Genomic DNA, 54,302 nt, shown 5'->3' on the forward strand with positions numbered 1-54,302 from the left:
CTTGGGCGAAGGTGAGCACGGAGTCGACGGCGAACGCCCCGGCGAGGGCCGTGCCGATGCCTCCGGCGACGCGGGCCATCTTGGACATGCCACTCTCGACACTGCCCATGGCCTGCCGGGCCTTGGACGCGTCGCCGTTGATGCGGATCAGCAGGGTTGCCGGTGCGGCCATGTCGTCACCTCCTCGCGGCTCGTCGTTGTGCTTCGGCTACGTCCTCCAGGACCGCGCACATCGCCCGGGTCTCGCCCCACGTCAGGTCCCGCAGGTCCACAGGGGAGCACTGGTAGGCGTATGCCAGGCGCGCGCGGAGCATGGTCAACCCCTCGGGGTCCGTGTAGGGTCCTCCGGCTCGTCCTCGCCGTCGGTCTCGCCGTCGGCGGCGGCGTCGGCGGCCTCGCGGACCTTCGCCCACGTCGACATCCCCGACCGTTCGTAGATGACGGCGAACGGGACTTCGCGACCGGCGCGGCGTCGCCCGACCCATTCGAGGGCGGCGAACCTCTCGCCCGGTGCGGTCTTCTCTGAGTAGAGGTCGAGGCGCAGGCGCTTGTGGATTTCGTCAAGCTCGCGGTGGGTCACCTCGTCCATGCCCGGCACCTCCACCGGGAGGAGGTCCAGAGTGGATTCCGCGGTTTCGGCCGGCGCCGGGCGGTCGGTTCCAGATCCCTTGCGTGCAGCCATTTCAGGCTCCTTCGATTTTGTCGAGAATGGATTGGAGGTCGTCGACGTACACCGCGAGCCAGACCGGTTCGAGTCGGCGCGCGGCCTCGCTCACCCACGGGTTGGGGGCGATGTTTCGGGCGGGCCATCCCCAGTGGATGGGCAGTGCGTACGGGACGGACGCCCGGCCTGCGCGGATGATCGCCTTGCCGACGGCGCGGTTACCGCGCACCGTCGCGGCCAGGCGGCCGGTGCGGCGGGGTGCCGACGACGCGGCGGCCCCGGCCACCATGGAGGCGGCCTTGGCGTTGGCGTTCTTGAGGTCGGCGACCTCGGCCCCGGCCTTGCGCAGGGAGATGCGCAGGCGCTCGGCGCCGATCACGTCCACATCGGGGCGGGTGGTCATCACGGCGCCTTGCGCGTGCCGTCGGTGAACGGGATGGTCACGGTCTGCGTGGTGCCACCCCCCTTGTTGGACACGGTGATGGTCAGTTCCCCGGTCTCGGTGTATTTGTGGGTGACGGCCGCACCGTCGGCGGTGGCAACGGTGTCGTCTGCGGTGTCGGTGTCACCGAAGCCGATCGCGGCCGGTCCGCCGCTGGTGATGGTGACCTTGGCGGTCTTGCGGTCGGTGTCGGTCTTGTCTTCGGCGACGGTGAACACCGGCTTGGGGATGTTCGGCCACTGAGGAGGGTCCCAACGCGAGATCGGAAGCTCCAGGTCGGACGTGAGCGAGGAGGCGACGTCGCCGCCGATGTCGCCGACGCGGCACTGAACGGTGCCGCTGAAGGTCGGCCCGCCGTCGGCGTTGGGCAACCACTCGAACTCAACCACCCGGCCCTCGTTCGCGAGCAGGAAAGCCTGGAAGCCCTCGGGCGAGTCGAAATCCTGAATCGCGGTGACCTTGAGCTTGCGGGAGGTGGTGACCTCGGGGACGTCGGTGTCTCCACACAGGACCTCGACGGTGTCGCCGGACTCGTCGTAGTCGGTTCCGATGGTGACGTTGGTGGGCTGGCAGGAGAAGTCGACTTCTACGCCGTCGGTGCCGGTGAAGGTCAGCTTCCCCTTCTTCACGCGGGATTTGGTGATGCTCATGGCCTCGGGCCTCTCATGTGGTCAGACGGATGCGGAGACCGGGGACGAGGTTCCCGGCGGTGTCGGTCCCGGCGATCTGCACGGGGTCGATCAGCTCGACGGTCCCGACCTCGGTGAGCGCGTCCAGGAGGGACGCGACGAGCGGGTCAGCGGCGTCGATGGCGGTCGTGGAGTCGGCGGCCGGGAGGACGACCAGGGCGTGCCAGGTGATCGCCGCGCCGTCGGCGCAGCCTCCACGGGGGACGGTCTGCACCCACTCCGGCCACCCATCGAAGGGCGCCGGGGTGTCGGGCATGTGGCCGTAGCCGGTGATGCCGTCCACGCTGGACAGCGCGTTGGCGATCGCTTGCCGCGTCTGCTGCTGCATCAGCCCATCACCACCTTGCGAGTCGGCCCCTCCAGGCGCTCAAGCTCGGAGTCGATGGCGGGCAGGCGCACCGGCCCGTACTCGTCGGCGCCGCCCATCACGCCCAGCGGGACACCGCGAGCGGCCACCGCGCGAGCGCAGCGGCGCAGCAGGGCGGCGTACTGGTCGGCGTCGGGCCCGTCGGCGGGAACGCGGCAGGCGCGGCCCTGCGAAGCGATCTCGGCGGCCAGGATGACGCCGAGCTCGGCGTCATCCACGCTGGACGTCGCGAGCTTTAGCCACGCGCGGACCTTGCCGACGTCGGGGTAACCGTCCACGGTGGACACCCCCGGATTTGGGCCGGCCCCGGCCGTTCGTCAGTCCGAAAGGGACGCGGCAGAGGCAGATCCGGCAGCGGGGAAGGCGCCGCGCCCGGCCGCCGCCGGGCGCGAGCCCGACGGCGGCCAGCGCGAGCCACACGCGCACGAGCGGCGGGCGCGACACCAGCCGCCAGTACGCCGCCGTGATCGCTGCCTTAAGCGCCTTCACTTGCTCGGCGCCGAATCGGGCTTCGCGGCGGGGGGCGTGACCTTGCAGAACGCCTTGGCCTCCAGGAAGCCGTAACTCACGTATCCGCCGTAGGCGACCTCCACGCCGAGCAGCGAAGGCTCCACTGCGGACAGAAGCCCGATCACCTGCTCGTAGAACTCGAACATGGACGACGAGCCGACGATCACGGACTTCTCGGCCAGGCCCGGGACCACGACGCGCGGAAGGGCGAGCACGTCGCCGGAGAACCGCGACAGGTCACCCGATCCGGCCGGGGTGTTCCCGAAGGACAGACGCGCGGCGTCGGTGACGCTGCCCATCGCCGCCCACATGTCCACAGAGCACCAGATCCGGTCCGGCAGCTCCCCAGCCCCGGCGTACGCCGTGGCGGCGGCGCCGTAGAGCGCGGCCGACCAGCCCTTGAGCGTGTCGTCGGCGGCGGCGACGGTCTGCGTGACCCCGGTCCCGAAGGCCGTGGCGGCCACGGATTCGGTGGTCTTGCCGTAGATGTTGGCCAGGTCAGAGATCAGGATGTCCCACACCCCCGGTGCCGACCAGTCGATGTCCTGCCGGGACACGTTGACGCACCCGCCGTAGGTCTCCTTGGTGAAGTCGATCGGGTCGATCTTGAGGGCCTGCGACGGGATTTCGGTCTTCTCCGCTGTCTGCTTGCCGACGGTCGTGTGCTGGGTGATCTTCGGGCGGGAGAACGACTTGCCGGGGATCCCGCCGAGCGGCTTGATGCCCAGCGAGGTCAGAAGTGGACGGTTGGTGTCGATCAAGTTCACGACCTGGCCGACGATCGGCTCCGGCAGGATGCCGGGGGTCTCGGCCGTGGTCTGCTTGGCGACGGCGCGCGCGGCGCGCTCCAAGCGCTCGGCGGCCCCGGCGTCGGCGGGGATCCCGAGGTGCGGGGCGCCGCCCTTGGCGCGCAGGTGATCGAGCACGAACTCACCGGCGGTCCGATACACCGGCCCGTCGGCGGCCGGGGCGTTCGGCGCGGCCGATCGCGGGCTCGTGGTCGCGCCGCCGATGGCGCGGGTCATGGTCGCCGAGGAGTCGGCGCGCAACTCCTCGAACTCGACCAGCGGCGCCAGCTGCGCGTCAAGCGCGGCGATGCGTTCGCGGGCGGCGGACAGGTTGGAGGTCTCGGCGTCGACGAGGTCGCGCTCGTCGGATTCCACCTTGGACAGAAGCTGGTCGATGAACTCGACCTGCGCGGCGCGCTCGGCCTGTAGACGTGCGATGACGGCGTTCATGGGAAGGCTCCAGACAGGACAGACGGTCAGGTCTGTTCGGGTGCCTTCCGGGTGCCGCTCGGGTGGTGCCCGCGAGTGCGGGTCCGGCGCGAGTCGGCGGCGCAGCGAGGCGGCGCGAACTACTAAGCCAGATAGTAGGTCATGCGGCGATGCCGTCGCGCCACTTCCGCCACTCCTCCAGAACGGGACGCATCGTCTGCTGTGGACCCGGCCGGACGGCGCCGACCGCGCGGTCGAAGGACCGCACGAGCGTCACTCCAGCGTCGGCGTAGGCCGGGGTCGCGCACAGCGACACTTCCAGTAGCCGGGCCTCGTGGTGGGTCAGGTGCGCCAGGTCGCCGTCCCTTGTGGGTTCCTGCACGGCGGTGCGTCCGGCAAGGGGCATGAACTGGACGGACAGGCCGGTCATCATGCCCTCGTCGGCCAGGCGCGCGGCTTCCTGCGCCTGCGGCGCGCTGTCCAGTTCCCACACTCCATAGAGGCCGTCGGGCTGCTCGTCCCACTCGATCGCTCGGCCGATCGGGAAGACCGATGTGGAGTGCGACAGCAGCAGTGGCAGCGCGCGGGCGGCCTCGGTGATGGACTTCTTGAACGCGCCCGGTGCGATGGACTCGCGGTACCAGCCCCAGGAGTCCATGACCTCCTCGGAGCGTCCATACGGGACGGCCAGGCCCTCCAGGCGCGTCCTCGTTGGACCCCCCGAGCGTCCGGCCGAAGTCGACAGTTCGAGGGCCGGGGTGAGGCGAAGCCGCGGGGCGTACTGGCGGCGCTCGGTGCTTGGCGTGTAAGGCATCGGGGATCGTCTCCTGTGGATCGTTCGCGGCCGGGTCGGTTTCGGCCGGCGGGGGCGGCGCGGGCGTGTCGAGAGGGGACAGTCCGAGGTGGATCCTGGCTTCGTTGGTCGTCATGAGACCGGCGGCCGTGGCGGTGGCCAGGGTCGTCACGGTGGTCTGTAGGTCGTCGGCGAGCAGCAGGCGCCGGTTGAATCGCAAGTCGTGCCCGCGCGGCAGTAGGGCGGCGCCCCAGACCTGTTCGACGTCGGTGAGGATCGGCTCCAGGGTGGTGCGGAGAAGGTTGGTGTACATCGGACCCGGGGACTTGTACGTCAGCGAGGCCGACGGCCCGCCGACCCAGTACGGGTCGAGCCCGAAGATGTTGGCCACGTCCACGAGGGTCATTCGGCGCGCCTCGGTGAGTTCGGCGTCCGATGGGGACCACGACAGCGGGGTGATGACCGTTCCGGCCGGGAACACTCCGGGCCTGCGTCGGGGCCCGCCGTAGAGGTCTTCCCACTGGGCTTTCGCCGCCTCGGCCTCCTCCGCGCTAAGCCGGGTGTTCGGCGCGACGACGGCCACGCTGGGCACGGCGCCGTCGGCGAGCGCGGAAAGCTCGTACTCCTCTTCCATCACCGCCCGCCGGAGTGTCCGAAGGTGACTCTCGACGACGCCGATGCCGCGTGCGGGGCACCAGGGGTCGGCGCCGCGCTGCACGTGGATCACGTCGCCCGGCTCGACCTTGCGGCCCCGGATCCAGTAGGCGCGGCGGGTGTAGTCCTCCTCGGCGCACTCGATCGCGACCCAGCACGCCGGAACCCAGCGCACGGCGGCCGGGTACCCGTAGGAGTCGCGCGCGACGACCAGCGCTACGGCGTTGCCGTGCAACAGGTAGTCGTCCACCGACTGTCCGGTGAACCACGACAGGGACACCGACGGGTCGGGTTGGGCGAGCACGCGGGGGCGTGGCATCAGCTCATCGCCCTTGTAGTCGTCCATCGTGGTCTGGCGGACCATGCCGGTGATCAGCAGCAGCGCGCGAGCGACGGCGGGGATCGAGCGGGCGCGGTCGGTGTCCATCCACACCGGACCGGCGCCGTCGGGCCAGATGATGCGGTTGAACGGCGCGCCGACCGGCGCCGGGGGCGAGGGCGCGGCGGCGGCCGGTGCGGATTCCATGATCACCACCATAGCCGCATCTACTAAGCCGCATAGTAGGAAGCATGACGAACACGCCGCATCCGCAGCGCTCCGCCGACAAGCACAAGGCCCGCCAGGGCCTCACGCTGGCCATGACGGGCCTATCCGCCGCGACCGTGCTCGACGTGCTCATCGGACACGAGCTAGCGCGGCGCGGTCTCGAACTCGGCGAGGCGGCCCACCTCGAACTCGTCTCGATGGTCGCCGGGGTCGTCGACGACGAGTTGCGCGGGCTCGAACTGGCCGCCCGAGCGCCGATCGCAGCGGCGACCCGCGCGTCCTAACAGGATCTCGAAGGCGCCCAGCGGTTCCGGCGCGGCCTCGATCGCCCACACGGCGAGGGTGACCGCGACGAGCGGCGCGACGTCGCCCGCGCTGCCCCGGCGCCCCCACGCCCACCCGTCGCCCACCGACCGGCGGGCGGCGGCGGTCGCGGCGGCGTCCAGCACCGGGTCAGCGGACAGCCGCACCGTCCCTGCGCGCATCCCCGCGATGAGCCCGGCACACGCGCGGGTGTACTCCGTCGTGGACGTCTCGTGCAGGATCTCGGCGAGCGCATCGTGTCGCCGCGCCTCGTCGGTGACGTGCGCGATGGGCGAGCGCGAGTCGGCGACCGCCCACCGTGGACGCCACCGCCCGGCCAGCTCGACCAGGCGCGGCACCACCCACGCCGTTCCCTCCCGCCGGTCGGCGACCTCGGCGACCAGGCGCCCGCCCGCGTCGCGCCACCCGATCGCGACCGTGGCAGAGGACCCGTCCACGGGACCGTCCCATGTGAGCACCACCCCGCCCGGCTCGGGTTGCGGCGGCTCGTGTTCGCGGGCCGCTTCCCACAGCTCCGCCGGAATCGCCAGCTCCAGGACCGCGCTCCACCGGTTGCCGTAGGCGCGGCCGAACTCCCCAGCGGGCAGCAGCTCGGCAGCCGATGCGATGGCCTCTGGGCGGAGCGTGTAGCCGCGCGCCGGGTGGTGGGCGTAGACGGTCTCGACGTCGACCGGGGCACCGTCCGGAAGGGACCACTCGAAGTACGCCACAGTGGACGTGCGGGCATCCGCCGGCCTTGGGTCCGCGGTGAGCGCTCGTCCCTTGTCGACGAACTCGCGCAGCCACGCACTCGTTGCGGTGCCAGCGGTCGAGACGATCCACAGTTGAGCGTCTCGCGTCGTCTGGGTCGGGATGATGGCTTGGGCCAGCTCGGCGCCGCGCACAGCGTCGAAGGCCCACGCCTCGTCCACGCTGACGAGATCGGTCGTCTTGCCGTGCAGCGCCTCGGGACCGGGTGAGAACGGCCGCAATGTGGACGCCAGGGCCTCGTATCGCAGCTGCTCAGAGCCGTTGGACATCCGCGACGTCGTCAGTGTCGCCAGTGGAGACGACTCGATCGCGTCGACGTGCTCAAGCCACAGGTCCCGCGCGTCGGCGCGGGTCTGCGCGGTCATCCACACCCGGCGCCGCCGCCCGGTCAGGCACCGGTGCGCCGAGAGCGCGCCGAGCAGTGTGGACTTTCCCGCCTGCCGGGGCACGGTGACCACCACGACCCGGTACGCCCACTGGCCGGTTGGCGTAATCTCCAGGGCGGTGTCACAGACCTGCCGTTGCCACGGCATGAACGGCGCCCCGATCGACGCCGAGACCTTCGCGACCTTCCCGCCGAAGGTGAGCCGGGACAGGTCACGTGGGGTCGCGTAACGCGGCGGGGCCGGTGCCAGCATCGGGCTTCCCGAGGTCTTCCAACAGCGCCGTCAGCGCATCGGGCGCCGCCGCACCCCGCGCGGCCGGAGTCAGCCCGAGGTCGGCCAGGGTCGCGCGCAACTCAGCGGCCAGCTTCGCCGCCGCCCACCGGTCGTCATCGAGTCCGGCACCGTCCAAGAGGCGGGCGAGCGCGCGGGCGGTGGCGGCCAAGGGTCCATCCGGGACGGTCTGAATCGTCTTCCCGCGTTGCCCAGCCGCAATCGCCTTGCCGACCGCGCGCTCAGCCGGACCGGCCGGGCGCTTGCGGAGCCCGGGGAGCGCGTCACGCTGAGGCGTCTTCTTCGGCATGCCCACAGCGTCTCATGTCGACATGCGCATGTCTGCATAACTGGTCGAGCGTTCGGCCAATGTAGACCGCCCCCGGTAGCAGCCGGGGGCGGTCACGTCAGATTGCGAATCAGGGTGCCTGAATGAGGTTCTTCAAGGAGCTGAACTCGGCCGCCGAGACGGTGAGGGTCGGACTCCCCGTGCCCAGCTTGGAGTCACGCAACTGCACCTGGTCGCCGAACAGGCGAAGCTCAACGCAGTTGGCTCCGCTTCCCTGGCTCCGCGAAGACTTCCGCCAAGGACCGATCGTGGTCACGATAGATACTCCTCAATGTCTCGTGCAACGTCGTAAACGCGCTCGAAGATGTCGCGGTACGGAGCGACCGCGTCGGGCTTCTCCAGGTACGACCGATCGCCGAGCCCTTCCAAGTACACAACCGGAACGTCGAACTCGCCGGACGGGGGTACCACGATCGTGAACGGCCCGGACATCATCCCCGGGTGTAGACGATCAACAACCCGGATGCTGACGTTAGGCCGCGCTGCCAGGACTCGCAAGCGTGAAAGCTGCTCGTCTCGTGTGACGCTGGGCAACTGCGCCAGGTAGTGGATCGCGGCGAACCCGATCACGGTCCGGACGGTCGGCCCGCCGTCGGCACGCTCCAGGACGGTCGTCTGGCGGCCTACGCGATCGCGTCGAATCTCGCGCCCGGTGTCGGGTGACGTCGCGTCCTCGGCAGCCTGCACCGCCTCCATGTAGGCCACCGTCTGGAAGAGTCCGGGCACGTACTCCGATTCGAAGACGTCGATGCGCTCCGCGTGCGCCTCCAGGTCAAGGAACAGGCGGCCTTCGCGCGGGATGCTCACGTTGCTTTCCGTGACGTCGGAGCCCTGTTCGCCCAGCAGTCGCAGGCTCATCAGGTGGGAGTAGTCGTCGCCCGTGACGTGGAAGAACCGCAGTAGCTCAATGGCGTCGTTCTGTTTGACCGCCCGCGTTCCGGCCTCTATGTCCCCGAGTTTCTGCGCTGAGTAGCCCTGCGCTGCGGCCACGGCTCGCCCGCTGAGTCCACGCGCGTTACGGAGGCGCTGAATAGCCTGCCCGAACTGGCGTCGCGCGAGCGCCGGTTTCGGAGCGTTCCCCTGTACGACCATCCCTCAAGTGTTCCAGAAAACGCCTCCCAGAACGGAACACCCGCCGCCGAACGTCCATTCTCGATGCTCCGAATTCGAAGCGGGGTGCCCTCCTTCCCTTGTGTGACATGGGCGTTTAGCGTCTTTGATCAGAGAGGATGTGAGACCCCCCCACCATCCTTTGTAATCGCCGGACCGTTCGAGGGGCCTGCTGTCGCGAGCGGGATCTGTGGGCGGTCCGGCCGTGGGGGGATCGGGCGCGGTGACTGGTTCCGGTGCCCGGTCCCCCAGCCAAGTCGAGGGGGCGGACATGATCGAGGTGGGGCCGATGAGTCCACAGGAGAGAACGGCGCGGCGCGCGGCGATCCTGGCACGGCCGATGAAGCACAAGGCGCGCCTGCGGCGGATCCGGTTGGTTCACCGGATCATGTTGGCGCATCACCGTATGGACGGCTTTCCGATCTGCGCGTTGGGTGGGTGCCACAAGGCGTACCCGTGCCCGACACGTGTTGAGGCGACCCGGACGCTGTACAGCCTCGGGGTGTGGCCTGACGATCCGTCCGTCGCGCTTCCCGGGCAGGAGACGGCCGCGTGAGCGCCGTCGACCTCGCGGAGGCGTGGGCGGTGTGGGACGCACACGACCAGGTGATCACGCCGTATCGGGTGTGTCGTGAGGGATGCCGCGAGGAATGGCCGTGCACACGCCGTCGGCGCGCCGACCTGGAGCTTCGCGAGGCGGGGGTTGACCCGTTCGCGATTCGCCGTAAGGAAGCCACCCTGCCCGGGACTTGACCGGGCGCACAGACTCCGCGCCGCCGGGAAGACGGTGGCGCGGTGCCGGGGCGGTCTCACGGTTTTCGTTGGCCCGAGACCGTCCAGAAGCGACCCCGCCGCCGGGCTAGTTGGTCCCGGGGGCTGGTCGCTTCTATACCCGGTCGCCGCTCTCGCTTGCCGTAGCGGGAGTGCGGCCGGAGGACCGCCCGCGTGTGGCAGCGCGCGGGCGGGCGGGGCGTTGATTTGCAGCAGCGCCCCGAGGGTCGTCGGTGGTGGGCGACGGCCCGGGGGTCGCCTTGTGAGCGCGAGGCGGCCCCCGCTTTGTGTCCGCTGTAGACGCTAAGGTGCCGACGTGCCCAGTCCGTTCGAGGAATTCACCGCCGGAATCCGCGCCGGGCTGTCCACGCTGGACGAGGCGCGGCAAACCGCCCGTGCCGCGCGGGAGGCGATCGCGCAGGCGAGGGCCGCGCTCGGCGACGCCGCGCAGGGAACCGAAAGGCTCTCCGGCTCGCTCGCCGCCCTCGAACAGGCAATGTCCACGTTGGAACGCGCCGACACAGAAGCCGCCGCCGCCGATGAGGAAATGCGTTCGTACCTTGTGGACATCGGGGCCTCCGCCGGCCCGGGACCACCCCCGTCCACAGTGCCCGAGCCCGCGTCGCCGAAACCGTTGGTGAACAAGCCTTTCCCGCCGCGCCGCCCACCCGACCCGGGCAAGGTTGAGCGCGTCAAACCCCATATCGGTGACCCGAAGACCGTCGGGCACGCCTACGACGCTGACGGGCAGTCGCTCGAAGCCGTCGCCGAACAGTGGAGCGGTTACGACGGCCCCGGGCGTGGCGGCCCTGGGCTGATATACCCGCACCGGCACATGACCTCACTCACCGAGCACGTAGAGGGCCACGTGGCGGCGTGGATGCGCACCACCAAGACGAAGTACGTCGAGCTGTACACCAACAGGCACCCCTGCGACGACGACAAGCCCAACGCGTGCGTGGCCAGGATCGCCGAGGCCCTGCCCGACGACACGTACCGGCTAGTGGTGTACTCGACGATGAGCAGGGGCGGAAGCACCAAGCGGACGATCTTCAAAGGCAACGGGAGGGGCGTCGATGGCGATCTACAGTAGGCAGACGGAGTTCACCGAGCCGGTGGAGTGCGACGCCGCGACCTATGAACGCCTCGTTGAAGCAGAGGGCGAGTCCACCACCGAGCTAACGGCACTGGCGCGTGAGCTTGGCCTAGAGCCGCCCGATGAGCACCGGTGGTCGCTGCTCATGGAGTTCGGCGTCGATGGGACTGAACGGCTCGTGTGGCATCGCACCGAGGAAACGCCGCTGACTCCCGAAGAGATCGAAGAGGAACACCGCAAGCACCCGGACATGCCACGCGACGTCCGCGACCAGTAGCAACCGGTGCCATCCGGGCGGCATCCGTGAGGATCATTCGCGTTCCGGTGTGTTCTCGCGTGGGGTGGGCCCTTGCGGGGGAGAGACGGACAAGGGACGCGGGGTGTCCGGCCAGGGCTCCCAGGAAAAAACCCCGGGCCTTCACCAGCGCGAGGCCGACGGCGCCGCCGTTGGCGCGCTCGTGGGCAGGCGCGGCGGGTCGGTGTACCAGTCGGCGACGTACCGCGCCCACTGTGAGGGCCGCTCGCGGGCGGCGCGGCGTAGGCACTCCTCGCGGCCGGGGTCCACGAGTTCGAACACCGCGCCCGCACGGGCGTAGGCGGCCACCTGGCCGCGCCCCGGCGCGGTGTGCACGATGTAGACGGTCCCGCCCGTGGGCGGGGTGGCCAGCAGCGAGCGGACAGCAGCGGCGCGGGCCACACCGGCGAGTCGGATGGGCAGCCGGTCACGGCCGTAGCGCGTCCCGCCGAACGCTTCTACGAGGTCGTCATAGTCCACGATGGCGTCTTGCTCAGTGGCCAGGTCCCGCACGCGGGTGGTCTTCCCGCCGCAGGGCGGGCCGATGACCACGACCAGCGCGCCCGGGCGGCGCACGAGCGCGCCGGACCGGGTGTTGCAGGTCGAGCACGCCGCCCGCAAGTTGCCCGGCTCATCGCCGCCGCCGTGCGCTCGCGGCACGATGTGGTCCACGGTGCGCGCGTACCGGCCGCACGGCGTACCGGTCGGCCCGGGGACGAGGCACGTCCACCCGTCCCGGTCGAGAATCCAGGCGCGCAGGCGGCGCCAGGCCCTTGTGGAGCCCGACGCCGCCAGCAGAGACATCGCCCGCTCTATCCGAAGAGGATCGAGCAGCCGATGAGCACGGCCATGATGGACAGCACCGCAATCACGTATCCCGCCAGCACCAAGGCAACCAACTGCACGACAAGACCGAAGGTGGTTGTCCGGTGTGGACTCCGCGGTTCCGGTCGCTCCGCGCCGGCCACGGCTGTCCGGTCCATGATGGACAGGCCTGGGATTGTGGACGCCGCGCTGTCCCAACAGGCGTCGAAGTCGTCAGGCTGCTGCACTGGCGCTCACCTCCTCGGCGGGGTGTCCGGTGCTGAACTTCAGCCCGCATCCGGCGCACGTCTGGTGGGTGTGCACGGCGCACCCGCACCGGCCAAGCCAGCTGTGCAGGACGGGTGCGACGACGCACACCATGTCGAGGACGAGCGCCGTCCCGGTCTCCTTAAGGTCGCTCGATAGGCACTGTGGACAGGTCAAGTCGCTCACGTTGATTCCCCCGTACGGCGGTTGAGTTCGTGGTGCCGGGCGTCCACGTCGGACGGCGGCGGCTTCGGTGCGTCGTGCCAGCGGGAGCCCTGTGGGAGCCCGCACCGGCAGTAGGCGGTGCCCCGGTGGTCCTCCGGGACGGCCGGGTCTGGCCGGTAGGGGTGCGGGCGCAGTGGCCGCCCGCATCCCCTCGGGTGGCTGACAGCCACCCTCAGCCCGGCCAGCCACCGGTCAAGCGGCGGCGGGCAATCCGGCATCATCGGCGCCGTCGTCGTCCACTTCGGGCAGCCCGGCGAAGTGCTCCGGCAAGGTCCGGTTGGGGCCTCGGTGGAACGGGTTGGGACGGTCGGAAGGGCGGTCGATCTCGGGAGGTCCGACCGACGCGAACGCGTCGGCGGGTTCTTCGTCTTCCCCGTACCGTCCCGTACCGTACGAAGCCGGATAGCTCGCGTCCCCGTGGTCGGCGACCTCGGCCCCGTGGTCCGCCCGTGGTCGGCGAGCGCCGATCTCGGCCAGGGTCAGCAACCGCATCCCGGCTTCCCCGGGTGTGCGTTGCCCCTTGCGCTGGTTGCACTCGCGGCAGGACGTGACCATGTTGGACGCTCCGGCCGCGATGCGCGGGTCTACGTGGTCGAACTGCTGCCCGGCGGCTCCCCTGGTGTCCTTGGGGTTGGTCTCCCGGGCGCAGTAGCGGCACATCCCGCCGTCCCGCTCGCGCAACTGGCGACGCAACCCCCGGTCGTCGCGCTCGGCGGCCTGCCGCGTCTTTACGGCGGCCTCAATCGCGTCGGGCTGGAAGTCGAGGAAGTCGTGCATCAGGTAGTCGAATCCTTCCGGCCACCGGTTGCGATGGACGTCCAGGCACCGGCACTTCTCGCCGCGCTTGTGCACCAGCGGTGCCTTGCCGTGCTTTGTGGACACCAGCATGTCCAGCAGCGGCGGCGTCGAGAACTCCCTGACCATGGCGACGGTCAGGAACCCGTTGGAGTGCGCCAACGACGCTTCACCCAGCAGAGCCGACCACGACCCGAACAACGCCAGGAACTTCAACGGTGACGTGGCCAGCACCCGAAACTTCATGTTGCGCGCGGCCTCGGCCTGCTTTCTCACCCACATTTCACGCCCGTCCTTCCCGCACGTCCGAACCCGAACCGCCACCAGCGATGCCGGGGCGGCGTGGCCGGGACGTCGGTCCCGCGCGTCCACACCCGCACCGGCACGCCGCACCAGTCGGTCAGGACCTCCCGATAGGTGCTCTCCGGCCGGAACGCGCCCATGGGTGGCGAGTCCAGCAGCAGCCCCCACGCGTCGAGGTGGTCTTGGCGTACAACGTGGACGACGGCGCCGAACCTGCCGCAGACGAGCGAGGCCGGGAGCGGCGCGCCGTCGGCGACGAGCGCGGCCAGCCCGGCGAGCGCGGCGCTCCAGCGGTCGGCGGGTGAGCCCGGGGTGGTCGGGTTGGTGTCGGCGAGCGCGGCCAGGTGGTAGGCGGCCTCGCGGTAGGCGCTTCGCGTCTCGGCGCGGTAGGTGCCGGTCACGTGCACAGGCCCGGTCGCATCGCGCGGAACCGGCGCCGGGGGCGGCGCGGCGGTGAGGGCGGGGGGTTGGGGATGACGGCGTGTTCGCGGCGGTAGTCCTTGATGGACTCCACGGAGACTTTGTAGAGCTTGCCCACGCGGTAGCCGCGTAGCTTGCCCTCCTGCAGGTACTTGCGGATCGTCGGTTCGCTCGCCGGAAGCATCTCCCCGGCTTGAGCCGTGCTCACAAACTGATCGTCCTCGATTTCGACGGGCCTCAACGGCGCTCCCCTTTGGACTTTGTAGGAACTGGTTCGTAGCCGCATCACAGGCCACTGACCAGCATGGATACCGATTCAACGACAGATGATCTTGAATGGATGCGGCCCGGCTTGAAGGCTTTTCGGTAATCATTCCCACTTTCGTAACCGTTACAAACCGGAAACATTCGACCGTCCTACCTGTACTGTTCGCGCCGACGAAGACGCCCCACACCGGTCGGTGCGGGGCGTCCTGTGTGGAGCTGATCAGGCGGCGCGGACGAGCGCACCTCCGAGGGTTTCGGCGAGCGGAGCGAGGGCGGCTTGTGCGTCGGCGAGACCGCGCTTGGTGGGCTTGCCGTAAATGTCGACGGTGGTCGTGATGCTCTTGTGCCCGGCGACGTGCCGCAGGGTCACGAGGTCGACCGACGCGGCCACGAGCGCCGACAGCGCCGAGTGCCGCAGCCCGTGCGGGGTAAGCCCGTCGGTGTCCATGCCCAGCGAACGGGCGTCGCTAAGAATCGACTTCCAGTGCTTGTACCAAGCCGAGTGATACCAGAAGGTCCCCGACCGCGCCGGACACAGATACTCGTCCTTCCCCCGGCCGCCGCACAACACGTCCATGAGGACGTCCAGGGCGGGCGGGTAGGTCGTCCAGCGGTAAGCAGCGTCGGACTTGCCGTGTCGGCGCAGAATCCATCGGGTCTTGAGTCCCTTGTCCTCGTCGGCGCCGAGCTTGACCACGGTCCGGTCTACCAGGATCGTGCGGTTGACGCGGTTGATCTGGCCGACGGTGAGCGGAGCGAGTTCGGACCAGCGCAGGCCGGTGACGAGTTGAATCATGGCGAGGTCGGCGGCGGACTGGCGTCCGAGCGCGCGCGTGCTCGGCTTGCCGACACGCCCGGGTTTACTGACTTCCGAAACTCGTCCGTAGGCGGCTTGGAGGAACTTCCCCGACTCGTCGGTTCCGTCGATGATCGAGCGGGCCACGGAACCGCGCTTGGGCGCCCGGACGGCGGCGAGCGGGTTGCTCGTGATGAGCGGCGGCTCGCCGTTGGGTCCGAGGAGCATCGCGTCAGAGAAGATGGGGCCGATCGTCTCGCCCCGGATGTTTAGGACGGTCTTGGCGCTCAGTCCCTTGACCGTGAGCATCGTGTGTTGCCAGTCGAGGATGAGCTCCGGCGTGATGTCCGAGAGGGCGAGGTGCCCCAGGTGCGGCGAGACGTGATCCCGGTGCCTCTGGCGGTATTTCCGGGGCTGGTCGTCATTGATCCGCCCTTCCTTTTCGATGCGCGTCAGGTAGTGCTCAGCGCGCTCGTCGTAGGTGGGTTCCGGCGCGGCCGGGGCGGGCTCGGCGGCGGGCTCGCCGCCGTCGAGGTAGGCCAGGAGGTAGGCCAGTCCGCGAGCGCGGAGAACGTCTCGTGACGGCCAGCGGTTTCCCGCCTCGGTGACGAGAGCGCAAAGGATTTTCGCGTCGGTCTCGTCGTTCACCGTGGGGTTGCAGCGCTCGATTCCTTCGCGCCAGCAGACGCGCCAGACGGTGTACTTGGGTGCGCCGTTACGTCCGCCGCGCTCGCGGGATTCAACAGATGCCATGGTGGCGGTGATCACCTTTCGGCTACGCGTCAGTGCTCGTCGCGGAGCCGATCAACGGTGATGCGGGGGCGCGCCCGGGGGCGGTTGCCCCCCAGGTTGCCCCCCAGAGATCGACTAAGGCCCTGACCGGAGAGCTAACTCCCTGGTCAGGGCCTTGATCTTACTGGTGGGGAAGGGGGGAGTTGAACCCCCACGTCCTTTCGGACACACGGACCTGAACCGTGCGCGTCTGCCATTCCGCCACTTCCCCAAGAAGTGGTCTCCCCTGCCCTTTGACGAGCAGTGGAGCGAGAGTGAGACTAGCAGTCTCCGGCCGGGACCTTCAAACGGGTTACCCGTGACCGTCCCGGCACGCCCTAACAGACGGCCGCGTGAAAAAACATGGCCGTCCCGACGAACGGTGCCGAGCGCCGAAAGTCTAACCTGACGGCTGAGATGTCGACGGTTCACCCCCGTCGGCGAGCAAGCGTGACCAGCGTCGTCACGTGGGGCAGCCGCGAAAGAATAGCACAAACCGTACGCTTGCCCCCGCCCCGTGTGACAGCGCCCGATACCATCAAGGTCTCGGACACGACAGGAGGAGCCGGTGAGCGTTCTGCAACGCTTTGAGAAGCGGTTGGAGGGCATGTTCGAGGGTGCCTTCGCCAAGATGTTCAAAGGCGTTGTGCACCCCGTCGAGGTGGCAAGCGCCATGCAGCGTGAAGCTGAAGCGCACAAGGCCATCCTGGCGGGCGGACGCACCCTCGTTCCCAACCGCTACGTCATCGACCTCTCGGCCGGTGACCACGATCGTCTCGCGCCCTACGCGGCCGCGCTGGCTCAGGAGCTGGCGCAGTCCCAGGCGGAGTACATCGGCGAGCACGGCTGGACCGTGTACGGCGACGTCATCGTCGAGGTGGAGCGCGGCGACGGTCTCGACACCGGCATGTTCCGGGTGACCGCCGAGGTGTCCACCGGCGACGGGAGCCAGCCTCCCGGCGGCCCGGGCTTCGGTCCGCCGCAGGGCGGCGATCAGGGCTACGGTCCGCCGCAGCCTCCGATGGGGACTCCGGCCGGCGCGAAGCTGATCTCCGGGGACGGTCGTCAGTACGCGGTGGCGATGGGTCAGACGACCATCGGCCGCGGCGAGCAGGCCCAGATCCGGCTGCCCGACGTGGGCATCTCCCGCCGTCACGCCCGAGTCGACTACGACGGCCAGCAGGTCCTCGTCACCGACCTCGGTTCGACGAACGGGACGATGGTCAACGGCCAGCGCATCACGACCGTCTCGATCCGTCCCGGTGACGTGATCCAGCTGGGCACCACCTCCTTGACCCTGCACCTGGATTCCTAGAGCGGAGACCTCGGACGTGCCCGAGATCGTCTTCACGGTCACCCGTTTCGGGTTCCTACTCCTCCTGTGGGTCTTCGTGTTCGCGGTGGCGCGCACGATCCGGCAGGACTCCTACTCGGGTTCGCGCGGCGGCTCTCCGGTCGCCGCGCCGCCCTCGGTGGGTTCGGCGGCGGGCGGCCGTCGCGGCGCGAGCCGCGCCCGGGCCGCGCGCCATCTCGTCGTGACCGCCGGTGAACTCAAGGGCCGTTCGGTGCCCCTGGGGGAATCGGTCATCACCATGGGTCGCGCGCCCGACTCCACATTGATCATCAACGATGACTACGCCTCGACCCGGCACGCTCAACTCGTGCCGCGGAACGGGCAGTGGTTCATCGACGACCTCGGCTCGACCAACGGCACCTACCTGGATCGCGCTAAGGTCAGCGGACCAACTCCTGTCCCCCTCGGTGTTCCGATCAGGATCGGCCGCACCAGTTTCGAGCTGCGCCCATGACTTTGACTTTGCGTTACGCCGCGCAATCCGACCGCGGCCTGATCCGCGACGGCAACCAGGACTCGGTCTACGCGGGACCGCGTCTCCTCGCCGTCGCCGACGGGATGGGCGGCATGGCCGCCGGTGACGTCGCCAGCAACATCGCCATCGCCACGCTGTCCACTCTGGACGAGGACGTGCCGCGCGGCGATCTCGCGCAGGCGCTCGCGGAGGGCGCGCTCGCCGCCAACGACCGCATCCGCGACACCGTCGACGAGAACCCGCACATGGAGGGCATGGGCACCACACTCGTGGCGTTCCTGTTCGGCGGCAGCACCATGGGCTTGATCAACATCGGCGATTCGCGAGCATACCGCTTTCGCGACGGCGTCCTCGAACAGATCACCCGTGACGACACCTACGTGCAGATGCTCGTCGACGAGGGCCGGATCACGCCCGAGGAGGCGAGCGTCCACCCGCAGCGTTCGCTGATCATGCGCGCGCTGGGGACGGGTGACCTGGACCCGGTCGCCTCGACCTTCGATCCGATCCCCGGCGACCGGTACCTCCTGTGCAGCGACGGCCTGTCGGGCGTGGTGAGCGATGAGACGATCGCGCAGACGCTGTCCGACTTCGCCGACCCGAAGGAGGCGACCGAGCGTCTCGTGCAGCTGGCGTTGCGCGGTGGCGGCCCGGACAACATCACGGTCATCGTCGCCGACGTGACCGACGCCGACATCGTCGAGGGCCAGCCCATCGTGGGCGGCGCGGCGGCCCGCGACCGCGGCAACGTGACCTCCGCCGACGCGTCGAGCCCGGCGGCCCGCGCGGCCGCGGCGACGGCTCCGGCCCGTGAGGACGACCCGCAGTCCGACGATGACGACGACAACGGTGAACCCCCGCGTCGCGGCAAGCGCCGGGCGCTGCTGTGGACGCTGATCGTGGTCCTAGCGCTGGGTGTGCTCGGGACCGGTGGCTACCTGTACGTCCAGTCGCAGTATTACGTGGGTGAGGGTCCGCACGGGAACGTGGCGATCTTCCGGGGCGTGCCGGGGACTTTCGCCGGTGTGTCCTTCTCGTCGCTGCAGCTGGAGTCCGGCACACCCGTCGACGATCTCAACGACGTCGCCCGCGGCAACGTCGAGCAGGGCATCACCGCCGACAGTCTCGCCAAGGCCCGCGAGATCCTCGGCCAGCTCACCTCGGCCGACCCGAACAACCCGAACATTCTCCCGCTGTGCCCGACGCCGTCGCCCGATCCGTCGAGCTCGGCACCGTCGGAGAACACGAGTGCGGCACCCGGCGACGACGAGAACTGCCGTACCGGTGACTGAACGCGCCGCCGCGGGTGTGCGCACCGGGCGGGCACGGACCGGTGCGCCCGGCGCGCCGGCACCGCAACCGCATGGACGTCGTCACACAACGCGGCGGCATGGTCACCATGGGCGAAACGTCTGGACCGTGCCCGCTGTGGGGTCTCGTTCGCGTCGCCCGGGTGAGCAGGCCACGGGCGGCGGGCCGAGCCCGATCCCATACCTGGCGGGCGGTCTCCGTCGCGCCGCCGAAACCAGCACAGCGAGCGATTCTCACGCCTCCGCTCTTGTCACACCTCGCCCGTATCGTGATTTTCGGGGCCCCTTCGGGGCGAGCGGGGGAGCGCGTCCTTCGGGCGGCCGTCCGCCGCTGAACGCCGCCCCCGAAACCGAGCCCGCGCTTCGCTCGCCCGCACCCACCGGGAACCCGTCACCGGCGGGCCGAGCCCGATCCCATGCCCGGCGGGCGGTCTTCTTCGCGTCGCCCGAACCGGCAGAGCGCCACAACGAGCAGAACCCGAGTCCTTCTGGGGGATCCCTGTGACCGCGTCCGCGTCCGTGTCCGTCTCGGGTCCCTCGGGTGGGGCCGCCGGGTCTCGTCGCCGCACCAGACGCGGCACGGAGCTGGCGCTGTTGCTGTTGGCCCTGTTCATCATCATGGGCTTCTATGCCGCGTGCGACATCGCGTTGACGCAGCAGGTGACGAGTTCGGTGTTCACGTTGCCGCTGCTCCTGGCGGTCCCGTTCCTCATCGCGCATGTCCTGGTGCGGGCGTTCGCGCCCTACGCCGACCCGATCCTGCTTCCGGCGGCGGCTTTGCTGACGGGCCTGGGCGTGGTGTTCATCCGGCGCCTCGATCTGGTCAACGATCCTTTCGACGAGATCGACCGCCCGGATCTGGCGACGGCGGCGGGCCGCGCCGACGTGCCGCTGTTCAGCGGCCAGGGCATCCGCCAGTACTGGTACGTCGTCATCGCGATCGTGCTGTTCGCGCTGGTCCTCGGTCTGCTCAAGGATCACCGGATCCTGTCGCGTTACGCCTACACGCTGGGCCTCGCCGGTCTCGTCCTGGTCGGGCTCCCGGCGGTCCTGCCGGCGTCGATCTCGATGGTGAACGGCTCGAAGCTGTGGATCCGCATCGGCGGTTTCTCCATCCAGCCCAGCGAGTTCGCCAAACTGCTCCTGTTGTCGTTCTTCGCCTATTACCTCGTGCGCAAGCGGGAGGTGCTGTCCCTCGAAGGCAAGAAGATCTTCGGGATGGTCTTCCCCCGGGGCCGCGACCTGGTCCCGGTCCTGGTCGTGTGGGGCGCGAGCATCCTGATCCTGGTCTTCGAACGCGACCTGGGCACGTCGCTGATGTTCTTCGGCATGTTCGTGGCGATGCTCTATGTGGCGACCGAGCGCACGAGCTGGTTCGTGATCGGCATCGGCCTGTTCGCGGGCGCGGCGGTGCTGGCGCATTCGCTGTTCAGCAACCTCCAGCTGCGCGTGAAGATCTGGACCGACCCGTGGCCCTACATCGACGAGGAGAGCTTCCAGCTCGTCCGGGGCCTCTTCGGGATGGGCACCGGCGGACTGTTCGGTTCCGGCCCCGGCCAGGGTCAGCCCGAGCGGGTCCCCTACGCCTCCAGCGACTTCATCATCACCGGTTTCGGTGAGGAGATCGGCCTGGTCGGCCTGACGGCGATGCTGCTGGTCTACATGATGCTCATCGGCCGGGGCATCAAGGCCGGCCTGATGGTCCGTGACGCGTTCGGCAAACTCCTCGCCGTCGGCGCCTCGTTCACCATGGGGTTGCAGGTGTTCGTCATTGTGGGTGGTGTGACCAAGCTGATCCCGCTGACGGGTCTGACCACGCCGTTCCTGTCCTACGGCGGTTCCTCGCTGCTCGCGAACTGGCTCGTGGTCGCGCTGCTCATCCGCATCTCCGACACCGCCCGCAGGCCCCCGGCCGCGGGAGTCCCGATCCCCGGCGGCGGAACCGGCCCGGCCAAACCGGACCGTCTCGACCACGCGCCCACGGAGGTGATCAAGCTGTGAACGCCCCCATGCGACGTGTCGCGATGGTCTCGATCGCGCTTTTCGCGCTGCTGATCGGCAACCTGACCTGGGTCCAGTTCTTCCAGAGCGACTTCTACGCCAACCACCCGCGCAACACGCGCGTCCAGCTGGAGGAGTACAGCCGCCAGCGGGGCGCGATCCTCGCCGGCAGCGAACCGATCGCCACGAGCGTGGCGACCGACGGCGAACTGAAGTACCAGCGCGAGTACCCCGACGGCCCGCTGTACGCGAACCTGACGGGGTACAAGTCGCTCGTCCACGGTTCCTCGGGCATCGAGGGCGCGGAGAACGAGGTCCTGTCGGGCTCCGACGACCGTCTCTTCGTCGACCGGATCACCGACACCTTCACCGGCCGTGAACCGGCCGGCGGGAACGTGATCCTGAGCGTGAACCCGAAGGTCCAGGAGGCGATGGCCAAGGGAATCGGCAATTCTGTCGGCGCCGCCGTCGCGATCGACCCGAAGACCGGGGCGATCCTCGGCCAGTTCACGTCACCCTCCTATGACCCGAACCTGCTCGCCGACCACGACACGAACGCCGAGGCGGAGGCGTGGAAGTCGCTCAACGGCGACGGCGACCGTCCGATGCTGGACCGGAGCGCCTCCGACCGCTACCCGCCCGGCTCGACCTTCAAGGTCATCGTCTCGGCGGCGCTGCTGGAAATGGGCTACACACCCGACACGATGGTCCCGGCGGGCAACTCCTACTCGCCGCCGGACACCACGCACGACATCACCAACAGCAACAACCAGTGCCCCAATGCGCAGATGCCGCTCAAGGAGGCCCTCGCGCTCTCCTGCAACACGACCTTCTCGCGCCTGTGCGTGGAGGAGATCGGGCCGGAGAAGATCGCCGAGACGGCCGCGAAGTTCGGCTTCGAGGAGGGCTACTCCACGCCCCTCGACGTCGTCGCGAGCACGACCGGCACCCTCGGTGACAAGGCCACGCTCGCCCAGTCGTGCATCGGCCAGAACGAGGTCGCGGCCACGCCCTTCCAGATGGCGATGCTCTCGGCGGCGATCGCCAACGGCGGTACGCGCATGGCGCCGCACCTGGTCAAGGAGCTACAGGCTCCCGACCAGACCACCCTTGAGCGCACCACCTCGGAGAAGCTCGGCGACTCGGTCGATCCCGAGATCGCCGCCCAGCTCCAGGAGATGATGGTCGGCGTCGTCAACAACGGCACCGGCGGCAACGCCAAGGTCGACGGCGTCGTCGTCGGCGGCAAGACCGGTACCGCCGAGCACGGCGACGGCGTGCCCGAGCACGGGTGGTTCACTGGGTACGCGATGGGCGACGACGGGAAACCCGCCATCGCGGTCGCGGTCTTCCTCGACTCCGCCGGCGACGGCGGCAGTGGCGAGGCCACGAGCATCGCCGGGTCGGTCATCAGGGCCGCACTCGGCAAATGACGAACAGAACACCCCTGGGGAGGACCAGATGTTGAGTCCGGGCACCATGCTCGGCGGCCGCTATCGCCTCGATTCCCGAATCGCGTCGGGCGGTATGGGCGACGTGTGGAAGGCCACCGACTCCGTCCTCGGCCGCACGGTCGCGGTGAAGATCCTGCTGCCCTCCCTCATGGAGGACCCGGGCTTCGCCGAACGCTTCCGCGCCGAGGCACGCGTCGTGGCCACCCTCTCCCACCACAACATCGTCCGCGTCTACGACTACGGCGAGTCCGACCTCGACGGCGGCGGCAAGGCCGCCTACCTGGTCATGGAGTTCATCGAGGGCGAGGCGCTCTCGAAGGTCCTCCAGACCCAGGGCCGCCTGAGCCCCGCGCAGACGATGGTGCTCATGGCGCAGGCCGCCGACGCCCTCGACGAGGCCCACCGCGCGGGGATCATCCACCGCGACGTCAAGCCCGGCAACCTCATGGTCAAACCCAACGGGACGGTCCTGCTGGCCGACTTCGGCATCGCCCGCAGCGCCCAGTCGACGAACCTGACCATGGCCGGTTCGGTCCTCGGCACCGCCGCCTACATCTCGCCCGAGCAGGCCAACGGCCTGCCCGCCACGCCCCAGTCCGACCAGTACTCGCTGGGCGTCGTCGCCTACCAGTGCCTCCAGGGCCGCCGCCCGTGGGACAGCGACAACCCCCTCGAACTGGCCATGCGCCACGCGCGCGACACGCCTCCGCCGCTGCCGCCCGACACGCCCCCGGCGGTCCTCTCGGTGATCCAGCGGGCCATGTCGAAGGACCCCGGTCAGCGTTTCCCGACCGCCCTCGACTTCGCCAACGCCGCGCGCGCCGCCGCCGGCGACCAGGCGACCTCCCCCGTACCGGTAAGTCCCGGAACATCCGGTTTCACCGCCGCCGCGACCCCGCCTCCCGGGCGTGGACTCGACGACGACGCCACGAAGGTCGGCATGCAACTGCCACCTAAGGCACCGCCGAAACGTGTTGGTTTGTACGCGATGCTCGGCGCGGGCGCACTCGCGCTGGTGCTCATCGTCGGCGGGCTCTTCATCGCCCTGGCCAACAACGGCGACGGGGACCCCGGCGGCGGGGATGGCGGACAGCCCACGGCGAGTGATTCCGCAGTGGACAATGGGGACACCGCGGCCATCGACCGCAACACGTTTATCGGCATGAGCAGGCAGGATGCGGATGCGGCACTGCAAGCGGCAGGCTTCACGCAGGTCCAGTTCCTCGGACGCGGGAACTGGGTCTCCGAGATCAACCCGTCGGGGGAGAACATCCCCAAGGCGACGGTGATCAAGGTGACCCTGAGCCTCCAGCGCCCGTCGAACCCGAACCCGGGCGACTCGGGAAACCCCGGCGGCGGAAGTGACGACCCGACGGTCAACCCGAGCTGCATCCTCGGTCCGCTCTGCAAGAACTAGGCAAGCACCCGCCCACGCCACGGACAGGCAAGGATTTCAACGACATGACGGCGCAGGGCCGCCTACTCGGCGGCAGGTATGAAGTCGGCGAGATCCTCGGCTACGGGGGTATGGCCGAGGTTCACCGTGGACTCGACACCCGTCTCGGCAGGGACGTGGCGATCAAGATGCTGCGCACCGACCTCGCGCGGGACTCGACCTTCCAGATGCGGTTCCGGCGGGAGGCCCAGAACGCCGCGTCCCTCAACCACCCGTCGATCGTGGCCGTCTACGACACCGGTGAGCAGCGCGAACCGGGCGCACCGGCGGCCGTCCCCTACATCGTCATGGAGTACGTCCCGGGACGCACCCTCAAGGAGCTGATCGTCGCCGAGGGGCCCGTCGCGCCCCGCGAGGCCTGCGAGATCACCGCCGACATCTGCGCGGCCCTCGATTTCAGCCACAAGCACCAGATCATCCACCGCGACATCAAGCCCGGCAACGTCATGATCACGCCGACCGGCGAGGTCAAGGTCATGGACTTCGGCATCGCCCGGGCCATGGCCTCCAACCAGATGACGATGACGCAGACCTCGGCGGTCATCGGCACCGCCCAGTACCTCTCGCCGGAGCAGGCGCGCGGTGAGACCGTCGACGCCCGCTCCGACGTGTACGCCACCGGCTGCGTCCTCTACGAGCTGCTGACGGGAAACCCGCCGTTCACCGGCGACAACCCGGTGTCGGTCGCCTACCAGCACGTGCGGGAGCAGCCGCGGCTGGCCAGCGAGCACAACCCGGACGTGCCCCCGGCCGTCGACGCGATCATCATGAAGGCCCTGGCGAAGAACCCGGCGAACCGCTACCAGAGCGCCGGGGAGATGCGCGCCGACCTTCAGCGCGCCGCCGCCGGCCGCCCGGTGCTGGCACCGCCGGTGATGACCGACGCCGACCGCACCGCCATCATCGGCGCGGCCCCGCTCCCCTCGGAGGGGACCCGCGTGGCCCCCGCCGCCGCCGTGGCGCCCCGGAAGAAGAAGTCGAACGCGCTCGCCTGGACCCTCGTGGCCTTCGGTGTCGCGGCGGCCCTGGCGCTGGGTCTCGGGCTCTATCTGCAGAACCGCGGCCCCGATCAGGTGGCGGTGCCCAGCGTGATCGGCAAGTCCGTCGAGGACGCGACCACCGAGCTGCAGGCCTTGAAGTTCAAGGTCACCACGACGACCGTCGCCTCCGAGAAGGACCAGAAGGACAAGGTCGTCGCCCAGGACCCGTCGAGCGGCAAGGTCGACCAGGGGTCCGAGGTGAAGCTGTCTATCGGCGGTGGCCCGGACATGACGACCGTGCCCAAGGACCTGGTGGGCCTGCCTCTCAACGAGGTGCAGGCCGAGCTCACCGCGGCCGGCCTCAAGTACGAGTGGACCGAGGTCGACGGCGTCGAGGCCGCCAACACGGTCTTGTCGGTCGAGCCCGAGGAGGGCAAGAAGATCGAGGCCGGCGGGACCGTCAAGCTCACCGTCTCGCGCGGCAACCAGTTCATCATGCCGGAGCTGGTCGAGATGACCTCGATCGATCAGGCGCGGCAGAAGCTCAACGGCCTCGGCTGGAGCGGCGAGTTCAACCCGAGCGACGGCTCGACGCCGGGCTTCTCCCCGGGTTCGATCATCGCGCAGAGCCCGGAACCGGGTTCGAAGGTCGACAAGACCGCCACGATCGACGTGACGATCCAGTCGGAGGACACCGGCAGCTCGTCGAGCGCCTCCGGCGACCCGGAGGACCCGGGCGGCGAGTTAGCGTTCAGACGCGAATGAGTGGACGGGCGGCCTTCGGGTCGCCCGTTTCACGTCCGGGGGTTTCCCAGCCGTTCCAGCCAGTTGCCGAACATCCTGTGTCCGTGCTCGCCGAGCACGGCCTCGGGGTGGAACTGGACGCCTTCGACGTCCAGCTTGGTGTGCCGCAGGCCCATGACGACACCGTCGTCGGTGCGGGCGGTGACGACGAGGGGCGCGGCGACCGAGGCCGGGTCGACGGTCAGCGAGTGGTAGCGGGTGACGGTGAACGGGCCGGGCAGGCCGGTGAAGACGCCGGTGCCGTCGTGGACGAGGGTCGCGGTCTCACCGTGGACGGGCGCCTCGGCGCGCACGACGCGGGCGCCGTAGGCCTCGGCGATGACCTGGTGGCCGAGGCAGACGCCGAGGATCGGGACGTTCCCGGCGTGCTCGGCGACGATCTCGCGGCACGCCCGCGCCTCACCGGGACGGCCCGGGCCGGGCGACAGCAGCACCCCGTCGGCGCGGGAAACCCGCACGTCGGAGGCGTGCACGGTCTCGGCGCGGCGGACGTCGCAGTCGGCGCCGAGGGAGCGCAGGTAGTCGACGATGGTGTAGACGAAGGAGTCGCGGTTGTCGACGACGAGGACGCGCGTCACGTCCGTCAGCCGCCGGGGAGGAGGGCGTCGTCGTCCTGGCCGCCCCCGCCGTCACCCTCGTCGTTCGCGGGCGGCGGCGGGTCGGAGGGCTCCTCGTCGGGGATCTGGTTGTCGGGGTCGATCTCCTCCTGCGAGGGGGCCTCCTCGATCTGGGAGTCGTCGAAGGGCAGCAGCGGTTCGAGGCGCGGGAACGCGAAGAACCACAGCAGCGCGCCGATCCCGCCGAGGAGGACGAGCATCCCGGTGACCTTGCCGGGGACCCCGAAGGGGAGCTTGCGCCAGATCCAGCCGTACATCACTTCTCCGTTGCCACGGGCGGAATGCCCTCGCTGCGGGGCAGCGTGTCGACGAGTTTCCCGTACACGATCCACCGGCTGGTGTTGTCGTACCAGGGGTAGCAGGTCGTCAAGGTCATCATGGCGGCCTTGGCGTCCTTCTTCTTCGAGTCGATCTTGCCCGGCACGGGCGCGATGACCTCGACGGCGTAGGGGTCGACGATGTCGGTCTTGGTTACCTCGTAGACGTAGAAGCTCTCGCCGGTCTCGACGACCATCTTGTCGCCCTCTTCGAGGTCGTACAGCGAGCGGAAGATGGCCGGAACGTTGTGGCCGGCGACGGCGAAGTTACCCTTCTCGCCCGGGTCCTGGGTCTTGCTGTAATGCCCGGGGGCGTCCTTGATGTCGTCCCAGTTGGTGCCCTCGACGATCGTCCAGGGTTTGTCCTTGATCTTGGGGATGTACAGGCGCGCCATGGCGTCGCCGGGCAGCGGCTCGGCTTCCGGGTTGTGCTCCCAGGTCTGTTCCAGCTGCGTGCTCAGGTCGTCCTGGTGGGCGTTGATCTCGGCGGTCTTGCCCCAGATCTCGTAGGCCGCGAAGAGCAGGATGACCACGCCGAGGGTGATGAACAGTTCGCCGAAGCCGCGCACGATCGTGCGGACCCAGTCGCCGAAGGTCTTGCGGCCGCCCCCGGGACCGGCTCCGGCGTCGCGGTGGCGGCGCACGGCCCGGCGCTTCTTCTTCCCGGGCGGGTCGGGCGGCGGGGGCTCCTCGTCGGAGATCTGCGGGAGGAGCGCGGTCTCGTCGCCGACCGGGATGAGGTCGGCGGCGCCTCTTCGCGCGGGTTTCGCCACGCGGGCGCGGCCCCGGTCGGCGCCCTGCCCGTAGGTCGTCACGTGTGCCCCCTCGTGGTCGTCGGCCGGGTCATCGCACCGGCTCGGCGTTGGTCAGCTCGTGCGAGCCGTCATAGGCCGGCATGACCCGGTCGGGTTCCTGCCGGACGTCGTAGCCGAGGCCGAAGTCGACGGCGGCCTGGCGGTAGGCGGCGACGCCGGGAGAGGTGTCGAGCGCCTGGAGCATGCGGTCGGCGGGGCCGATGGCGGCGATGACGAACGGCGGCGAGTAGACCTGGCCGTGCAGCAGCAAGGTGTTACCCACGCAGCGTACCGCGCTCGTCGAGATCACTCGGATGTCCATAATGGTCATCGCTTCGGCTCCGCCCGCCCACAGGGCGTTCACCACGGCCTGGACGTCCTGCTGGTGGACGACGACGTCGTCGACGTTCGCGCCGGGCGGGAGGACGCCGTCGCCGCGCCTGGGAGCGTCGTCGAGGCTCACGATGAGGGCCGGGCCGTGCACGGCGGTCGTGCCGGCCGCGGCGGCCTCGGCCTCGGCGCGGTCGCGTTCGGCGGCGATCTCGTCGTCGCCGCCGGCGAGGCCGTCGGTGAGGGACTCGTTCTCGTCGCGGAGTTCGCGGGCGATCTCGTCCTCGCGGGCGATCTCGTCGGCGCGCTGGGCGATGAGCTCGCGCAGCTGGACGCTGTCGTCGACGCGAAGGTCGGTGCCGCGCGCGGCGGTCGCGGTCGCGCTGAAGAGGAGGCCGGCGGCGAGCATGACGGCGGGGACGGCGAGGCCCCAGCCGCGGCGTCTGCGTTCGCGCCGGTGCGGGCGCAGGGCACGCCGCATCCGCCGCGCCGCCAACCGCAAGGTCGCGACCCAGCCAAGCCGGCGGCCAAGCCGCCGGGACCCACCGGAGTACTCGCTCACATCAACCCTCGCCAATCCCTCGGTTACCAGGCTAACGAGCAGGAGGGGGTGGGTGGTTGCGCGGTGGGGGCGTGGAGTTCGGCGGGGGCGGACCGGAGGGGGCGGAAGCGCACATTACGGCCGTCGTGGCCGCCGGGCGCGTCGGTCGGCCCGTGCGTCGGCGTTGTGACGAATCCGGCGTTCACGGAAAGGCGGTCCGGGAAACCCGACGGCCCGCCCGTCGCCGCCCGAAAACCCCCCAACCCCCCACATCGTTACCCCGCCGCGACACCCCCGCCCGCTAAGCTGTGGGAAAAGCCGGGCTGCCGGCCACCCCACAACCCTCTCAGTCCCGGTTAAGCTGGCCTGCGAAGGTCAGCGAGGAGATACCAAGTGCCTAAGTCGCGCGTACGTAAGAAGAAGGTCTACACGACCCCGGCGGACATGCGCCCCACGGCGGCCGAGTCCACCAAGCAGCCGAGTCCCACGTGGGTGCCGATCCTGGCAGTCGTGCTGATCGTGGTGGGCATCGCGTGGCTGGTCACCTTCTACCTTTCCCGGCAGCAGTTCCCGGTGGCCTCGTGGGGTTACTGGAACATCGGGGTCGGTTTCGGCGCGCTCGTCGCGAGCCTGCTCGTACTGTCGCGCTGGCGGTAGTCCCGCCGCGCTTCACCGGCGCAGGTTGACCGGGCCGAGGTGGGGACGCGAGGGTTATTCGCGTCTCCGGTTTTCGTTCGTGCAGGCCGGATCGGCACCTACCGGCATTCGTGCGGGTCTCCGGTTTTCGTTCGCCGCAGGCCGGAACGGCACCTACCGGCATCCGTGCGGGTCTCCGGTCTTCGGTTCGTTGCCGGCCGGAACGGCATCCACCGGCATTCGCGCGGGTCTCCGGTCTTCGGTTCGTTGCCGGCCGGAACGGCATCCACCGGCCTTCACGAGCATTCCTCGCGTCTCCGGTTTTGTCACACCTCGCCCGTATCGTGATTTTTGGGGCCCCTTTAGGGCGAGCGGGGGAACGCGTTTTTCGCGCGGCCGTCCGCCGCCGCACGCTGCCCACGCCCCACGCCCCACGCCCCACGCCGCCCCGCCGCCCCCACCCCGCGACCCCGCTTCGCAGCTCACCCACACCGGGACCCACCGTCGCCGAAGCACCCCGCCGGGAACCCGGCACCGGCGGCGGGCCGCAGCCCGATCCCCTACCTCTCAGGCGGTTTCGTTCGCGCCGCCCAAACCAGCAGAGCGCCGCCCAAACCAGCAGAGCTTGTCCACAGCCTGTGGATAACCCTGTTGATAAAACTACAAGCTTGTAAGCACCGCGCGCCCCCGTGCACTGTTCCGCCCTCGTGACCTCGCCGGGACGCGGAGAACGCCCCGTACGCGTCGCGTACGGGGCGTTCTCGTCACTCGGCGACGCTCAGGCAGGTCCGAGGTTCTCGAAGATGGTCGCGTTGGCCATGCCGCCGCCTTCGCACATGGTCTGGAGGCCGTACCGGATGCCGTTGGCGCGCATGTGGTGCAGCAGTGTCGTGGTGAGCCGCGCGCCGGACGCGCCGAGGGGGTGTCCGAGTGCAATGGCGCCGCCGTTGGGGTTCATCCGGGCGGGGTCGGCGCCGGTTTCCTTGAGCCAGCCGAGCGGGACGGGCGCGAAGGCCTCGTTGACCTCGTAGGCGCCGATGTCGCCGATGGTGAGTCCGGCGCGGGCGAGGAGTTTCCGGGTGGCGGGGATGGGCCCGTCGAGCATGACGACCGGGTCGGATCCGACGACGACGGCGGTGTGCACTCGCGCCCAGGGCGTCAGGCCCAGTTCGGCGGCCTTCTCGGAGGTCGTCACGAGCAGCGCGGCGGCGCCGTCGGAGATCTGCGAGGCGTTGCCGGCGCTGATCACGCCGTCGGCTTTGAAGGGCGTCTTGAGTCCGGCGAGTTTCTCGACGGTCGAGTCGCGGCGGATGCCCTCGTCGGCCTTGACGCCCGCGACGGGGACGATCTCGGCGTCGAAGTCGCCTCGGTCGGCGGCCGCGGCGGCCCGCGCGTGGCTTTCCAGCGCGAAGGTGTCGAGGGTCGTGCGGTCGAGGCCCCATCGTGCGGCGAGCATTTCGGCGCCGACGCCCTGGTTGAACGGGATGGGCTGGTCGACGGCGACGCCTTCGACGTCGGCGTAGCGCACGCGCACCTTCTCGCCGTAGGGCGCGCCGACGCCCTGGCTCACCGAGGAGCCCATCGGCACGCGGCTCATGCCTTCGACTCCGGCGGCGACGATCACGTCGGCCTGTCCGGAGATCACGGTCGCGGCCGCGAAGTGCAGGGCCTGCTGGCTGGACCCGCACTGCCGGTCGATGCTCGTGCCCGGGACGTGCTCGGGCCAGCCCGCGGCCAGTACGGCGTTGCGGGCGATGTTCCAGGACTGTTCGCCGACCTGCGACACGCAGCCCATGATGACGTCGTCGACGAGCGCCGGGTCGAGGCCGGCGCGCGTCACGAGCGCGGCGAGGGCCTCGGCGGCGAGGTCGGCCGGATGGACGCCGGACAGGCCGCCGTTGCGACGTCCGACAGGGGTTCGTACCGCTCCCACGATTACCGCATCACGCATACCCCGAGCCTACTCGTCGGTAACAAGAACTGTCACCACCCTGAATAGGGGTGCTGCGAACCCCTAGGGGTAGATCTAGGCCCACTGTGCCCGAAGCCTCACGAGGGAAACATGAAGGGCATGACGAACCCCACCGCAGCAAGCCGGTTCGCCCGCCCGGGCGGTCGGCTCGACATCCTCGCCACCTCCGTCTTCCTCCTGCCCATCGCCGTCTTCGGCACCGCCGTCTTCTCCGCCGTGGTCACCGGGCTGAGCCTGACGACGCTGTGGATCGGTTTCCCGCTCTCGATGGCGCTGATCTACTTCACCCGCCACCTCGCCGACCTGCACCGCCTGTGGTTCGGCACCCGCTTCGGGGTCCGCATCTCCCGCCCCTACCGCGAGCTGCCCGAGGGCCACTTCCGGCGCTTCTTCGCCCTGCTGTCCGACCCGCAGACCTGGCGCGACCAGGCCTGGCTGCTGATCAACGCGACCGTGGGCGTGGCGATCCTGTCGACGATCGTGGCGATCTTCGCCGCCGGGATCGGCGCGCTGAGCCTCGGACTGTGGTGGGGCTGGCTGCCCGACGGCGCCGAGTTCAACGCGCTGGGCATCCCCGGCTTCATGAACGTCCACGACAGCTCCTCCGCGCTGGCCTTCGGCATCCCGGCCGGCGTCACCTACCTGGCGATCTGGTGGATCACCGCGCCACTGCTGATGAAGGCCCACACGCACCTCGCCCAGGCCCTCCTCGGCGACCGGCGGCCGCGCCTGGCCCAGCGCGTCGACCACCTCGCCGAGGTGCTCGCGAACTGACCACCCGCGGGGGCGCGGGAGACGAGGGCCGGGCGGTGTTAACCGCCCGGCCCTCGCGCGCGAGCGCTACCGTTGCGGCCGTGACCTCGCTGTTCGAACCGTTCACCCTGCGTTCCCTGACCGTGCCGAACCGCGCGTGGATGGCGCCGATGTGCCAGTACTCCGCGCTCCCCGACGGTCCCGACACCGGCGCTCCCCTCGACTGGCATCTCGCCCACCTGGGCGCGCGGGCCGTCGGCGGGACCGGGCTGATCCTCACCGAGGCGACCGCGGTCAGCCCCGAGGGCCGGATCAGTCCCTACGACCTGGGTCTGTGGAACGAACGGCAGACGGAGGCATTCGCGCGCGTCACGGCGTTCCTGCGTTCGCAGGGGACCGTGCCCGGCATCCAGCTCGCGCACGCCGGGCGCAAGGCGTCGACCGAGCGGCCCTGGAAAGGCGGCGGGCCGGTCGCGATCGCCGACGGCGGCTGGCGGCCCGTCGGGCCCAGTCCCGTTCCCTTCGCCGACGGGTACCCCGTCCCGCACGAGCTGAGCACCGCCGACATCGCCGGGATCGTCGCCGACTTCGCCGCCGCGACCCGCCGCGCCCGCGACGCGGGTTTCCAGGTCGTCGAGGTCCACGGCGCCCACGGATACCTGATCAGTTCGTTCCTGTCGCCGCAGGCCAACCACCGCACCGACGCCTACGGCGGCTCCTTCGCCAACCGCGTCCGCTTCGCCCTGGACGTCGTCGACGCCGTGCGCGGCGAGTGGCCGGACGAGCTGCCGGTGTTCTTCCGCGCCTCGGCCACCGACTGGCTCCCCGAAGGCGGCTGGACCCCCGACGACACCGTCGCCCTGGCCGCCGAGCTGAAGGCGCACGGCGTCGACCTGCTCGACGCCTCCAGCGGCGGCAACGTCACGGGCGTGCACATCCCCGCCGAACCCGGCTACCAGGTCCCCTTCGCCGGACGCGTCCGCCGCGAGAGCGGCCTCGCGACGGGCGCGGTCGGCCTGATCACCGACGCCGCCCAGGCCGACACGATCGTCGCGAGCGGCGAGGCCGACGCGGTGTTCCTGGGACGCGCGCTGCTCCGCGACCCCAACTGGGTCCGCGCGGCGGCGAGGGAACTGGGCGCGGAGGTCAGGATCCCGGAGCAGTATCTGCGGGCGGTTTAGACCCCCACCAGCCCCGGATAGTCCGTATACCCCTCCGCCCCACCCGTGTACATCAGGTGCGCCCCCCTCACCTCGTTCAACCCCGCCCCCACCCGCATCCGCTCCACCAGGTCCGGGTTCGCCAGGAACGCCCGCCCCAGCGACACCAGATCCGCGCCCGCCGCCAGCAACCGCTCCCCGGCGTCCCGCCCGCCGTCCTCGGGCAACGGCCCGCCCCAGCCCAGGTCCGGGTTGGCGATGATCGCCCCGTCCCATCCGGCACGGATCGCACGGAACACCGCCGAGTCGGGATCGGCGAACACGACGTGCAGGTACGCCAGTCCTCTCCCCGCCAGCTCGCCGACGAGCACGCGATAGATCTCGCCGGTGTCCCCTTCCCGCATGTCCTGGGCGGTCACCCCGGGCGCGACCCGCACGCCCACGCGGTCGGCGCCGATGGCCTCGGCGACGGCCGTGACGACCTCCACCACGAAGCGGACGCGCTTGGCGACCGTGCCGCCGTAGGCGTCGGTCCGGTGGTTGGTGTTCGCCGCGAGGAACTGGTGCAGCAGGTACCCGTTTCCCGCGTGCACCTCGACGCCGGCGCAGCCCGCGTCGACGGCGTTGCGCGCTGCGGCGGCCAAGTCGGCGACAGTCGACCGGATGTCGTCGAGCGTCATCTCGCGCGGCACCACGGAGGGGCTGTGTCCGGAGGCCGTGTGGATGGTCTCCCCGATGGCGACGGGCGAGGGCGCCACCGGGTGGTGCCCGCTGTTGTCGGGGTGCCCGATGCGCCCGCCGTGCTGAAGCTGGAGGAACATCCGCCCGCCCGCGTCGGCGACCGCCGAGGTCACCGCCCGCCACCCCTCGACGTGCTCGGGCGCGTAGATCGCGGGGATGTTCGGGTAGGTGCGGCCGACGGCGCTGGGCGTCGTCGCCTCGGCGATGATCAGCCCGGCGCTCGCGCGCTGGGCGTAGTAGGCGGCCATCAGCTCGGTGGGCACGCCGTCCTCACCCGCGCGGGTCCGCGTCATGGGCGCCATCACGAGGCGGTTGGGGAGGTCCAGGCGGCCGAGCCGGGCGGGAGTGAAGAGCGCTCCGTTCGTCATGACAGGTACCGTAAAACCTGACACCCGTGTCACGTTCAAGCCCGGAGACTGTGAGGTGCGTCATGCGGATCGGCGAACTCGCCACCCGGACCGGCGTCAGCGAACGCTCCCTGCGCTACTACGAGACGCAAGGCCTGCTCATCGCAGACCGCACCCCCGGCGGCCACCGCGAGTACGCCGACCCGGCCGTCGACCGCGTCATCCGCATCCAGGAGCTCTACGCCGCAGGCCTCAACAGCAGGAAGATCTTCCAGATCCTGCCCTGCATGCGCGACGTCGACGGCGGGCCCTCCTCGATCGCGACCCCCGCCCTCGCCGCCGACCTGCGCCTCGAACGCGCCCGCATCGACCGCCTGATCGGCGAACTGGAGCGCTCCCGCGACGTCCTCGACGCCGTCATCGCCACCGCCGGAACCGGCCTCGCCTGACAGGGTGCCCACGCCCACACCCCACACGTCACTCCGCACCCGCCTCCCCCACCGCCAATGCCCTGCGTACGGCACACTTGACCCTCGTGGAGAACATGTTTCGCGCCTGGCGGGTCCCGCGGCCCATCATCGCCGTCAAGCTCGCGGGCACGGCGGCGTTCGCGCTGGTGGCGCTCTGGTTCTCCCACGACCCCAGCCGGCTCATCGTGGCCGCGCTCGCCGCGCTGATCGTCGGCGCCTACGCCGTCCGCGACCTGCTCTCGCCCGTCACCCTCGCCGTCGACGCCGAAGGCATCCTCATCCGGCGCGGGTTCTTCGGGCAGCGGCGCATCCTGTGGGGCCAGATCGAGCGGATCCGCGTCGACTCCCGCCGCCGCCTCGCCGGCCGCTCCACGCTCCTGGAGATCGACGTCGGCGAGACCATCTACTTCTTCAGCCGCTACGAGATCGGCGCCGAACCGGCCGACGTCGCCGACGAACTCAAGGCGGCACGCGCCGGGGAGTGACACCCCGGCGCGGCCGGATCGGCTAGAGCTGGAACACCGGGGTGATCACCGCGCGGGCGATCGTGTGGGCCGTCAGGTTGAAACCGGCGACGGCGGGCGTGACGTCGGCGCCGACGCCCAGCGCGTCGGTGTCGAGCGCGTGCACGGCGAACAGGTACCGGTGCGGGTGGTCCCCGGGAGGCGGGGCCGCGCCGCCGTAGTCGGCGGTGCCGTAGTCGTTGCGGACGTGGAACGCGCCCTCGGGCAGACCTTTCCCGTCGGCGCGTCCGGCGTCACGGGACAGCGAGGTGACCCCGGCGGGCAGGCCGAGGACGATCCAGTGCCACCAGCCCGACGCGGTGGGCGCGTCGGGGTCGTAGCAGGTCACCGCGAAACCCTTGGTCTCCGGCGGGAAACCCTTCCAGGACAGCTCGGGCGAGACGTTGCCGCCGCCGTGGACGAAGTCGTCGGCGAGGAGTTCCCCGTCGCGGACGTCCGGAGAGGCGACGCTGAACTCGCCGACCGCCGGCAGGAAGTCGTACGGCCAGGGTGCGCGGGTGCGTTTAAGCGCCATGGCGCTGAGTCCTCCAGATCGAATCGGTGACTTGGGCCACCGCACACCGTACCGGGTTCACGGTTGACCGGGTACGTGACGGATGGACCCGGTTTGTGAGGAGTACCGCCGAGGCGTTCCGCGAATCGTCGATCAGCAGGGAGGTGCCTGTGAAACCCGTGTGGCCGTAGCCGTCGGTCAACGGCCCGCAGATGGCCGGGTCGCCGATGCGGGCGCCGAGCGCCTGCCGCCATCCGCTGTCGACGGGGATGTCGGTCTGGGGCGTGCGCATCAGCTCCGCGGAGGCCGGGGACAGCAGCTCGCCCGTCCGCAGCGCCTCCGCGAAGCGCAGGACCTCGGGAGCCGTGCCGAAGACGCCCGCGTTTCCCGCGACACCGCCGAGCGCGTACGAGGCCTCGTCGTGGACGACCCCCCGCACCGTGCCGCGGTCGTCGATCTCCGTGGCCGCGCAACGCGAGGCGTCGTCGGGCAGGAAACCCGTCGCGGTCAGGCCCAGCGGTTCGGCGATGCGCTTGCGCAGCAGCTCGCCGAGCCCCGCGCCTCCCGCCGACTCCACGACCTTCCCCGCGACCTGGAAACCCACGCACGAGTAGCGGTGGACGGTGCCCGGGGCGTCGAGGAGCATCACCGACATGATCGACCGCCAGCGCGACGCGTCATCGACCCCACGGGGCGTGTAGACGTCGGGAAGGCCCGACGTGTGCGTCAGCAGCTGCCGCAGCGTCACCCACGCGCTGTCACCGTACTCGGGCAGCCACCGCTCGACCGGCTCGTCCAGCGCCAGCGCGCCCTCGTCCACGAGAGACAGCGCGACGACGGTGACGTACAACTTCGTCAGCGACGCCAGGTCGAAGACCGTATCGACGCCTGCCGGAGCACGCTCCGGCAGGAGGGTTTCCCGCGTATCGGCGAAACGGGCGAGTTCCCCTCCCACCGCCTGGGAAACCACCCGGCCGTCGATGGAGACGACGGCCACCGCCGCGGGGGTCACGTCGGGGACGGCGGCGTCGATGACCTGCTGAAGTTCCTTCGCATCCTCGCTCACCTGAACAGCGTACGACCGGTGATGGCCTGCGGCGATGGCCGTACGATTCGGACCATGTCAGTTGCCGACACCAAAACCATCTCCTTCGCGCGGGGCGCGCCCTCCCTCGACATCGTCGACATCGAAGGGCTCAAATCCGCCGCGGTCAAGGCCTTCGACGCCGACCCCGGCGGGGTCACCGGCTACGGCACGTCGGTGGGCTACGTCCCGCTGCGCGAATGGATCGCCAAGAAGCACGGGGTGCACGTCGACCAGGTCATGGTCACCAACGGGTCCATGCAGGCCGACGCGTTCCTCTTCGACCAGCTCGTCAAGGAGGACACTCCCGTCATCGTGGAGCGTCCCACCTACGACCGGACCCTCCTCGGCCTGCGCGCCAGGCGCGGGGACCTGCACCCGGTAACGCTCGACGACGACGGCCTCGACGTCGCCGAACTGCGGGCGCTGCTGGAGTCGGGCGTGCGGCCCGCGCTGGCCCACATCATCCCCAACTTCCAGAACCCGGCCGGTGTGACCCTGTCCATGCCGAAACGGCAGGAACTGCTCGCCCTCGCCGAGGAGTACGGGTTCGTCATCTTCGAAGACGACCCGTACCACGACGTCCGCTTCCGCGGGGAGACCCTGCCGCGGATGCTCGACATGGACGGCGGCAAGGGCAACGTCGTGTACGCGTCGTCGTTCAGCAAGACGATCTGCCCCGGCGTGCGCGTCGGTTACCTCGTCGGGCCCGCCGGCCTGATCGCGCAGATCTGCAAGGCCGCGACGAACACCTACATCGCGCCCAACATGGTCGCGCAGGCGATCGTGCACCGGTTCGCCACGAGCGGCGCCCTCGACCAGTCGGTGAAGACCGTGCGCTTCGCGCTCAACGAACGCGCCGACGCCCTCGCCGCCGCCCTCCGCAAGCACCTGCCCGACGCGAAGTTCACCGTCCCCGACGGCGGGTACTTCCTGTGGGTCGAGCTCGGCGCCGACATCGACGTCGACGAGCTCCTGCACGCCGCGGCCGCCCGCCACGTCGCCGTCGTGAAGGGCACCGACTTCCTCATCGAAGGCGGCGAAGGCTCCCTGCGCTTGGCCTACTCCGCCGTTAAGACCGAGGACATCGACGAAGGGGTCAAACGCCTCGCCGAAGCGGTCCACGCCGTGCGGTGACTGTCCGTAATGGACGGTCGAAAGTACCACCCGCGCTAACGGTTAGTACACACGCACTGAGCACGCCGTACAGATCGCCTGTCGTATATGCGCCATGGCGGTTGTCCGCCAGGGAAAAGCCATTCCGAACCCGAGGTGCGGCGGTTAACAATCGCTTGCGATGGCACGCAACGCGCCAACCCGTGAGCGTCCATCCAAAGACCAACCCCCCGCCCCCCCATGTGGCGCCGGGTGGACAGGCTCGCCGACTCCCCCCGCGGCGTTCCGATTTCCACCCGGCGCCACTCTAATTGCGGGTCGCTTCGCTCCCGGCGGGGGAGACCGTGTCTCCACGCCGCGTCTCGCGGAGGCTCTCGAAGTTCGTAATGCACATCCCGGCGACCGCGGCCTGAGCCGGAGCAGTCCACTCACTCCGTCTCGGCACTCCCGAGCCCCCGACGAAGCCGCCCGAGCTTGTCCACCCGCGCCGTCCACCCGGCCTTCGCGCGCAGCACGCCGGGCAACTCCCGCTGATCGGCGACCTTGCCGACGGCTTCCTGGCGGAACGGGCTCAACTGGTCCGCAGGCGCCGTCACCCGTTCCACCACACTCCCCCGGGCACCGCCGGACCCCCTGGCACCGACCCGCGTCCCTCACGCATTCCGGCGACGCTGGCCGCACCCTCCCGCCATCGCCTTGAACCGAACCTGAACCACCGCTCGGCGATAGCCTGCCCCCACAGGCATCCATCTCGGCAGAGAGGCCACCATGACCCCCAAAGCCGCGGCCCGCCAAGAACGCAGCGACCTCGCCGACCTCCTCTCCACCCTCACCCCCGCGCAGTGGGACGCCCCGACCCTCTGCGACGGCTGGCGTGTCCGCGACGTCGTCGCCCACGTCATCGGCTACGACGAGATCGGCCTCCTCGGCGCGCTGACCCGCATGGCCAAGGCCGGTTTCAGCCTCGACCGCGCCAACGCCGCGACCCTGGCCACCCCACGCGAACCCGCCGAACTCCTCGACGCCCTCCGCCGCCACCTCACCCCGCGCGGCATCACCGCCGCCTTCGGCGGCCGCATCGCCCTCCTCGACTGCACCGTCCACCACCAGGACATCCGCCGACCCCTCGGCCTCCCCCGCGAAATACCGCCCGAACGCCTCCGGCACGCCCTCGGCTTCCTCCCCCTCGCCTACGCGATCGACGCACCCCGCCGCATCCGCGGCCTCCGCCTCGTCGCCGAGGACATCGACTGGACCCACGGCGACGGCCCCGAACTCCGCGGCACCGGCGAAGCCGTCCTCATGGCCACCGCCGGCCGCCACCGCGCCCTCGACGAACTCACCGGCGACGGCGTCACCGTCCTCGCCGCCCGAATCCGCCGGTGATCCACGTCCGACTCCCCCACCACGACGCCCTTGATCACGTAGCCTCGCAACGGCTTCGGCCACCCGGGACCCACGACGACAGGGGCACCACCATGACGACCACCGCAACCGCGCTCGCCGCCGACGACGCCTTCTTCACCGCCCTGCTCACCGCCGACGGCCGCGCCCTCGACGCCCTCCTCGCCGACGACTTCTCCCTCGTCGACGTCATGGCCGGCCAGCTTGTCCCCCGCGACGCGTTCCTGGGACTCGTCGGCGGTGGCGACCTCGAATTCCTGAAGGTGGACCGCGACGCCACCGACGTCGCCGTGCGCGAGCGCCCCGGCCTCAGCGTCATCACCGGCCGTACCCGCATGACCATGCGCTTCCAGGGCGAGGAAGTCACCGCCGCCAGCCGCTACACGCACGTCTTCGTCAAGGACGGCGGCAACTGGCGCCTCCTCGCCGCCCAGGGCACCCCCGAGGTGGCGTGAACCGTCGGCCTGACGCGATTTCGCGCGCGAGGCAACCGACTCGGCTCTTCAAACGATCTTTACCAGTGCCTTGAGAAACCGAGAAGTTGGCCCAGCCCGTCGCGGAATACGGGCTGGGCCGAGAGGAGCCAATGGTGGAGAAACTCAAAGGCTACGCCGAGTGGCGCACGTCTACCAAGAGTGGACAGACAGGTAACTGCGTGGAGATCGCCGGACTCCCCACGGGAATCGGCATCCGCGACACGAAGGACCGTGCCGCCGGGCACCTCACCGTCACACCAGACGAGTGGCGGGGTTTCCTGGCCACCTTCGCGAAGTAACACGCGCGAGCCCCGGTCCGGGTTTCCCGGGCCGGGGCTCGCGCGTCTCCGATCCGACACTTCACGCCGCCGCATCCGGCTACTGTGGACAGTCGGCCCAGTGGCCTGACCGGGTCGGCCCACCCGGATGCGCAGGAGGTCTCCCCTATGCGGAGCTGGCCTTTCGAAGGACGGCGACACGAACTCGCCACGATCAGGGCCACCTTCGCCGACCCGGACGTCCCCGCGTTACTGCTCCGCGCGCCCGCCGGTTTCGGCAAGACCCGGCTCGCCCGCGAGGCGGTGGACGCCCTGGACCGCCACCACGCATGGGTCTGCGGCACCCGGGCCGCCCGCGCGATCCCCCTCGCGGCCGTCGCCACGCTCCCGCCGGAACCCGCGTGGGCGGGCCGCGAGAAGTCCGTGCTCGTGGTCGACGACGCCAACCTTCTCGACGACGCCTCCAGCGCCGTCATCGCCGGTGTCGTCGCGTCCGGTGCCGCGTTCGCCCTGTTCACCCTCCGCTCCGGCGAACCGCTCGCCGACTGTCTCGCCCGGCTGTTCAAGGACGACGAAGCGCCGGTCATCGACCTGCCCGCCCTCTCCGACGCCGCCATCGACCGGCTCATCGCCCACGACACGGGCGGCTCCATCGACCGCGCGAGCCACCGCCGGCTCCGCAAAGGCGCGTGGGGAAACCCCCTCGCGCTGCGCGAACTCCTGCACGGCGCGGTCCCCGGCGGCCTCACCGAACTCGTCGCCGCGCGCCTCGACGGACTCGACACCGCCACCCGCCGCGTCGTCGAACTCGTCGCCTGCGGCGAACCCGTCCCACTGGCCTTCCTGGAGCGCCTGGCCGGCCCGAAGGCGGTCGCCGCCGCCGAGGACAGCGGCCTCGTCGTGTGCGAACGCAGCGATTCCCGCCTGCACGCCAGGCTGGACCACCCGCTGTTCGGTGAGGTGCTGCGGTCGCGCATGGCCGTCGCCCGCTTCCGCGAACTGCACCGGGCCCTCGCCGGGCAACTCCTCGCCACCCCGATGCGGCGCCACGGCGACACGCTCCTCGCCGCGCTGTGGCAGTTGGAGGGCGGCCGGATCGTGCGGCCCGGACTCGTCCGCGACGGCGCCCGCGAAGCCATCGGCCGAGCCGGACTGCCCCTGGCCGAACGCCTCGCGCGCGCCTACCGCGACACCGTCCCGGGCGCCACGGCCGACCGGCTGCTCGCCGAGATCCTGGAGTACCAGGGGCGCGGCGACGAGGCCGCCGGACTGCTCGTCGACGAACCCCCGGCCCAGCCCGCCGAGCTCCTCGACTGGGCGATCGCCCGGTCGGAACGCCTGTACTGGGCCGGCGGCGACCTCGCCGGAGCCGACCAGGCCCTCGACGCCGCCGGAGGCCATCCGACCGCCGAAGCGCAGCGCGCGTTCATGTACTTCTTCGCCGGACGTTGCGAAGCCGCCGCCGACGCCGCCCGGCGCGTCCTCGCCCACGACGACGCCGAGCCCCGGGCCGCCGCCTGGGCCGCCGCGGCGGGAACCGCGTCGCTGGCGTTCCTGGGAAACCCCGAACAGGCCGACGCGATCCGCGCTCGCGGCGAGCGACTCGTCGCCCGGCACGCGGCGACACTGCCCTGGGCCTGGTTCCAGGTCGGAATCGGTGCCTGCCTCGGCGCTCTGGCCCGCGGGGAGGCCGGCACGGCGGCCGCGATCGCCGCCGATGGGTACGCCCGCGCGAGCGAGCAGGGCGTCCCGATGATGGTCTGCGGCTGGGCCCTGTACGGCGGCATCGCCGCGACCACCCGCGGCGACCTCGCCTTGGGTGACCGGCTGCTGAGCGAGGCGGTCACCGGGTTCACCGCCGCCGACACCTTCCGGCTGCTGCGTTGCTGCCTCGCCGCCCACGCCTGGGTCTTCGCGCTGCGCGGCGACGGCCCCCGCGCGAAGGCCCTCATGGAGCGAGCGGACGCCCTCGGCGACCGCGCCAACGAGGTGTTCGCACCGTGGATCGCCGGCTGGCGCGCGTGGGTTTCCCACGCCGACCGCGACATGCGCGGCGCGGTCGCGCACGCCCGCCGAGCGGCCGAACTGGCCCGTGCCGCCGGTATGCCCGGCGTCGCGGCGCTCGCCGCCTACGACGTACTCCGCCTAGGCGGGAAACCCGAGCAGGCGCCGCACGGACCGGAGGCCGTCGGGACGGCCATGCGCGCCATCGCCGAAGGCCACGGCCGACGACTCGCCGACGCCGCCGAAGCCTTCGCGCGACTCGGGCTGTGGACCCACGCCGCCGAACTCGCCGTCACCGCCGTCGACGCCCACCGTCGCACCGGGCACCACGGCTTGGCCGCGCTCGCCGCGGCACGTTCGGCCGAGTTGCGTCGCCACTGCCCGGAGGTGCGGACACCGCTGATCACGATGCCGGATCTGGGCGCCGCCCTGTCCGTCCGGGAACGGGAAGTGGCGCTTCTGGCGGCGCGATATCCGAGCAAGGAGGTGGCGACACGCCTCAAGATCGCCGTGGCCACCGTGAACAACACGCTCGCGAGGGTGTACGCGAAGCTGGGCATCAACAGCCGGGCGCAGTTGCGCGGCCTGCTCGGTGAGGACACAGGCCGCGGGTGAACGTGCCGCCCTAAACGGGCACGGCGGTGAAGATCCAGCGCTTGTCGTTGCTGGGCACGATCATGGTCTCCACGCCGGTCTCGCCCTGGACCGCGCAGTTGCTCATGTAGAAGACCCGGAAGACGTACCGGATCGCGTAACCGAGGTTCCCGAAGTCGAAGTACAGGATCGTCTGCGGGGAGATCGCGGTGTCGAAGGTGCGCTTGCTCGTCTCCGCGACCGTGTAGGAGTATCCCCTGGTCAGGCTGACACTGCTCTGGAACTCCAGCCCGGTGACGAAGGTGCGCTTGAGTGACTCACTGACCGTGCCGGTCGTGGTCCAGACCTTCGTCGTGGTGCTCGATTCCTCGTAGTGGTAGCCGATGGGGTTGGGCGTGTTGTTGACGTAGGACTCACCGAAGGACTTGATGAAGTGCTCGTCCTGGCTGATGTACTTGAAGCCGTACCACCAGCCGCCGCCACCGTTGTAGTAGTAGTCGGCCAGCGCCGGGTTGGGGGTGCACGCGGCCGACGCGGCGGGCGCGCCGACCACGGTCACGAGCGCGACGGTCAAGGCCGCGACGAGTGTCAGGATGCCGAGCCTGCGCGGTCCGCCGCGGCGTTCGGGGCGTAACGACATGACGTCTCCTTCCCTCGGGTCCTCAGTGGACGGACCCGTCAGGGGAGGACGCTAACGGCCGGGCCGGGCGCGTCGATAGATCAGTGGATCTCATCATCGGCGGGCCGGGCCGCCCGGCGGTGACCACCGCAGGCGGGAAACCGCCTCCGACATGGCGCGTGGCCGGGGTTGACCTCAAGCGGGCTTGAAGTGGTTCCATCGGGGGCATGACGCTCCACGGAACCACCGTCGCCGTCACCGGTGCCGGACGCGACCTGGGCCGCCGCCTCGCGCTGAGTTTCGCCGAGCGCGGCGCCGACGTGCTCGTCGCGGCCCGCGACCTGGCCGCCGCCGAGGCGACCGCCGAAGCCGCGCGCTCACGCGGTCACGGCAAGGCGACCGCCTTCACCTGCGATCTCGCCGATCCCGACTCCGTCCGCGCCTTCGCCGCCGCCGTCGGCGAGCGGGTTTCCCACGTCGACGTCCTCGTCAACAACGGTGCTCCCTACCTGCACGGCGAACTCGACGACGCCACCGACGCCGAGATCACCGCGACCATCACCGCCGGCACCACGGGCACCCTGCTGCTCACGAGGCATCTGCTCCCGCTTCTACGCGCGTCGCCACGGCCTGACGTCGTCACCATCGTGTCGGCGGCAGGAGAACCCGGGCAGCACCGATCGGGCGCGCATCCCGCCTTCTACGCCGCCAAGCACGCCCAGTCCGGCTTGAGCGAGATCCTCTCGGCGCGCCTCCGAGGCGAAGGCGTGCGCGTCATCGCCCTCTACCCGCCCGACCTCGTGCAGGAAGGCCCACGCGTCACGGGCGGCCAGCTCACGGCCGAGTCCGTCGTCGACTGCGTGCTGTTCGCCGTCGGTCAGCCCCGCGACTGCTTCATCCGAGAGTTCCACTTCGAACAGCTATGAGCGAGTTATCCACAACCGGGGAGTTATCCACAGGCTCGCACGGCTCGCCCTTTTCGTTCCGCTTCGCCCCTGCTTTTCTTGACTCAAAGCCCACACGAGCGAGCAGGAGAAGCAGCCATGACCACCGCGACCTTCACCAACGGCACCCACGTCGCCGACCTCTACGCCCCCGACTTCCACCGCCAGGTCACCTCCGGGGACAGGGTCTTCGACCTCACCGCGACGACCCTCGAAGGCGGCCGCCGCTACGCCCTGGAGGTCACCGCGACCGATGAGGAAGGCGCCCAGGTCTCCCACCTGACCGCGGTCGTCGCCGCCACGGCGCTGGCCCAGACGCGCTGGATGTTCGGCCGCCTCGTCGACGAGATCCGCAACGCCCGCAAACGCATGGGCATCGACGACCCACCCGGCCGACGTTAGGACACCGAGACCCCGGTCCGCGGCGGATGCGATCAAGCCGCCGCGAACCGTACGATGCCGCCACGAGCGTTGGGGGACGAGATGGCGTTACCTGGTATCGAGACGGGGATCCTGCGAGCGGCGGGGAAGGCGATCGGCTGGATCACGCCGAAGGCGCGGGTCGCCCGGAAACGCCGCGACATCCGCGAGCACACCCGCGCGCTGACCCCACTCGCCATCGGCGAGGCGACCTTGGCCGAACTCGACGGCGACCGCCAGGCGAGGCTCGCCGCCTTCATCGCGACTCCCGACTTCGAGCAGCTGGCGCTCCAGCTGGCCGTCGCCGAGACCCAGACCGACAAGACGCGCGGCGAGTTCACCGAACTCGTCAAGATCGAACTCTGGCACGGACTCAAACGCGAGCTGGACGTGAAGGAGGATCTGCTCTACCGCCTGCGCGACCTCGTCTTCGACGCACTCGACGTCGCCGTGATCTCGGCGGTGAACGACGAGAGCGTCTCGACTCCGAAGTGGCCGGTGATCGCGCACATGGCGGCGGCGGCCGTTCGCAACGGCGAGCTTCTCGGCACGATCGGCACGCTCGCGGACGTCCAGCGAGTGGCGCGGGCGCTGCGCCGGCAGGTGGCGCTCGCGCACGCCGAGATTCGCCTGCCTCACACGGGGGTGAACAGGGCGGTGCCCTGGGGTCAGCTGTACGTCGACCCGATCCTGTCGTCAGACCACGACTTCGTCGACATCGACGGCCTGTCCGTGCCTGGGACCCGGACCGTCATCCTCGGTGATCCCGGCGCCGGCAAGTCAACGCTCACCGAGAAACTCGCTCACGACATCGCCACGACACCCGATGACCAACGGGTTCCGTTCCGCGTCGTGCTCAGAGAACTATCGGAGGTACTCCGAACGGAGAAGATCCGCCTGGCCGAACACCTCAGCCGTACCGCGGCGGAACCCTACAACGTGGCCCTGGCTCCGGAGGCCGTCGAGTACCTGCTGCTCAACGGTCGCGCGGTGGTGATCCTCGACGGCCTCGACGAACTCACCGACATCGCCCTCCGCTCACGACTGGCGAGACTCGTCGAGTCCTTCGCGACCATGTATCCGACGGTGCCGATCATCGTGACCTCACGCAAAATCGGCTACCGGGAAGCGCCCCTGAACCAGCAGGCCTTCCGGTCGGTCCAGATCGCGGCCATGGACGACGACCGTGTCCACCGGTACACGAACAATTGGTTCGCCCTCGATGAGAGCATGGAATCCAAGGCCCGCGCGAGTCTGCACAAGTCGTTCATCGCCGAAAGTGAGTCCATTCGCGACCTCCGATCGAACCCCTTGATGTTGTCCCTACTCTGCGCAACCTATTCGGCCGAACGGTACATCCCTCGCAATCGAGCCCTGGTCTACGAGAAATGCGCACTGCTGGTGTTCGATAGCTGGGACCGCATGCGGGGCATCGACCCGGAGCATCGCTTTCACGGCTACGTCCGGGGCGCCGTCCAGGAACTCGCATGGCGGTTGTTCACGGATCGAGGATCCGCCCAGATCACCCGCACCGCCGCCAAGAGGATCATCGTCGACCAGCTGGTCGGGAAGGGCTTCCGGGAAGAGGAGGCCGACGTCAGCGCGGAGGGTTTTCTCGACTTCTGCGCGGGCCGCGCGTGGGTCCTGGCGGAGGTAGGTACGACCTCCGCGGAGCCGATCTATGGCTTCGCTCATCGCACCTTTCTTGAGTACTTCACCGCCGAGCACTTGGTCAGGCACCATCCCGAGCCCGCCGGCCTGCGGAAAGTCCTGGCACCACACGTCGCCACGAGTGAATGGGAGGTGGTGGCCCAACTATCGCTCCAGCTGCTGGCACGGAACCGCCATGACGGAGCCGAGGATTTCATCGCCGCGATACTCACTGAAGGTCCGCCGTCAGCCGCGATCGTTTCTTTCCTGAGCCGTATCAGCGGCGAACTGGTACTCGCACCAAAGACCCTGTGGCAGATAGCAGATCTGGCTATTGAATCCGTCTTGTCCCTGCCGCTGACCACGCGTGTGAGCTTCTGGCCTCCCGAAGACCTCACGGCATCGCTGCGAACAGATCAACATCTGGTGTATCTACTGAACCACAGCCTTGAGGACAATCGCCCACATATTAGACGGCACCTGGAGTCTAGAATAGCCGAGGAGAACACGGCGGGAAACACGGTACTCCAGGTGGCATGGGAGGTTCATCGGGCCATGTCCTTTGGCGAGCACGAAGCGTTCGACTCCAGGAAACGTGATGCCCTTCGCCTCCAGGACGGACCTGTTCCCGCCTATCGATGGTTCACCTACGACCGCAGCCACATGTTTCCCGCGGTCGGATCGGTTCTCTGCTCTCCGCAGCACCGTGGGCTAAGCGGAGAGGGGATCGAGGAACGAGCGCTCCCGAGCCGGCTCATGAACACCCCGACTCCCTGGCTTCCGCGAGCTCAGTGGCGGCAGTCGTACGAAAGCTCCGACCACATCATCGATTCCTTCCCTCAGTTCGATCCCGAGGCGGCCGGAGGAGAACTCGGCGCACAGCTGGTCGTGGGCCTGCCCTACCTGGAAACCGCCGATTCCCGTGCGGCACTGGACCACATGGGCATCTCATCCGTCCCCCTCGCCGCCGCCCTCGTCGAGATGCGCCGGAGCCGCGACCCCGAGCTGCCCCTCCCATCCCATTGCCTCCCACCCGACATCCTCGACTTCCTGCTCCGCTGGGCCCGCCACGAGTTCTCCGTCATCGGTTGACCCAACGCACCCACCTGGCCTCCCGTCCCGCCCCTCCCACCCGAACCGCCCCTTTCGATCATCGACAGCGCGTGTCACCTTGGATTCCATGGCGCCACCCGACCACCCCGAGCCCCGTCTCGCGCACTGGGAGCAACGCACCCGGTGGATCCTCACGACGCTCGCGGTCGTCTTCCTCGTCGCCTACGCCATCCCCGTCCTGTGGCCCGGCATCCCCGAGTGGGGCAGGACCTGTGCCGTGGTCGTCGACATCGGGGTGTGGGCCGCGTTCGCGGCCGACTATGTCGCGCGGCTCGTCATCGCGCGGAACAAGCGGGCCTTCATCCGCGCGAACCTCATCGACCTCGCGATCGTCCTGCTGCCGCCAGCACGGCCACTACGGCTCCTGCGCGTCATCGTCGTCCTCGTCGAGGCCGTGACCCGGCAGGCGCATGTGCGGGCCCGCGCGCGGCTCGCCGTCTTCGTCGGCGGGACGGTCGTCCTCATGGTCCTCGTCTCGGCGCTCGCGGTGCTCGACGCCGAGCGCGGCGCCGTCGACGCGAAGATCCTCACCTACGGCGACGCGCTCTGGTGGGCACTGGTCACGGTCACGACCGTCGGCTACGGCGACTACTTCCCCATCACCGTCGAGGGCAAGGCGGTCGCCGTCACGCTCATGCTCACCGGCATCGGCCTCATCGCGTTCGTCACCGGCTCCCTCGCGTCCTGGGTGGTCGAGAAGGTCGCCGCCGAGGACGAGGAGTCCGACAAGGAGACCCGCGAGGACATCGCCGACGTCCTCACCGAGGTCCGCGCCCTGCGCGCCGAGATCGCCGAACTGCGCTCCTCCGGCGCGCCGAACCACGACCCGGCTAAGCCACCGTCGCCACGGTCCGCAGCCGATCCAGCGCCTCCACCGACGGCGACCCCTCGGGAGCCGTGAACACGAACAGCCGCTGATCGGCCTCCGGCGAGACGAGAACCTCGCAGTCGAGCTCGATCTCCCCGACCGCCGGGTGCCGCACACGCATCCGGTTCCCGCGCAACACCCCCACCTCGTGCAGCTCCCACAGGCGCGCGAACTCCCCGCTGGCCTCCAGCAGCCTCGCGACGAGCCTCGCCGCCTCGGCGTCCTTCCCACCGCGGCGCCCGACGGCGGCACGCAGGTCGGCGACGTGCAACCGCGCCTGGCGCGCGTGCTCGCCGGGCGCGTAGGCCTCGCGCGCGGCCGGGTCGGTGAACCACCGCCACACGACGTTGCGCCCGTGCTCCGACACCGTGCACACCCCGCCGAGCAGGTCGCGCGCGAGCGCGTTCTGGGCGAGGACGTCGCCGAGATCGGACACGATCTGGGCCGGAGTGTCGGCGAGCCGGTCGAGGAGGAACAGCAGCCCGGGCCGAACGCGGTCGCCGGTCGGCGCTCCGGCGGGCGGGCGGTGTCCGGCGAGGAGATGGAGATGGTCACGTTCGTCGTCGCCGAGCCGGAGGGCACGGGCGAGCGCGGTGAGGAGTTGCGTGGACGGCTGTGGGCTGCGGCCCTGTTCGAGGCGGCCGTAGTAGTCGGCCGACATGCCGGCGAGGGCGGCGACCTCCTCGCGGCGGAGGCCGGGTGTGCGGCGCCGGGTCCCGGTGGGGAGGCCGACGTCGGCGGGGGCGAGTCCTTCGCGGCGTCGGCGCAGGAAGTCGGCGAGCTGGCCGCGGTCCATGGTCACGTCGTCGATGGTGCCCGGGTGAGGGCGGTGTAGCCAGGGACCGGCGATCCCCGGGTAAACGCTCCTCTTGTCGTCGGCGCCTTCCGGCGGGAGCGTTCGAGCCGCGCCGGAGGTTCCGGCGCGGGGAACGAAGGCGGGATCATGGCCACGGTCGAGGTGGGAAACGCGCAGGTCAGGTACGAGATCGCGGGTGAGGGTCCGGCGCTGATGCTGGTGCACGGCACGGGGTCGGCGGGTGCGGCGCTGACGTGGGGTCAGCTGGTGCCGATGTTCGCGGGCAGGACGGTGATCACACCGGACCTGTCGGGCTCCGACGCGACAAGCGACGACGGTGCTCCGCTGACGCTCGACGTGCTCGCCGAGCAGGTCGTCGCGGTGATCGAGGCGGCCGGGTGCGGGCCGGTGGATCTGCTGGGCTTTTCGCTTGGCTCGCCGGTCGTGGCGACGGTTGCGGCGCGGCGGCCCGACCTGGTGCGGCGGCTCGTGCTGGTCGCGGGCTGGACGCGCACGGAAGGCGACGTCCACCTGTCGGCGACCTTCGACCTGTGGCGGCGGCTCGGTGTGAACGACCCGGTCGCCTTCGGCCGTTTCGTCGCGCTGACCGGTTTCAGTCGCGGTTTCCTCGACGGTCTGGGCGATGAGGGCTTCGCCGGGATCGCGGGCAACATGCCGCCGACGCCGAACACGCTGCGGCAGGTCGACCTCAACGCGCGTGTCGACGTGCGCGACGTCCTCTCGCACGTCACCGCGCCGACGCTCGTGATCGGCGGGACGCGCGACGCGACGGTGCCGGTCGAGCACAGCCGCGCGCTGCACACCGCGATCGCCGGGAGCTCTTACGCCGAACTCGACGCGGGGCACGTCATGTTCTTCGAGCGCGCGAAGGAGTTCGTCGACGTCGTCGTCGCTCACCTCGACGCCTGAGCCGGTGCGATGTTTCACGTGAAACGGAACACGAAGGGGCGGCCCGAGGCGATGTTTCACGTGAAACATCCGTTCGAGCCGCCCCGAAGGCCGACGGCGGCTACGCCTCCGGCGCCTCACCGATCGGGTGCAGCAGGATCTCGAAGTTCAGCGGCTCGCCGTCCGGACCCGGCGCGGCCGAGATGTGCGCGGCGATCTCGTGGGCGCGCTTCTCCTCGGACTCCAGCAGCCACCACCCGGCGAGGAACTCCTTCGTCTCCGGGAAGGGCCCGTCGGTGACGATCGGCTCGCCGTCGGCGTCGGCGCGGACGACCCGAACCGTCTCGGGCCCGGCCAGGCCCTGCGCGTCCAGGAACTCGCCGGGACGGAAGTAGTTCTCGTTGAGGTCGCGCATGAAGTCGATGTGAGCGTGAATGGCCTCTTTCGGCCAGCCCTGGATCGCGGTCACGTCCTGCGCCGTCGCCTGCATGATGAGCATGTACTTCATGGCTCGTTCCGCTCCTCGCGGTCGTCGGGCGCCTTCCTTGAGCGCCTCGTCTACAGCCTGGTCGGAACCGGCCGGGCCGTTTCGACATGATGGCGCAAAAAACGCGCCCCCGGCTTCGAGCCGGGGGCGCGCGCACGGATCTGGTAGCCGGTCACCGCGTCGTGTTGAGGCCGCTCGGTGCACCCGAACGGATCTTGTCGCCGGCGCGTCCGGCGAAGTCGCTGGCCTTGTCGGCCAGCTGCCCCGCCTTGTCACGGGCGCTGCCGGCCAGGTCGGCGGCCTTGTCCTGAGCCTTGCCGGCCAGGTCCTTGGCCTTGTCACCGGCATCACCGGCGACGCCCTTGACCTTGTCGGCGGCATCACCGCCGGCCTCTCGAAGGTCCTCGGCCGCCTCCGCGGCCGTGTAGTCCTCCCATTGGCCTCGACGGCGCTTCACCAGGCTCATTACCGCGACCCCGGCGACGGCCGTCACGCCGATGGCACCGGCGATCCACGGCCACCGGCGACGTTTCGGGGGCTTGCGAAGCCCGATCGTGACCATCGCGCTGTCCACCCGAGGACCGATGCGCTCCGCCGCTCCTTGCGCGGCGTGCGTCGCGGCCGTTCTGAAGTGGCCAAAACTCTGGCCGAGCTCGTTGCGTACAACCTGTGTACGGTTCTTAGCAGTTTTACCGAAAGGCACCGCTGTCCACCTCCTCTTCGCCAGTTGCTTACCCGGCTACCCCGCTCATCATGCACCTTTTGCGTTCGGCTGTTGCCCGATTCGGCGGGCCCGATCAAGCCCATGGCAGGATGGGTCGCATGACCACCGCAACGCTGCACACCAACTTCGGCGACATCAACCTCAACCTGTTCGACAACCACGCGCCCAAGACGGTGCGTAACTTCGTCGGACTCGCCGAAGGCACCCAGGAGTACACCGACCCGAAGACGGGCGACAAGGGCTCGGGCCCGTACTACGACGGGGTCATCTTCCACCGGGTCATCAAGGACTTCATGATCCAGGGCGGCGACCCGACGGGCACCGGGCGGGGCGGCCCGGGCTACACCTTCAACGACGAGATCCACCCCGAGCTGCAGTTCACCAAGAAGTACCAGCTGGCCATGGCCAACGCGGGCATCCAGATGGGGCAGGGCACCAACGGTTCCCAGTTCTTCATCACCACGACCGCCCCGAACTGGCTCAACGGGAAGCACACCATCTTCGGTGAGGTCGCCGACGCCGCCTCCGAGGCCGTCGTCGACGCGATCAACGCCAACCCGACCAGCCCCGGCGACCGTCCGGTCAAGGAAGTCGTCATCCAGAGCGTGACGATCAAGAAGTAGCGAAACGACCAGTCGACCGACGGCCCGGAGCGTGCGCTCCGGGCCGTCGCCGTGTCGGCGCGCGACGGCACGGTCGAGTTCAGCGTCGCCTCAGCCGCGCCGCGTATCCTTCGTGCTGTTGCTTTCACACCGGCGAGACGTGAGGGGAGGGAGCGCGGCACCGGCGCCGATCGGCCCACCGCGCAAACCCATTGGACGCAGGCCAGATCGGTTCGCTCACGTGCTACCGGCACCCGCAGCGTGAGACCTATGTCCGCTGCTCAAGGTGCAATCGCCCGATCTGCCCGAACTGCATGAACGAGGCCTCGGTCGGCTTCCAGTGCCCCGAGTGCGTCTCCGAGGGCCGCCGCACGACGCGGCAGGCGACCGGACGCTTCGGCGGCGGGACCGTCGCGAAGACCGAGTACGTCACCTTCGCCCTGATCGCGATCAACGTCGCGGTGTTCCTCCTCGACGCCGTGCTGTCCAAGGGCACCTCGCTCGGCGGCTTCGGTATCGGTGGGGGCGGCGGGTTCAGTCCCGCGCAGCTCTACGGCGCCGTGCTCGGCGTGAGCGCCGAGTCGGGCGGGACGCTGTACACGGGCATCGCCGACGGCGCCTACTACCGGCTCATCACCGCCGACTTCGTGCACTTCGGGCTGCTGCACATCGCCTTGAACATGTGGGCGCTGTACGTGCTGGGCCGATACCTGGAACGCACCCTCGGGCACCTGCGGTTCGCGGCGTTGTACCTGGTCGCGGGCATCGGCGGGAACGTCGCGGTGTACATGTTCAGCGAGCCGCTGCAACTGTCGGCCGGCGCGTCGACCTCGATCTTCGGCCTCTTCGTGGCCGTGTTCTTCATCAACCGCAAACTCGGCCGCGAGACGACCTCGATCGTGGTGCTGCTCGTCATCAACGTGATGGCGACGTTCTGGGTGAAGTCGATCAGCATCGCCGGGCACATCGGCGGGCTCGTCACCGGCGCGCTGCTCGCGCTCGGACTCGCCTACGCGCCCCGGAAACAGCGGGCCCTCGTGCAGTGGGGGACGTTCGCGGTGGTGCTGATCGTGCTCGCCGTGCTGACGGTGATGAGGACGCAGACCTTGCTGGACAGCTCGCTGTATTAGGTGGGGGGTGGCCGGCGCGGGCGGGAAGCGCGCGCCGTTTCACGTGAAACATTCGTTCGAAGGGGCGCGCCGGCGAGGGTCGGCGTGCCCCTTCGGTGTTCGTCGGGTGGAGGTCGGCGCACGCCTCTCTGCGCGAGCTTGACGGGGGGTTTCACGTGAAACGGGAAGGTCGGGCGGCCGGGCCGTCCGTTTCACGTGAAACATCCGGCCCAACGTGGCCTCGCGCGGGGTGATGCGAGCTGCTCGCGGGGGCAGGTTGCTCGCCGGACTCGCCGTGACGTGCTCACGCGACCCGCTTGATGCGCTCGCCGCCGCAGGCCCGCCAGGCGTTTCCCCTACGGCATGCTGGGGCCCGGCCACAATGCCCGTCGACCGAACCCCTCGTCTGGCGCCTCCTCACACGAGGCGCTGGCCGCCGTCGATGTGCACGACCGAGCCCGTCGTGAAGCCGTTGCGTGAGACCGCGATGAACGCGTCGGCCAGGTCTTCGGCGCGGCCGACGCGGCCTACGGGGAGTCGGGCGGCCATGGCGGCGAGGCGGGTGTCGCGTTCGTCGCCGGCGAGGCGGTCCCACAGGTCGGTGTCGACCCAGCCCGGCGCGACGGCGTTCACGCGGATCGGCGCGAGTTCGACGGCCAGGGCACGGACGAGCGCCTCGACGGCGCCGTTGGCCGCGGCGATCACCGCGCCGCCGGGGGCGGGGCGGTGGGCGTTGAAGCCCGCCGTGATCGTCAGCGACTCGGCGACACGGCCCTGCGCGTACTTCGCCAAGAGCAGCGGCCCGACGACCTTCGCGTCGAAGGCGGCGTGGACGCGTGCGGGGTCGAGCGCGGCGACGGGCAGGTAGGCGTCGCGGACGTCGACGGCCGTGGTCACGACGTGGTCGACGGGGCCGGCGTGGTCGTAGAGCTCGACGATCGTCTCCTCGTCGGCGAGGTCGACGGTGTGGGCGCGCAGGTCACCGTCGGGGAGGGCGACGGCGGCCCGCTTGAGCCGGTCGGCGTCGCGGCCGGCGATGACGACGGACTCGCCTCGCGTGAGGAGGGCCGCCGCGAGGGCCCGGCCCATGCCCGATCCGCCGCCGATGATCAATGTGGTGGTCATGGCTCGATCCTGCGGCGAACACGGCCGCGCGTTCAGGGCGAACCTCACCCGGGTGCGCCACACCCACCCTCGTGGCACCCTTGGCCCGTGGACAACGAGCTCGGCGTCTTCCTGCGCGCGAGGCGGGCACGCGTGACGCCCGCCGACCTCGGCCTCCCCGACGGCGACCGCCGCCGCACCCCCGGCCTCCGCCGCGAGGAGCTCGCCGCGAAGGCGGGCGTGAGCGTCGACTACTACACCCGCCTCGAACAAGGCCGCGAGTCGCGGCCGAGCGGCCAGGTCGTCCGCGCGCTCCAGGCGGCCCTGCTCCTGAACGCCGACGAACGCGCGCACCTCGACGCGCTCGTGGCACGCGCGTCGGGTACGGCGGTGGAGCCGGTGCCCGCGCCGGAGGTGACGCCGGCGCAGCGGCGGCTGGTCGAGGCCGTGCGGCCCGCGCCCGCATACCTGCTCAGCCGCGTCAGCGACGTGCTCGCCGCCAACGCCGAAGGCCTCGCGCTCCTGCCCGGGCTGGCCGGGGCTCCCGCGCGGATGAACACCATCCGGTACGTGTTCCTCGACCCGGCCGC

General features: G+C 70.1%; 63 protein-coding genes, 1 tRNA gene and 1 pseudogene (2 of these 65 only partly in view). 29 read left to right on the top strand and 36 right to left on the bottom strand.

Annotation, left to right across the window (positions count from 1 at the left end):
- The 14 genes and pseudogenes from HNR73_RS30400 to HNR73_RS30465 form a co-directional block, all read right to left on the bottom strand.
- Positions 1 to 172: the start of a hypothetical protein gene (locus HNR73_RS30400; RefSeq protein ID WP_184791124.1), read on the bottom strand. Its footprint begins 1,412 nt before the window's first position; 172 of the gene's 1,584 nt are visible here — the first part of the coding sequence; it begins with the start codon at positions 170 to 172; the stop codon falls past the left edge of the window.
- A 4-nt stretch (positions 173 to 176) separates the two neighbouring features.
- Positions 177 to 314, bottom strand: coding sequence for a hypothetical protein (locus tag HNR73_RS30405; protein WP_184791125.1), 138 nt, complete (start codon positions 312 to 314; stop codon positions 177 to 179).
- 2 nt (positions 315 to 316) lie between these two features.
- Positions 317 to 682: a hypothetical protein gene (locus HNR73_RS30410; protein WP_184791126.1), complete on the bottom strand. Its 366-nt coding sequence runs from the start codon at positions 680 to 682 to the stop codon at positions 317 to 319.
- 1 nt (position 683) lies between these two features.
- A complete protein-coding gene (locus tag HNR73_RS30415) occupies positions 684 to 1,067 on the bottom strand; it encodes an HK97 gp10 family phage protein (protein WP_184791127.1) in 384 nt (127 codons plus the stop codon).
- Entirely contained in the window at positions 1,067 to 1,756 is a 690-nt protein-coding gene (locus tag HNR73_RS30420) for a hypothetical protein (protein WP_184791128.1), read from the bottom strand. The genes HNR73_RS30415 and HNR73_RS30420 overlap by 1 nt, the downstream gene beginning before the upstream one ends.
- A gap of 13 nt (positions 1,757 to 1,769) precedes the next feature.
- Positions 1,770 to 2,123 carry a hypothetical protein gene (locus HNR73_RS30425; RefSeq protein WP_184791129.1) on the bottom strand — a complete coding sequence of 118 codons (354 nt, stop codon included), beginning with the start codon at positions 2,121 to 2,123 and terminating at the stop codon, positions 1,770 to 1,772.
- The gene (locus HNR73_RS30430) at positions 2,123 to 2,449 is read right to left on the bottom strand and encodes a hypothetical protein (RefSeq protein ID WP_221331204.1); all 327 of its coding nucleotides are present in this window, start codon (positions 2,447 to 2,449) and stop codon (positions 2,123 to 2,125) included. The genes HNR73_RS30425 and HNR73_RS30430 overlap by 1 nt, the downstream gene beginning before the upstream one ends.
- Positions 2,450 to 2,647: 198 nt before the next feature.
- A complete protein-coding gene (locus HNR73_RS30435) occupies positions 2,648 to 3,910 on the bottom strand; it encodes a phage major capsid protein (protein ID WP_184791131.1) in 1,263 nt (420 codons plus the stop codon).
- Between the two features lie 139 nt (positions 3,911 to 4,049).
- Positions 4,050 to 4,703, bottom strand: a complete 654-nt coding sequence (locus HNR73_RS30440; RefSeq protein WP_184791132.1) for an HK97 family phage prohead protease — start codon at positions 4,701 to 4,703, stop codon at positions 4,050 to 4,052.
- 103 nt (positions 4,704 to 4,806) lie between these two features.
- Positions 4,807 to 5,874: pseudogene (locus HNR73_RS41255) on the bottom strand (phage portal protein); the annotation flags it as partial.
- 152 nt (positions 5,875 to 6,026) lie between these two features.
- A complete protein-coding gene (locus HNR73_RS30450) occupies positions 6,027 to 7,595 on the bottom strand; it encodes a phage terminase large subunit family protein (RefSeq protein ID WP_184791133.1) in 1,569 nt (522 codons plus the stop codon).
- Entirely contained in the window at positions 7,555 to 7,923 is a 369-nt protein-coding gene (locus tag HNR73_RS30455) for a hypothetical protein (RefSeq protein ID WP_184791134.1), read from the bottom strand. Before HNR73_RS30455 ends, HNR73_RS30450 begins: the two co-directional genes overlap by 41 nt.
- A 109-nt stretch (positions 7,924 to 8,032) precedes the next feature.
- Complete coding sequence (locus HNR73_RS30460) at positions 8,033 to 8,218, bottom strand: DUF397 domain-containing protein (RefSeq protein ID WP_239121937.1); 186 nt, start codon at positions 8,216 to 8,218, stop codon at positions 8,033 to 8,035.
- Entirely contained in the window at positions 8,215 to 9,054 is an 840-nt protein-coding gene (locus HNR73_RS30465; protein WP_184791135.1) for a helix-turn-helix domain-containing protein, read from the bottom strand. Before HNR73_RS30465 ends, HNR73_RS30460 begins: the two co-directional genes overlap by 4 nt.
- A gap of 289 nt (positions 9,055 to 9,343) precedes the next feature.
- Between HNR73_RS30465 and HNR73_RS30470 the strand changes: the two genes are divergently transcribed.
- The 4 genes from HNR73_RS30470 to HNR73_RS30485 all read left to right on the top strand — a co-directional run bounded on the left by HNR73_RS30470 (position 9,344) and on the right by HNR73_RS30485 (position 11,216).
- Positions 9,344 to 9,628, top strand: coding sequence for a hypothetical protein (locus tag HNR73_RS30470; RefSeq protein WP_184791136.1), 285 nt, complete (start codon positions 9,344 to 9,346; stop codon positions 9,626 to 9,628).
- Positions 9,625 to 9,825: a hypothetical protein gene (locus HNR73_RS30475; RefSeq protein WP_184791137.1), complete on the top strand. Its 201-nt coding sequence runs from the start codon at positions 9,625 to 9,627 to the stop codon at positions 9,823 to 9,825. Before HNR73_RS30470 ends, HNR73_RS30475 begins: the two co-directional genes overlap by 4 nt.
- Positions 9,826 to 10,159: 334 nt before the next feature.
- Positions 10,160 to 10,936 carry a DddA-like double-stranded DNA deaminase toxin gene (locus tag HNR73_RS30480; RefSeq protein ID WP_184791138.1) on the top strand — a complete coding sequence of 259 codons (777 nt, stop codon included), beginning with the start codon at positions 10,160 to 10,162 and terminating at the stop codon, positions 10,934 to 10,936.
- Positions 10,920 to 11,216 (top strand): hypothetical protein, encoded by a 297-nt coding sequence (locus HNR73_RS30485; protein WP_184791139.1) that lies wholly within the window; start codon positions 10,920 to 10,922, stop codon positions 11,214 to 11,216. The genes HNR73_RS30480 and HNR73_RS30485 overlap by 17 nt, the downstream gene beginning before the upstream one ends.
- Before the next feature lie 141 nt (positions 11,217 to 11,357).
- Here the strand turns inward: HNR73_RS30485 and HNR73_RS30490 are convergent, their stop codons facing one another.
- The 8 genes from HNR73_RS30490 to HNR73_RS30525 form a co-directional block, all read right to left on the bottom strand.
- Entirely contained in the window at positions 11,358 to 12,038 is a 681-nt protein-coding gene (locus HNR73_RS30490) for an HNH endonuclease (protein ID WP_184791140.1), read from the bottom strand.
- 8 nt (positions 12,039 to 12,046) lie between these two features.
- Positions 12,047 to 12,286 (bottom strand): hypothetical protein, encoded by a 240-nt coding sequence (locus tag HNR73_RS30495; RefSeq protein WP_184791141.1) that lies wholly within the window; start codon positions 12,284 to 12,286, stop codon positions 12,047 to 12,049.
- Positions 12,273 to 12,491 carry a hypothetical protein gene (locus tag HNR73_RS30500; RefSeq protein ID WP_184791142.1) on the bottom strand — a complete coding sequence of 73 codons (219 nt, stop codon included), beginning with the start codon at positions 12,489 to 12,491 and terminating at the stop codon, positions 12,273 to 12,275. The genes HNR73_RS30495 and HNR73_RS30500 overlap by 14 nt, the downstream gene beginning before the upstream one ends.
- Before the next feature lie 231 nt (positions 12,492 to 12,722).
- A complete protein-coding gene (locus HNR73_RS30505) occupies positions 12,723 to 13,607 on the bottom strand; it encodes an HNH endonuclease (RefSeq protein ID WP_184791143.1) in 885 nt (294 codons plus the stop codon).
- Positions 13,598 to 14,029 (bottom strand): hypothetical protein, encoded by a 432-nt coding sequence (locus HNR73_RS30510; RefSeq protein WP_184791144.1) that lies wholly within the window; start codon positions 14,027 to 14,029, stop codon positions 13,598 to 13,600. The genes HNR73_RS30505 and HNR73_RS30510 overlap by 10 nt, the downstream gene beginning before the upstream one ends.
- The gene (locus HNR73_RS30515) at positions 14,026 to 14,256 is read right to left on the bottom strand and encodes a helix-turn-helix domain-containing protein (protein ID WP_184791145.1); all 231 of its coding nucleotides are present in this window, start codon (positions 14,254 to 14,256) and stop codon (positions 14,026 to 14,028) included. Before HNR73_RS30515 ends, HNR73_RS30510 begins: the two co-directional genes overlap by 4 nt.
- Positions 14,257 to 14,535: 279 nt before the next feature.
- Positions 14,536 to 15,864, bottom strand: coding sequence for a tyrosine-type recombinase/integrase (locus HNR73_RS30520; RefSeq protein ID WP_184791146.1), 1,329 nt, complete (start codon positions 15,862 to 15,864; stop codon positions 14,536 to 14,538).
- 164 nt (positions 15,865 to 16,028) lie between these two features.
- Positions 16,029 to 16,114 (bottom strand) — tRNA-Leu (locus tag HNR73_RS30525).
- Positions 16,115 to 16,489: 375 nt separating this feature from the next.
- Here HNR73_RS30525 and HNR73_RS30530 point away from each other — a divergent pair.
- From HNR73_RS30530 to pknB, 7 genes are all read left to right on the top strand, one after another.
- Positions 16,490 to 17,197 (top strand): FHA domain-containing protein, encoded by a 708-nt coding sequence (locus tag HNR73_RS30530; RefSeq protein WP_221331212.1) that lies wholly within the window; start codon positions 16,490 to 16,492, stop codon positions 17,195 to 17,197.
- Between the two features lie 16 nt (positions 17,198 to 17,213).
- A complete protein-coding gene (locus HNR73_RS30535) occupies positions 17,214 to 17,690 on the top strand; it encodes an FHA domain-containing protein FhaB/FipA (protein WP_184791148.1) in 477 nt (158 codons plus the stop codon).
- Positions 17,687 to 19,003: a PP2C family protein-serine/threonine phosphatase gene (locus tag HNR73_RS30540; RefSeq protein ID WP_184791149.1), complete on the top strand. Its 1,317-nt coding sequence runs from the start codon at positions 17,687 to 17,689 to the stop codon at positions 19,001 to 19,003. The genes HNR73_RS30535 and HNR73_RS30540 overlap by 4 nt, the downstream gene beginning before the upstream one ends.
- A 519-nt stretch (positions 19,004 to 19,522) precedes the next feature.
- Complete coding sequence (locus tag HNR73_RS30545) at positions 19,523 to 21,022, top strand: FtsW/RodA/SpoVE family cell cycle protein (protein ID WP_373316587.1); 1,500 nt, start codon at positions 19,523 to 19,525, stop codon at positions 21,020 to 21,022.
- 8 nt (positions 21,023 to 21,030) lie between these two features.
- Positions 21,031 to 22,455: a peptidoglycan D,D-transpeptidase FtsI family protein gene (locus tag HNR73_RS30550; RefSeq protein ID WP_203685761.1), complete on the top strand. Its 1,425-nt coding sequence runs from the start codon at positions 21,031 to 21,033 to the stop codon at positions 22,453 to 22,455.
- A 28-nt stretch (positions 22,456 to 22,483) separates the two neighbouring features.
- Positions 22,484 to 23,893, top strand: coding sequence for a serine/threonine-protein kinase (locus HNR73_RS30555; RefSeq protein ID WP_184791151.1), 1,410 nt, complete (start codon positions 22,484 to 22,486; stop codon positions 23,891 to 23,893).
- Positions 23,894 to 23,937: 44 nt separating this feature from the next.
- Positions 23,938 to 25,677: a Stk1 family PASTA domain-containing Ser/Thr kinase gene (gene pknB, locus HNR73_RS30560; protein WP_184791152.1), complete on the top strand. Its 1,740-nt coding sequence runs from the start codon at positions 23,938 to 23,940 to the stop codon at positions 25,675 to 25,677.
- A 29-nt stretch (positions 25,678 to 25,706) separates the two neighbouring features.
- Here pknB and HNR73_RS30565 read toward each other — a convergent pair whose 3' ends face one another.
- Genes HNR73_RS30565 through HNR73_RS30580 form a run of 4 tightly spaced genes read right to left on the bottom strand, consistent with a single transcriptional unit; the run spans position 25,707 to position 28,255 of the window.
- A complete protein-coding gene (locus HNR73_RS30565) occupies positions 25,707 to 26,294 on the bottom strand; it encodes an anthranilate synthase component II (RefSeq protein ID WP_184791153.1) in 588 nt (195 codons plus the stop codon).
- Positions 26,295 to 26,299: 5 nt separating this feature from the next.
- On the bottom strand, positions 26,300 to 26,590 hold the full coding sequence (locus HNR73_RS30570; protein WP_184791154.1) for a hypothetical protein: 291 nt from the start codon (positions 26,588 to 26,590) through the stop codon (positions 26,300 to 26,302).
- On the bottom strand, positions 26,590 to 27,465 hold the full coding sequence (locus HNR73_RS30575) for a class E sortase (RefSeq protein ID WP_184791155.1): 876 nt from the start codon (positions 27,463 to 27,465) through the stop codon (positions 26,590 to 26,592). The genes HNR73_RS30570 and HNR73_RS30575 overlap by 1 nt, the downstream gene beginning before the upstream one ends.
- A gap of 28 nt (positions 27,466 to 27,493) precedes the next feature.
- Positions 27,494 to 28,255 (bottom strand): DUF881 domain-containing protein, encoded by a 762-nt coding sequence (locus tag HNR73_RS30580; protein WP_184791156.1) that lies wholly within the window; start codon positions 28,253 to 28,255, stop codon positions 27,494 to 27,496.
- Positions 28,256 to 28,708: 453 nt separating this feature from the next.
- Between HNR73_RS30580 and HNR73_RS30585 the strand changes: the two genes are divergently transcribed.
- A complete protein-coding gene (locus HNR73_RS30585) occupies positions 28,709 to 28,972 on the top strand; it encodes a cell division protein CrgA (RefSeq protein ID WP_184791157.1) in 264 nt (87 codons plus the stop codon).
- Between the two features lie 757 nt (positions 28,973 to 29,729).
- Here the strand turns inward: HNR73_RS30585 and HNR73_RS30590 are convergent.
- Positions 29,730 to 30,902: a thiolase family protein gene (locus HNR73_RS30590; protein ID WP_184791158.1), complete on the bottom strand. Its 1,173-nt coding sequence runs from the start codon at positions 30,900 to 30,902 to the stop codon at positions 29,730 to 29,732.
- Positions 30,903 to 31,022: 120 nt separating this feature from the next.
- On the opposite strand from HNR73_RS30590, the gene HNR73_RS30595 reads away from it, so the two are divergent.
- Together HNR73_RS30595 and HNR73_RS30600 are read left to right on the top strand one after the other, a co-directional pair.
- Complete coding sequence (locus HNR73_RS30595) at positions 31,023 to 31,697, top strand: sensor domain-containing protein (protein WP_184791159.1); 675 nt, start codon at positions 31,023 to 31,025, stop codon at positions 31,695 to 31,697.
- Between the two features lie 80 nt (positions 31,698 to 31,777).
- On the top strand, positions 31,778 to 32,857 hold the full coding sequence (locus tag HNR73_RS30600; protein WP_184791160.1) for an NADH:flavin oxidoreductase/NADH oxidase: 1,080 nt from the start codon (positions 31,778 to 31,780) through the stop codon (positions 32,855 to 32,857).
- Here the strand turns inward: HNR73_RS30600 and HNR73_RS30605 are convergent.
- On the bottom strand, positions 32,854 to 33,945 hold the full coding sequence (locus HNR73_RS30605) for an alkene reductase (protein ID WP_184791161.1): 1,092 nt from the start codon (positions 33,943 to 33,945) through the stop codon (positions 32,854 to 32,856). The two genes, HNR73_RS30600 and HNR73_RS30605, sit on opposite strands and share 4 nt — an antisense overlap.
- A 62-nt stretch (positions 33,946 to 34,007) precedes the next feature.
- Here HNR73_RS30605 and HNR73_RS30610 point away from each other — a divergent pair, with 62 nt between their 5' ends.
- Both HNR73_RS30610 and HNR73_RS30615 read left to right on the top strand, forming a co-directional pair.
- Positions 34,008 to 34,373, top strand: coding sequence for a MerR family transcriptional regulator (locus HNR73_RS30610; RefSeq protein ID WP_184791162.1), 366 nt, complete (start codon positions 34,008 to 34,010; stop codon positions 34,371 to 34,373).
- Between the two features lie 95 nt (positions 34,374 to 34,468).
- Positions 34,469 to 34,879, top strand: a complete 411-nt coding sequence (locus HNR73_RS30615) for a PH domain-containing protein (protein ID WP_239121943.1) — start codon at positions 34,469 to 34,471, stop codon at positions 34,877 to 34,879.
- Positions 34,880 to 34,901: 22 nt separating this feature from the next.
- Here HNR73_RS30615 and HNR73_RS30620 read toward each other — a convergent pair whose 3' ends face one another.
- Both HNR73_RS30620 and HNR73_RS30625 read right to left on the bottom strand, forming a co-directional pair.
- On the bottom strand, positions 34,902 to 35,432 hold the full coding sequence (locus HNR73_RS30620; protein ID WP_184791164.1) for a YbhB/YbcL family Raf kinase inhibitor-like protein: 531 nt from the start codon (positions 35,430 to 35,432) through the stop codon (positions 34,902 to 34,904).
- A complete protein-coding gene (locus HNR73_RS30625) occupies positions 35,422 to 36,477 on the bottom strand; it encodes a serine hydrolase domain-containing protein (protein ID WP_184791165.1) in 1,056 nt (351 codons plus the stop codon). Before HNR73_RS30625 ends, HNR73_RS30620 begins: the two co-directional genes overlap by 11 nt.
- Positions 36,478 to 36,531: 54 nt before the next feature.
- Here HNR73_RS30625 and HNR73_RS30630 point away from each other — a divergent pair, with 54 nt between their 5' ends.
- Positions 36,532 to 37,632, top strand: coding sequence for an aminotransferase-like domain-containing protein (locus HNR73_RS30630; RefSeq protein ID WP_184791166.1), 1,101 nt, complete (start codon positions 36,532 to 36,534; stop codon positions 37,630 to 37,632).
- Between the two features lie 407 nt (positions 37,633 to 38,039).
- On the opposite strand, the gene HNR73_RS30635 is transcribed toward HNR73_RS30630, so the two are convergent.
- Positions 38,040 to 38,207, bottom strand: a complete 168-nt coding sequence (locus HNR73_RS30635) for a hypothetical protein (RefSeq protein ID WP_184791167.1) — start codon at positions 38,205 to 38,207, stop codon at positions 38,040 to 38,042.
- 172 nt (positions 38,208 to 38,379) lie between these two features.
- Here HNR73_RS30635 and HNR73_RS30640 point away from each other — a divergent pair, with 172 nt between their 5' ends.
- The 4 genes from HNR73_RS30640 (at position 38,380) to HNR73_RS30655 (ending at position 42,388) form a co-directional block, all read left to right on the top strand.
- A complete protein-coding gene (locus HNR73_RS30640) occupies positions 38,380 to 38,997 on the top strand; it encodes a maleylpyruvate isomerase family mycothiol-dependent enzyme (RefSeq protein WP_184791168.1) in 618 nt (205 codons plus the stop codon).
- Between the two features lie 92 nt (positions 38,998 to 39,089).
- A complete protein-coding gene (locus HNR73_RS30645) occupies positions 39,090 to 39,470 on the top strand; it encodes a nuclear transport factor 2 family protein (protein WP_184791169.1) in 381 nt (126 codons plus the stop codon).
- Between the two features lie 134 nt (positions 39,471 to 39,604).
- Entirely contained in the window at positions 39,605 to 39,790 is a 186-nt protein-coding gene (locus HNR73_RS30650) for a DUF397 domain-containing protein (RefSeq protein WP_239121941.1), read from the top strand.
- Between the two features lie 147 nt (positions 39,791 to 39,937).
- A complete protein-coding gene (locus HNR73_RS30655; RefSeq protein ID WP_184791171.1) occupies positions 39,938 to 42,388 on the top strand; it encodes a LuxR C-terminal-related transcriptional regulator in 2,451 nt (816 codons plus the stop codon).
- Positions 42,389 to 42,398: 10 nt separating this feature from the next.
- Here HNR73_RS30655 and HNR73_RS30660 read toward each other — a convergent pair whose 3' ends face one another.
- A complete protein-coding gene (locus HNR73_RS30660; protein ID WP_184791172.1) occupies positions 42,399 to 43,007 on the bottom strand; it encodes a hypothetical protein in 609 nt (202 codons plus the stop codon).
- Between the two features lie 206 nt (positions 43,008 to 43,213).
- On the opposite strand from HNR73_RS30660, the gene HNR73_RS30665 reads away from it, so the two are divergent.
- The 4 genes from HNR73_RS30665 (at position 43,214) to HNR73_RS30680 (ending at position 48,014) form a co-directional block, all read left to right on the top strand.
- Positions 43,214 to 43,912: an SDR family NAD(P)-dependent oxidoreductase gene (locus tag HNR73_RS30665; protein WP_184791173.1), complete on the top strand. Its 699-nt coding sequence runs from the start codon at positions 43,214 to 43,216 to the stop codon at positions 43,910 to 43,912.
- A 117-nt stretch (positions 43,913 to 44,029) separates the two neighbouring features.
- Positions 44,030 to 44,332 carry a hypothetical protein gene (locus HNR73_RS30670; RefSeq protein WP_184791174.1) on the top strand — a complete coding sequence of 101 codons (303 nt, stop codon included), beginning with the start codon at positions 44,030 to 44,032 and terminating at the stop codon, positions 44,330 to 44,332.
- A gap of 69 nt (positions 44,333 to 44,401) precedes the next feature.
- A complete protein-coding gene (locus tag HNR73_RS30675; protein WP_184791175.1) occupies positions 44,402 to 47,092 on the top strand; it encodes an NACHT domain-containing protein in 2,691 nt (896 codons plus the stop codon).
- Between the two features lie 88 nt (positions 47,093 to 47,180).
- Positions 47,181 to 48,014, top strand: coding sequence for a potassium channel family protein (locus HNR73_RS30680; RefSeq protein ID WP_184791176.1), 834 nt, complete (start codon positions 47,181 to 47,183; stop codon positions 48,012 to 48,014).
- Here the strand turns inward: HNR73_RS30680 and HNR73_RS30685 are convergent.
- On the bottom strand, positions 47,944 to 48,777 hold the full coding sequence (locus tag HNR73_RS30685) for a helix-turn-helix transcriptional regulator (protein WP_184791301.1): 834 nt from the start codon (positions 48,775 to 48,777) through the stop codon (positions 47,944 to 47,946). The genes HNR73_RS30680 and HNR73_RS30685 overlap by 71 nt on opposite strands.
- A 147-nt stretch (positions 48,778 to 48,924) precedes the next feature.
- Between HNR73_RS30685 and HNR73_RS30690 the strand changes: the two genes are divergently transcribed.
- A complete protein-coding gene (locus HNR73_RS30690) occupies positions 48,925 to 49,707 on the top strand; it encodes an alpha/beta fold hydrolase (protein ID WP_184791177.1) in 783 nt (260 codons plus the stop codon).
- A 100-nt stretch (positions 49,708 to 49,807) separates the two neighbouring features.
- Here HNR73_RS30690 and HNR73_RS30695 read toward each other — a convergent pair whose 3' ends face one another.
- Positions 49,808 to 50,194, bottom strand: coding sequence for a YciI family protein (locus HNR73_RS30695; RefSeq protein WP_184791178.1), 387 nt, complete (start codon positions 50,192 to 50,194; stop codon positions 49,808 to 49,810).
- A 151-nt stretch (positions 50,195 to 50,345) separates the two neighbouring features.
- Positions 50,346 to 50,876, bottom strand: a complete 531-nt coding sequence (locus tag HNR73_RS30700) for a YtxH domain-containing protein (protein ID WP_184791179.1) — start codon at positions 50,874 to 50,876, stop codon at positions 50,346 to 50,348.
- Positions 50,877 to 50,995: 119 nt separating this feature from the next.
- Here HNR73_RS30700 and HNR73_RS30705 point away from each other — a divergent pair, with 119 nt between their 5' ends.
- Together HNR73_RS30705 and HNR73_RS30710 are read left to right on the top strand one after the other, a co-directional pair.
- Positions 50,996 to 51,520, top strand: coding sequence for a peptidylprolyl isomerase (locus tag HNR73_RS30705; protein ID WP_184791180.1), 525 nt, complete (start codon positions 50,996 to 50,998; stop codon positions 51,518 to 51,520).
- A 293-nt stretch (positions 51,521 to 51,813) separates the two neighbouring features.
- Complete coding sequence (locus HNR73_RS30710; protein ID WP_184791181.1) at positions 51,814 to 52,629, top strand: rhomboid family intramembrane serine protease; 816 nt, start codon at positions 51,814 to 51,816, stop codon at positions 52,627 to 52,629.
- 396 nt (positions 52,630 to 53,025) lie between these two features.
- Here HNR73_RS30710 and HNR73_RS30715 read toward each other — a convergent pair whose 3' ends face one another.
- The gene (locus HNR73_RS30715) at positions 53,026 to 53,733 is read right to left on the bottom strand and encodes an SDR family oxidoreductase (RefSeq protein WP_184791182.1); all 708 of its coding nucleotides are present in this window, start codon (positions 53,731 to 53,733) and stop codon (positions 53,026 to 53,028) included.
- Between the two features lie 87 nt (positions 53,734 to 53,820).
- Here HNR73_RS30715 and HNR73_RS30720 point away from each other — a divergent pair, with 87 nt between their 5' ends.
- Positions 53,821 to 54,302, top strand: the 5' portion of a protein-coding gene (locus HNR73_RS30720) for a helix-turn-helix transcriptional regulator (RefSeq protein ID WP_184791183.1). It continues 334 nt past the right edge of the window; 482 of the gene's 816 nt are visible here — the first part of the coding sequence; its start codon is at positions 53,821 to 53,823; the stop codon falls past the right edge of the window.

Origin of the sequence: Phytomonospora endophytica (assembly GCF_014202425.1) — a bacterium.
Classification (GTDB): Bacteria; Actinomycetota; Actinomycetes; order Mycobacteriales; family Micromonosporaceae; genus Phytomonospora; species Phytomonospora endophytica.

Bases quoted from the DNA above. Each gene is read 5' to 3' on its own strand.
- HNR73_RS30405 (WP_184791125.1), bottom strand. From the start codon at position 314: ATGCTCCGCGCGCGCCTGGCATACGCCTACCAGTGCTCCCCTGTGGAC.
- HNR73_RS30410 (WP_184791126.1), bottom strand. From the start codon at position 682: ATGGCTGCACGCAAGGGATCTGGAACCGACCGCCCGGCGCCGGCCGAA.
- HNR73_RS30415 (WP_184791127.1), bottom strand. From the start codon at position 1,067: ATGACCACCCGCCCCGATGTGGACGTGATCGGCGCCGAGCGCCTGCGC.
- HNR73_RS30420 (WP_184791128.1), bottom strand. From the start codon at position 1,756: ATGAGCATCACCAAATCCCGCGTGAAGAAGGGGAAGCTGACCTTCACC.
- HNR73_RS30425 (WP_184791129.1), bottom strand. From the start codon at position 2,123: ATGCAGCAGCAGACGCGGCAAGCGATCGCCAACGCGCTGTCCAGCGTG.
- HNR73_RS30435 (WP_184791131.1), bottom strand. From the start codon at position 3,910: ATGAACGCCGTCATCGCACGTCTACAGGCCGAGCGCGCCGCGCAGGTC.
- HNR73_RS30440 (WP_184791132.1), bottom strand. From the start codon at position 4,703: ATGCCTTACACGCCAAGCACCGAGCGCCGCCAGTACGCCCCGCGGCTT.
- HNR73_RS30450 (WP_184791133.1), bottom strand. From the start codon at position 7,595: ATGCTGGCACCGGCCCCGCCGCGTTACGCGACCCCACGTGACCTGTCC.
- HNR73_RS30455 (WP_184791134.1), bottom strand. From the start codon at position 7,923: ATGCCGAAGAAGACGCCTCAGCGTGACGCGCTCCCCGGGCTCCGCAAG.
- HNR73_RS30465 (WP_184791135.1), bottom strand. From the start codon at position 9,054: ATGGTCGTACAGGGGAACGCTCCGAAACCGGCGCTCGCGCGACGCCAG.
- HNR73_RS30470 (WP_184791136.1), top strand. From the start codon at position 9,344: ATGATCGAGGTGGGGCCGATGAGTCCACAGGAGAGAACGGCGCGGCGC.
- HNR73_RS30485 (WP_184791139.1), top strand. From the start codon at position 10,920: ATGGCGATCTACAGTAGGCAGACGGAGTTCACCGAGCCGGTGGAGTGC.
- HNR73_RS30490 (WP_184791140.1), bottom strand. From the start codon at position 12,038: ATGTCTCTGCTGGCGGCGTCGGGCTCCACAAGGGCCTGGCGCCGCCTG.
- HNR73_RS30505 (WP_184791143.1), bottom strand. From the start codon at position 13,607: ATGTGGGTGAGAAAGCAGGCCGAGGCCGCGCGCAACATGAAGTTTCGG.
- HNR73_RS30520 (WP_184791146.1), bottom strand. From the start codon at position 15,864: ATGGCATCTGTTGAATCCCGCGAGCGCGGCGGACGTAACGGCGCACCC.
- HNR73_RS30530 (WP_221331212.1), top strand. From the start codon at position 16,490: ATGTTCGAGGGTGCCTTCGCCAAGATGTTCAAAGGCGTTGTGCACCCC.
- HNR73_RS30540 (WP_184791149.1), top strand. From the start codon at position 17,687: ATGACTTTGACTTTGCGTTACGCCGCGCAATCCGACCGCGGCCTGATC.
- HNR73_RS30550 (WP_203685761.1), top strand. From the start codon at position 21,031: ATGCGACGTGTCGCGATGGTCTCGATCGCGCTTTTCGCGCTGCTGATC.
- HNR73_RS30555 (WP_184791151.1), top strand. From the start codon at position 22,484: ATGTTGAGTCCGGGCACCATGCTCGGCGGCCGCTATCGCCTCGATTCC.
- pknB (WP_184791152.1), top strand. From the start codon at position 23,938: ATGACGGCGCAGGGCCGCCTACTCGGCGGCAGGTATGAAGTCGGCGAG.
- HNR73_RS30570 (WP_184791154.1), bottom strand. From the start codon at position 26,590: ATGTACGGCTGGATCTGGCGCAAGCTCCCCTTCGGGGTCCCCGGCAAG.
- HNR73_RS30580 (WP_184791156.1), bottom strand. From the start codon at position 28,255: ATGCGGCGTGCCCTGCGCCCGCACCGGCGCGAACGCAGACGCCGCGGC.
- HNR73_RS30590 (WP_184791158.1), bottom strand. From the start codon at position 30,902: ATGCGTGATGCGGTAATCGTGGGAGCGGTACGAACCCCTGTCGGACGT.
- HNR73_RS30595 (WP_184791159.1), top strand. From the start codon at position 31,023: ATGACGAACCCCACCGCAGCAAGCCGGTTCGCCCGCCCGGGCGGTCGG.
- HNR73_RS30605 (WP_184791161.1), bottom strand. From the start codon at position 33,945: ATGACGAACGGAGCGCTCTTCACTCCCGCCCGGCTCGGCCGCCTGGAC.
- HNR73_RS30610 (WP_184791162.1), top strand. From the start codon at position 34,008: ATGCGGATCGGCGAACTCGCCACCCGGACCGGCGTCAGCGAACGCTCC.
- HNR73_RS30615 (WP_239121943.1), top strand. From the start codon at position 34,469: ATGTTTCGCGCCTGGCGGGTCCCGCGGCCCATCATCGCCGTCAAGCTC.
- HNR73_RS30620 (WP_184791164.1), bottom strand. From the start codon at position 35,432: ATGGCGCTTAAACGCACCCGCGCACCCTGGCCGTACGACTTCCTGCCG.
- HNR73_RS30630 (WP_184791166.1), top strand. From the start codon at position 36,532: ATGTCAGTTGCCGACACCAAAACCATCTCCTTCGCGCGGGGCGCGCCC.
- HNR73_RS30640 (WP_184791168.1), top strand. From the start codon at position 38,380: ATGACCCCCAAAGCCGCGGCCCGCCAAGAACGCAGCGACCTCGCCGAC.
- HNR73_RS30645 (WP_184791169.1), top strand. From the start codon at position 39,090: ATGACGACCACCGCAACCGCGCTCGCCGCCGACGACGCCTTCTTCACC.
- HNR73_RS30655 (WP_184791171.1), top strand. From the start codon at position 39,938: ATGCGGAGCTGGCCTTTCGAAGGACGGCGACACGAACTCGCCACGATC.
- HNR73_RS30660 (WP_184791172.1), bottom strand. From the start codon at position 43,007: ATGTCGTTACGCCCCGAACGCCGCGGCGGACCGCGCAGGCTCGGCATC.
- HNR73_RS30665 (WP_184791173.1), top strand. From the start codon at position 43,214: ATGACGCTCCACGGAACCACCGTCGCCGTCACCGGTGCCGGACGCGAC.
- HNR73_RS30670 (WP_184791174.1), top strand. From the start codon at position 44,030: ATGACCACCGCGACCTTCACCAACGGCACCCACGTCGCCGACCTCTAC.
- HNR73_RS30680 (WP_184791176.1), top strand. From the start codon at position 47,181: ATGGCGCCACCCGACCACCCCGAGCCCCGTCTCGCGCACTGGGAGCAA.
- HNR73_RS30685 (WP_184791301.1), bottom strand. From the start codon at position 48,777: ATGGACCGCGGCCAGCTCGCCGACTTCCTGCGCCGACGCCGCGAAGGA.
- HNR73_RS30690 (WP_184791177.1), top strand. From the start codon at position 48,925: ATGGCCACGGTCGAGGTGGGAAACGCGCAGGTCAGGTACGAGATCGCG.
- HNR73_RS30695 (WP_184791178.1), bottom strand. From the start codon at position 50,194: ATGAAGTACATGCTCATCATGCAGGCGACGGCGCAGGACGTGACCGCG.
- HNR73_RS30705 (WP_184791180.1), top strand. From the start codon at position 50,996: ATGACCACCGCAACGCTGCACACCAACTTCGGCGACATCAACCTCAAC.
- HNR73_RS30710 (WP_184791181.1), top strand. From the start codon at position 51,814: ATGAACGAGGCCTCGGTCGGCTTCCAGTGCCCCGAGTGCGTCTCCGAG.
- HNR73_RS30715 (WP_184791182.1), bottom strand. From the start codon at position 53,733: ATGACCACCACATTGATCATCGGCGGCGGATCGGGCATGGGCCGGGCC.